General features: G+C 68.2%; 46 protein-coding genes, 1 tRNA gene, 2 rRNA genes and 1 pseudogene (2 of these 50 cut by a window edge). 22 read left to right on the top strand and 28 right to left on the bottom strand.

The annotated features are described in order from the left end of the window. Together TBR22_RS02910 and TBR22_RS02905 are read left to right on the top strand one after the other, a co-directional pair. Window positions 1-580 carry the 3' portion of an IS5 family transposase gene (locus TBR22_RS02910; RefSeq protein ID WP_239491452.1) on the top strand. The gene continues 494 nt to the left of window position 1, outside the view, so the window shows 580 of its 1,074 coding nt (coding positions 495-1,074); its start codon lies beyond the left edge, outside the window; its stop codon occupies window positions 578-580. 177 nt (window positions 581-757) lie between these two features. Beyond that, entirely contained in the window at window positions 758-1,405 is a 648-nt protein-coding gene (locus tag TBR22_RS02905) for a hypothetical protein (RefSeq protein ID WP_239491451.1), read from the top strand. A 561-nt stretch (window positions 1,406-1,966) separates the two neighbouring features. Here TBR22_RS02905 and TBR22_RS02900 read toward each other — a convergent pair. Beyond that, window positions 1,967-2,221: pseudogene (locus tag TBR22_RS02900) on the bottom strand (transposase); the annotation flags it as partial. Window positions 2,222-2,247: 26 nt separating this feature from the next. Between TBR22_RS02900 and TBR22_RS26870 the strand changes: the two are divergent. From TBR22_RS26870 to TBR22_RS02890, 3 genes are all read left to right on the top strand, one after another. Beyond that, on the top strand, window positions 2,248-2,586 hold the full coding sequence (locus TBR22_RS26870) for a hypothetical protein (RefSeq protein WP_370651380.1): 339 nt from the start codon (window positions 2,248-2,250) through the stop codon (window positions 2,584-2,586). Between the two features lie 71 nt (window positions 2,587-2,657). Continuing rightward, on the top strand, window positions 2,658-3,743 hold the full coding sequence (locus TBR22_RS02895; RefSeq protein ID WP_239491450.1) for a DUF3616 domain-containing protein: 1,086 nt from the start codon (window positions 2,658-2,660) through the stop codon (window positions 3,741-3,743). Window positions 3,744-3,801: 58 nt separating this feature from the next. Next, complete coding sequence (locus TBR22_RS02890) at window positions 3,802-4,365, top strand: N-acetylmuramoyl-L-alanine amidase (protein WP_239491449.1); 564 nt, start codon at window positions 3,802-3,804, stop codon at window positions 4,363-4,365. Between the two features lie 79 nt (window positions 4,366-4,444). On the opposite strand, the gene TBR22_RS02885 is transcribed toward TBR22_RS02890, so the two are convergent. From TBR22_RS02885 to TBR22_RS02875, 3 genes are all read right to left on the bottom strand, one after another. Next, window positions 4,445-5,773: an alkaline phosphatase gene (locus tag TBR22_RS02885; RefSeq protein WP_239491448.1), complete on the bottom strand. Its 1,329-nt coding sequence runs from the start codon at window positions 5,771-5,773 to the stop codon at window positions 4,445-4,447. Window positions 5,774-5,974: 201 nt separating this feature from the next. Beyond that, window positions 5,975-6,883, bottom strand: coding sequence for a hypothetical protein (locus TBR22_RS02880; protein WP_239491447.1), 909 nt, complete (start codon window positions 6,881-6,883; stop codon window positions 5,975-5,977). A gap of 303 nt (window positions 6,884-7,186) precedes the next feature. Next, entirely contained in the window at window positions 7,187-8,191 is a 1,005-nt protein-coding gene (locus TBR22_RS02875; RefSeq protein ID WP_239493473.1) for an MBL fold metallo-hydrolase, read from the bottom strand. Window positions 8,192-8,792: 601 nt separating this feature from the next. On the opposite strand from TBR22_RS02875, the gene TBR22_RS02870 reads away from it, so the two are divergent. Both TBR22_RS02870 and TBR22_RS02865 read left to right on the top strand, forming a co-directional pair. After that, window positions 8,793-10,205: a hypothetical protein gene (locus tag TBR22_RS02870; protein WP_239491446.1), complete on the top strand. Its 1,413-nt coding sequence runs from the start codon at window positions 8,793-8,795 to the stop codon at window positions 10,203-10,205. Window position 10,206: 1 nt separating this feature from the next. Then, window positions 10,207-12,777 (top strand): membrane dipeptidase, encoded by a 2,571-nt coding sequence (locus TBR22_RS02865; protein ID WP_239491445.1) that lies wholly within the window; start codon window positions 10,207-10,209, stop codon window positions 12,775-12,777. Window positions 12,778-12,800: 23 nt separating this feature from the next. Here TBR22_RS02865 and TBR22_RS02860 read toward each other — a convergent pair whose 3' ends face one another. The 4 genes from TBR22_RS02860 to TBR22_RS02845 all read right to left on the bottom strand — a co-directional run bounded on the left by TBR22_RS02860 (window position 12,801) and on the right by TBR22_RS02845 (window position 16,451). Continuing rightward, window positions 12,801-14,096: a hypothetical protein gene (locus TBR22_RS02860; RefSeq protein ID WP_239491444.1), complete on the bottom strand. Its 1,296-nt coding sequence runs from the start codon at window positions 14,094-14,096 to the stop codon at window positions 12,801-12,803. 29 nt (window positions 14,097-14,125) lie between these two features. Beyond that, window positions 14,126-15,040 carry an alpha/beta hydrolase gene (locus tag TBR22_RS02855; RefSeq protein ID WP_239491443.1) on the bottom strand — a complete coding sequence of 305 codons (915 nt, stop codon included), beginning with the start codon at window positions 15,038-15,040 and terminating at the stop codon, window positions 14,126-14,128. 160 nt (window positions 15,041-15,200) lie between these two features. Then, a complete protein-coding gene (locus TBR22_RS02850; protein WP_239491442.1) occupies window positions 15,201-15,338 on the bottom strand; it encodes a hypothetical protein in 138 nt (45 codons plus the stop codon). A gap of 60 nt (window positions 15,339-15,398) precedes the next feature. Continuing rightward, window positions 15,399-16,451 carry an alkaline phosphatase gene (locus tag TBR22_RS02845; protein WP_239491441.1) on the bottom strand — a complete coding sequence of 351 codons (1,053 nt, stop codon included), beginning with the start codon at window positions 16,449-16,451 and terminating at the stop codon, window positions 15,399-15,401. 336 nt (window positions 16,452-16,787) lie between these two features. Here TBR22_RS02845 and TBR22_RS02840 point away from each other — a divergent pair, with 336 nt between their 5' ends. Continuing rightward, window positions 16,788-17,294: a M15 family metallopeptidase gene (locus TBR22_RS02840; protein ID WP_239491440.1), complete on the top strand. Its 507-nt coding sequence runs from the start codon at window positions 16,788-16,790 to the stop codon at window positions 17,292-17,294. Window positions 17,295-17,374: 80 nt separating this feature from the next. Here TBR22_RS02840 and TBR22_RS02835 read toward each other — a convergent pair whose 3' ends face one another. After that, on the bottom strand, window positions 17,375-18,781 hold the full coding sequence (locus TBR22_RS02835) for a hypothetical protein (RefSeq protein ID WP_239491439.1): 1,407 nt from the start codon (window positions 18,779-18,781) through the stop codon (window positions 17,375-17,377). 1,295 nt (window positions 18,782-20,076) lie between these two features. Here TBR22_RS02835 and TBR22_RS02830 point away from each other — a divergent pair. Beyond that, complete coding sequence (locus TBR22_RS02830; RefSeq protein ID WP_239491438.1) at window positions 20,077-21,711, top strand: hypothetical protein; 1,635 nt, start codon at window positions 20,077-20,079, stop codon at window positions 21,709-21,711. Window positions 21,712-22,042: 331 nt separating this feature from the next. On the opposite strand, the gene TBR22_RS02825 is transcribed toward TBR22_RS02830, so the two are convergent. From TBR22_RS02825 to queA, 6 genes are all read right to left on the bottom strand, one after another. Beyond that, a complete protein-coding gene (locus TBR22_RS02825; RefSeq protein ID WP_239491437.1) occupies window positions 22,043-23,242 on the bottom strand; it encodes an integrase arm-type DNA-binding domain-containing protein in 1,200 nt (399 codons plus the stop codon). A 191-nt stretch (window positions 23,243-23,433) separates the two neighbouring features. Continuing rightward, window positions 23,434-23,510, bottom strand: a tRNA-Met gene (locus TBR22_RS02820). A gap of 351 nt (window positions 23,511-23,861) precedes the next feature. Beyond that, window positions 23,862-25,238, bottom strand: a complete 1,377-nt coding sequence (locus TBR22_RS02815; RefSeq protein ID WP_239491436.1) for a sulfatase — start codon at window positions 25,236-25,238, stop codon at window positions 23,862-23,864. Continuing rightward, the gene (locus TBR22_RS02810) at window positions 25,235-26,938 is read right to left on the bottom strand and encodes a DEAD/DEAH box helicase (RefSeq protein WP_239491435.1); all 1,704 of its coding nucleotides are present in this window, start codon (window positions 26,936-26,938) and stop codon (window positions 25,235-25,237) included. The genes TBR22_RS02815 and TBR22_RS02810 overlap by 4 nt, the downstream gene beginning before the upstream one ends. 7 nt (window positions 26,939-26,945) lie before the next feature. Next, window positions 26,946-27,380: a hypothetical protein gene (locus TBR22_RS02805; RefSeq protein ID WP_239491434.1), complete on the bottom strand. Its 435-nt coding sequence runs from the start codon at window positions 27,378-27,380 to the stop codon at window positions 26,946-26,948. 148 nt (window positions 27,381-27,528) lie between these two features. Further along, the gene (queA, locus tag TBR22_RS02800) at window positions 27,529-28,713 is read right to left on the bottom strand and encodes a tRNA preQ1(34) S-adenosylmethionine ribosyltransferase-isomerase QueA (RefSeq protein WP_239491433.1); all 1,185 of its coding nucleotides are present in this window, start codon (window positions 28,711-28,713) and stop codon (window positions 27,529-27,531) included. A 230-nt stretch (window positions 28,714-28,943) separates the two neighbouring features. Here queA and TBR22_RS02795 point away from each other — a divergent pair, with 230 nt between their 5' ends. The 8 genes from TBR22_RS02795 (at window position 28,944) to TBR22_RS02760 (ending at window position 42,784) form a co-directional block, all read left to right on the top strand. Next, window positions 28,944-29,432 carry a fasciclin domain-containing protein gene (locus TBR22_RS02795; RefSeq protein ID WP_239491432.1) on the top strand — a complete coding sequence of 163 codons (489 nt, stop codon included), beginning with the start codon at window positions 28,944-28,946 and terminating at the stop codon, window positions 29,430-29,432. Between the two features lie 194 nt (window positions 29,433-29,626). Next, window positions 29,627-31,099 carry a TIGR01777 family oxidoreductase gene (locus tag TBR22_RS02790; protein ID WP_239491431.1) on the top strand — a complete coding sequence of 491 codons (1,473 nt, stop codon included), beginning with the start codon at window positions 29,627-29,629 and terminating at the stop codon, window positions 31,097-31,099. Then, entirely contained in the window at window positions 31,096-31,545 is a 450-nt protein-coding gene (locus tag TBR22_RS02785; RefSeq protein WP_239491430.1) for a hypothetical protein, read from the top strand. Before TBR22_RS02790 ends, TBR22_RS02785 begins: the two co-directional genes overlap by 4 nt. Before the next feature lie 130 nt (window positions 31,546-31,675). Then, on the top strand, window positions 31,676-33,805 hold the full coding sequence (glgX, locus tag TBR22_RS02780; RefSeq protein ID WP_239491429.1) for a glycogen debranching protein GlgX: 2,130 nt from the start codon (window positions 31,676-31,678) through the stop codon (window positions 33,803-33,805). Between the two features lie 99 nt (window positions 33,806-33,904). After that, entirely contained in the window at window positions 33,905-37,111 is a 3,207-nt protein-coding gene (gene treS, locus TBR22_RS02775) for a maltose alpha-D-glucosyltransferase (RefSeq protein WP_239491428.1), read from the top strand. After that, window positions 37,108-39,012, top strand: coding sequence for a malto-oligosyltrehalose trehalohydrolase (treZ, locus tag TBR22_RS02770; RefSeq protein WP_239491427.1), 1,905 nt, complete (start codon window positions 37,108-37,110; stop codon window positions 39,010-39,012). Before treS ends, treZ begins: the two co-directional genes overlap by 4 nt. Beyond that, window positions 39,009-41,906 (top strand): malto-oligosyltrehalose synthase, encoded by a 2,898-nt coding sequence (gene treY, locus TBR22_RS02765; RefSeq protein WP_239491426.1) that lies wholly within the window; start codon window positions 39,009-39,011, stop codon window positions 41,904-41,906. Before treZ ends, treY begins: the two co-directional genes overlap by 4 nt. Before the next feature lie 185 nt (window positions 41,907-42,091). After that, window positions 42,092-42,784, top strand: coding sequence for a response regulator transcription factor (locus tag TBR22_RS02760; protein ID WP_239491425.1), 693 nt, complete (start codon window positions 42,092-42,094; stop codon window positions 42,782-42,784). Window positions 42,785-42,999: 215 nt separating this feature from the next. Here TBR22_RS02760 and TBR22_RS02755 read toward each other — a convergent pair whose 3' ends face one another. From TBR22_RS02755 to TBR22_RS02725, 7 genes are all read right to left on the bottom strand, one after another. Then, the gene (locus TBR22_RS02755) at window positions 43,000-43,986 is read right to left on the bottom strand and encodes a beta-ketoacyl-ACP synthase III (RefSeq protein WP_370651477.1); all 987 of its coding nucleotides are present in this window, start codon (window positions 43,984-43,986) and stop codon (window positions 43,000-43,002) included. A 50-nt stretch (window positions 43,987-44,036) separates the two neighbouring features. Beyond that, on the bottom strand, window positions 44,037-45,056 hold the full coding sequence (gene ruvB, locus TBR22_RS02750; protein ID WP_370651476.1) for a Holliday junction branch migration DNA helicase RuvB: 1,020 nt from the start codon (window positions 45,054-45,056) through the stop codon (window positions 44,037-44,039). A gap of 5 nt (window positions 45,057-45,061) precedes the next feature. Further along, window positions 45,062-45,655 carry a Holliday junction branch migration protein RuvA gene (gene ruvA, locus TBR22_RS02745; RefSeq protein ID WP_239491422.1) on the bottom strand — a complete coding sequence of 198 codons (594 nt, stop codon included), beginning with the start codon at window positions 45,653-45,655 and terminating at the stop codon, window positions 45,062-45,064. Then, window positions 45,652-46,215 carry a crossover junction endodeoxyribonuclease RuvC gene (ruvC, locus tag TBR22_RS02740; protein ID WP_239491421.1) on the bottom strand — a complete coding sequence of 188 codons (564 nt, stop codon included), beginning with the start codon at window positions 46,213-46,215 and terminating at the stop codon, window positions 45,652-45,654. Before ruvC ends, ruvA begins: the two co-directional genes overlap by 4 nt. Next, entirely contained in the window at window positions 46,212-46,964 is a 753-nt protein-coding gene (locus TBR22_RS02735) for a YebC/PmpR family DNA-binding transcriptional regulator (protein ID WP_239491420.1), read from the bottom strand. Before TBR22_RS02735 ends, ruvC begins: the two co-directional genes overlap by 4 nt. A gap of 171 nt (window positions 46,965-47,135) precedes the next feature. Further along, window positions 47,136-47,903, bottom strand: coding sequence for a class I SAM-dependent methyltransferase (locus TBR22_RS02730; protein ID WP_239491419.1), 768 nt, complete (start codon window positions 47,901-47,903; stop codon window positions 47,136-47,138). Window positions 47,904-48,051: 148 nt separating this feature from the next. Further along, window positions 48,052-48,882: a bifunctional 2-polyprenyl-6-hydroxyphenol methylase/3-demethylubiquinol 3-O-methyltransferase UbiG gene (locus TBR22_RS02725; RefSeq protein ID WP_239491418.1), complete on the bottom strand. Its 831-nt coding sequence runs from the start codon at window positions 48,880-48,882 to the stop codon at window positions 48,052-48,054. Window positions 48,883-49,029: 147 nt separating this feature from the next. On the opposite strand from TBR22_RS02725, the gene TBR22_RS02720 reads away from it, so the two are divergent. The 4 genes from TBR22_RS02720 to TBR22_RS02705 are packed head-to-tail and all read left to right on the top strand — an operon-like array spanning window position 49,030 to window position 52,071. Next, window positions 49,030-49,491: a prepilin-type N-terminal cleavage/methylation domain-containing protein gene (locus tag TBR22_RS02720; protein ID WP_239491417.1), complete on the top strand. Its 462-nt coding sequence runs from the start codon at window positions 49,030-49,032 to the stop codon at window positions 49,489-49,491. A gap of 8 nt (window positions 49,492-49,499) precedes the next feature. Continuing rightward, on the top strand, window positions 49,500-49,976 hold the full coding sequence (locus tag TBR22_RS02715; RefSeq protein WP_239491416.1) for a hypothetical protein: 477 nt from the start codon (window positions 49,500-49,502) through the stop codon (window positions 49,974-49,976). Beyond that, window positions 49,973-50,554: a PilW family protein gene (locus TBR22_RS02710; protein ID WP_239491415.1), complete on the top strand. Its 582-nt coding sequence runs from the start codon at window positions 49,973-49,975 to the stop codon at window positions 50,552-50,554. Before TBR22_RS02715 ends, TBR22_RS02710 begins: the two co-directional genes overlap by 4 nt. Beyond that, window positions 50,551-52,071 (top strand): hypothetical protein, encoded by a 1,521-nt coding sequence (locus TBR22_RS02705; protein ID WP_239491414.1) that lies wholly within the window; start codon window positions 50,551-50,553, stop codon window positions 52,069-52,071. The genes TBR22_RS02710 and TBR22_RS02705 overlap by 4 nt, the downstream gene beginning before the upstream one ends. Window positions 52,072-52,183: 112 nt before the next feature. On the opposite strand, the gene TBR22_RS02700 is transcribed toward TBR22_RS02705, so the two are convergent. After that, a complete protein-coding gene (locus TBR22_RS02700; protein ID WP_239491413.1) occupies window positions 52,184-53,386 on the bottom strand; it encodes a hypothetical protein in 1,203 nt (400 codons plus the stop codon). Window positions 53,387-53,462: 76 nt separating this feature from the next. Further along, entirely contained in the window at window positions 53,463-54,176 is a 714-nt protein-coding gene (locus TBR22_RS02695; protein ID WP_239491412.1) for a hypothetical protein, read from the bottom strand. 76 nt (window positions 54,177-54,252) lie between these two features. Between TBR22_RS02695 and TBR22_RS02690 the strand changes: the two genes are divergently transcribed. Next, on the top strand, window positions 54,253-54,822 hold the full coding sequence (locus TBR22_RS02690) for a lipocalin family protein (protein ID WP_239491411.1): 570 nt from the start codon (window positions 54,253-54,255) through the stop codon (window positions 54,820-54,822). A 9-nt stretch (window positions 54,823-54,831) separates the two neighbouring features. Here TBR22_RS02690 and TBR22_RS02685 read toward each other — a convergent pair whose 3' ends face one another. The 4 genes from TBR22_RS02685 to TBR22_RS02670 all read right to left on the bottom strand — a co-directional run. Further along, window positions 54,832-55,701 (bottom strand): SDR family NAD(P)-dependent oxidoreductase, encoded by an 870-nt coding sequence (locus TBR22_RS02685; RefSeq protein WP_239491410.1) that lies wholly within the window; start codon window positions 55,699-55,701, stop codon window positions 54,832-54,834. A gap of 23 nt (window positions 55,702-55,724) precedes the next feature. After that, window positions 55,725-56,303: a histidine phosphatase family protein gene (locus TBR22_RS02680; protein WP_239491409.1), complete on the bottom strand. Its 579-nt coding sequence runs from the start codon at window positions 56,301-56,303 to the stop codon at window positions 55,725-55,727. Between the two features lie 105 nt (window positions 56,304-56,408). After that, window positions 56,409-56,525: ribosomal RNA gene (gene rrf / locus TBR22_RS02675) — 5S ribosomal RNA — on the bottom strand. 296 nt (window positions 56,526-56,821) lie between these two features. Beyond that, window positions 56,822-57,671: ribosomal RNA gene (locus TBR22_RS02670) — 23S ribosomal RNA — on the bottom strand; it runs 2,144 nt beyond the window's last position.

Here is a 57,671-nt window from a genome sequence, read left to right as displayed (position 1 = left end):
GGGCGACGGCCGCAACTTCCATGGCCAGTCGCGCACCAACGACACGCACGCCTCGAAGACCGATCCGGATGCGCGGTTGTATCGGAAATCGGGGCAGACCGAGGCGCGCCTGGCGTATCTCGGGCACGTGCTGATGGAGAATCGCCACGGCTTGATCGTCGATGGGATGGCCACGACGGCGGATGGCCACGCCGAACGCGATGCCGCGCTGCTGATGCTGCAGAAGCACGCGCGTCCGTCGGGCGCGCGCACGCTCGGCGCCGACAAGGGGTTCGACACCCGCGATTTCGTCGACGTCACCCGGCAGCTGGGGTATACCCCGCACGTCAGCCAGAACGTGAAGCGCACGGGCGGCAGCGCGATCGATCGCCGCACGACGCGGCATCCCGGCTACGCGGTCAGCCAAGCCTGTCGGCCTCGCATCGAACGGGTCTTCGGCTGGCTGAAACCGCTGGCCGGTCTGCGCAAGGTCAAGCTCCGCGGCCTGGACAAGGTCGACAGCCTCTTCGTCTTCGCGTGCGCGGCGTTCAACCTGAGACGACTGCCGAGGCTCATCGCGATGGCCGCCACGCCGGCATGAGGCGCCCGTCGACCGGGCGGCCGAGGGCCGCCGTGGTCGACACGCCGGCTTATCGCCGGCTGGATCGGTCATGTCTCGCCCAATCAGCGGGAGGGAACCAGCCGTCATGGCGGGTTCTTCAGCAAGCTCCTAGCCTACCAAAAGGACACCCTCGCAACAGCCTTAGCACTCGCGGGCATGGAGCGCGACGCGATCTCGGACTGGAGTCCCTCACCGCAATCTGGCGCCAAGGTCAGTTCGTTCTTAGACGGCCTTCCCCAGGCACGCCTGCGGGAAGACGAGATGCTCTTGAATGACTTCCAGAACTTCCCCGGATTCGAGTTAGTTCGCAAGATGCCGCATGGAGCTGCTCAGTTTTCGGCGCAGGGTGTCACGCTGACAGTAGTGATGGCCAACCGCCTTCCACTAGAAGAGCAAACCGGTGCGGACTCGATCTACCGCAACGAGACGTTCGGCTCCTTCGTCGTGGGTCAGTACAAGGCGATGGAGACTGAGACCGGCGGCGTTAGATTCCGCCTGCCGAATGCGCAACTTGAGACAGAACTCAAGCGCATGGAGGACCTCGCGAGCAGACTTCAAAAGTGCGACGCCGATCAGCGCCTGTGCGGGTTCCGGCTGGCGTCGAACCCTTTTTCCTCAAACTGTGCCCACGTGTTACGTTCGACCCCGATAGCGAAGGATTGCTCCACGGCATGTATATACCGCTTGAGTATTGGCGTCGCCTGGAAACCGACCCGAGCATTGGTGGTCAGCGTGAGGGTCGCGCCGTCACATTCCAGAATGCAGGACGTTATTTCAACAACACTGCGTTCGCTGCCCTGGTAGCGGAGGGATGGATAGGTACTACCGGAGCTCAGACTCACCTCCTCGACGACCTGATTCGCGAGATCGTCGCAAGCGGCCGCACTGCCACCATCGCTGTCAGAAGAAGCTCCGACCCTAACAACATCAGCGCCGTTGGCGGCGACGGCGCCGCACCTAGGCTGGACGACTCTGGATTGCTTGCTTGAGCTCTCCGGCTCTTGGCGCATCGCCGTGACGACAGCTAGCGCAGGCTCGTGAGGGCCGCGCCCAGCGGCGGCGCATCTCGCTGGGGCCGGATGCAGGCGTAGCGCGACGCTGGCGGGCTCCGTGCGCTGGAAGGAGCGCTGGATGGACTGCCTCGCACCTCTATCAGGGAGGCACGCGAGCAAGAGGAAGATGCCAAGCGCTGGGACAGCGGATCTGAAGCCTGACGCAAAAAAGCGGCGCGCGTTGACGCCGTACCGATTAATCAGGACAGGTCCGGGCGACTACCCATCATGGCCAGGAGCGGACACGCTACACCAACAGGCCAGATACATTGTCGCGGACGTACTGTCAGCAGGACGAGCACCTCGCTTGCAGGGCGGGGGCGGACCATACATTGTTTCGGGAGACCTCTTTCAGGATCTCGATGTCGAGCAGGCGCTCGACCAACAGCTTCTTCAAGTGCGCGTTCTCGGCCTCCAGGCCGCGCAGCCGCTTGACGTCCACGGCCTCGAGGGCGCCGAACCGCTTGCGCCACGCGTAGACCGTCTGCTCGCTGATGCCGTGCTTCTTGGCCACCTCCGTGGTCGGCCGCTGATCGGCCTCCCGGAGGATCTTCCTCGTACGCTGCGCCCATCGCCGCCGGCATTGCGGCGCTCGTGCGCGCCGTCGCGCCGAACCTGACGGCCACTGAACTTCGCGAGCTCCTGCAGCAGGCGTGCGTGCCGGTCACCGACGGCACCAGCGAGCCTGACGATGGGACGGGTTCGGGACGCCTAGACGCGGGGCGAGCGGTGGCGCTGGGCGGTGGCGCGGACTGGTCGATGACACCAGGCCGGTGTGTGCCGACCGTACGGTCTCGCATCCGCTCGCACCCGTCGGTGGCTGCCCGAGCAGGTCACGGGCATGACGACCGACTGCATGCACGCGTCTCGCTGGATGCGGAAGGCACCCTACTGCCGGTCCCTTCCCTGCGTGCGAGTACGTCCGACCGGTAGCGGTGCCTTGGTGTCGCGCCTGGCTGTCCGGATCTCCGAGCTCCGGCGTTCTCCCGGATGTCGAGACAGCCATGCCAGACACTCCGCACAGCACCGTCTCCATCCGCTTCGACCCCGCCATCGCCGCCAAGGAGGTCGCCAGTATCGTGTCGAACTTGTCCGGCGCGGTGATCGCCGGACCGCATCTCTGGCTCGGGGGCGACGAGGGCACCGGTGTCGAGCGACTCACACGGGACGCTGACGGCGGGTTCTCCGGTCACGAGCGATTCGACCTCGCCGAGGTCCTCGGACTGTCGAGCGACGACGGCGAGATCGACATCGAGGGCATGGATGTCGACGGAGGCTGCCTGTGGCTGGTCGGGTCGCACAGCCTGAAGCGAAAGAAGCCCGAGGCCGACAAGAAGCCGGCCGACAACATCGCGCGTCTCGGCAAGGTGAGCGCTGATGGCAACCGCTTCACCCTCGCCAGGGTCCCCCTCTCCGCCACGGGCGAGCCGACGACCACTGGCAGTGTCGCGCCGGCGCGCCTGAGGGGTGATGCGCAGGGGAACGTGTTGCTCGACACGCTCCGCAGCGACCCCCATCTGGGCTGGGCAGTGCCCTCGGTGCAGGCCGACGGCTCGTGGCGCGGCGGGCCCAGCAAGGACAATGGTCTCGATGTCGAAGGGCTCGCCGTCACCGGCGACCGGGTGTTCATCGGCCTCCGGGGTCCGGTGCTGCGCGGCTGGGCGGTGGTCCTGGAACTGCGCGTCGGCACTGACGCCGGCTCGCTCACGCTCGAACCGATTCCGCCGACAGGCGCCCTCGTGCGTCGTCACTTCCTCGACCTCGATGGCCTTGGCGTGAGAGACCTCGTCCGAGACGGGTCCGATCTCTTGATCCTTGCCGGCCCGACGATGGACCTCGACGGCCCGACGGACATCTACCGCTGGAAGTGCGCGCTGTCGCAGGCCGCCGACTCATTGACGTTCCGCGAGCAGCTGCAGCGCGTGGCGTCTCTCCCGTTCGGAGAGGGGTCCGACCACGCCGAGGCGCTCACGTTCCTGCCAGGCGACCCACGGCGAGTGCTGGTGTCGTACGACTCTCCGCAGGCATCTCGCATCAAGGGCGACACCGGTAACGAGGTCGTGCTGGACGTCTTCGAGTTGGCGACGTAATCGGACGGCGCGCGCGCAATCAACGCGAGGCGACGTCCCCGCAGACAAGGGAAAGCACATGAAGTTCTGCATCGATCCCGGCCATGGCATGAGCAACCGCCAGATCGGCATCTTCGACAGCGGCGCGGTCCACGTCGAGAACGGCTTTCTGTTCAAGGAAGCTGACATCGCGCTCCGGTACGGCCTCGCGCTCAAGGACGCGTTCAGAGCCAGAGGCATCGAGGTCTTCATGACGCGCGACGACGAGACCGACCATGCACCGGTCGGCAGGCGCGCGGCGATGGCCAGCAGCGCCGGCTGTGACGCCCTCATCTCCCTGCACCTGAACGACTTCGACGATGACCGGGCCAATGGCCTCGAAGTGCTGTTCCGAGACCAGCGTGGCAAGGCACTCGCGCAGAAGCTGCAGACGGCGCTGCTGAAGGTCACCGGGATGGCCGATCGCAGGATCAAGCAGCGCACCGATCTTGCGGTGTTGAAGTTCTCCGGGCTCGCCGTCCTGATCGAACTCGGCTTCATCGCCAACGATGCCGATCGCGCCAAGCTGCTCGACGCTCAGGTGCGCGAGTCGGTGGTGCAGGCGATCGCGACGGTGAGCATCGAACACGTCGGCGCGGCGTAGGGGATGCCGAGTCCTCCCGCGCCCCGGGAACGGACGACCTTACGACGGGCGCCACTCGATTCATCGGCCGGGCCCGGCCTCAGAAATCTGCGAAAGTGGTGCGCGCCGGGAACTCGAGCGTGAGGAGCTGCTGGAGCACGCCCGTCTCCTTGGTGGCGCGGAAGGCCATCCACGTGACGCGCGGCACGCCGGCGGCGTCGTAGTCGATGTCGCACACGCCGAATTGACGGCGACCGGCGATGCCCGGGCCGCGCTGTCCACTTTCCGTGCCGTGCGAGTACGGACCTCCCTTCTCCGACTCCGGGCTCTCGAGCGCCGCCGCCTGGAACACCGGAAACCCGCCGCGGCTGTCCGACGCATAGCCGCTGTTCGAGCCATCGTCCATGGCCACCATGTGGGCGTCAGCACTGATCATGCACAGGTTCCGGATCTGGTGGGCGCGCACGTGATTGGCGAGCTCGGCGCGCTCGTCGGCGTAGCCGGCCCAATAGTCTTCGCCGGCCTCCGCCTGTCCAATCCACGGCACCGAGCTCGCCCAGACGATCAGGTCCATGTCCTTACCGCGAAGCAACTGATCCTTCAGCCACGCCTTCTGGTTCACGCCGAGCATGGTCTTGCCCGACGTTCCGGATCCCTTGCGCGGCGACCTCGAGAAGCGGGAGTCGGTGAGAAGGAACAGCACGCGACCGATCTGGAACGACTGATGGATCCCTTCGGTCGAAGCGGCAAGCGGATAGTGCGGCACATAGAGGTCGTACGCATCCCTGGCGAACCGGCGCGCGACCTGGTTGGCGTCAGCGCCCCCCTCCGAGTTGTTCCCGAGGAAGTCATGATCGTCCCATGTGTACGCGACCGGCACGCTCCGGAACATGTCGCCAACACCATCGCGACGGAGCGTGTCGTCGTACGCCTCGAGACGCGGCACGACCGACTCGTCATCGATGTCCCGGTAGTGGAAGTCGCCAAGATGCACGAAGAACAGGACATCAGGGAATGCGGCGATGGCGTCGTACGCCTCTCGACGGTTCTTCCCGAACAACCCGGGCCGCGCGCATCCACCGCAGGCGAAGCGAAAGGACGAGGCCGAGCCTGCCGCTGGCGCGGTGCGGAAGCGACCGGGCAGCGCATGACCGAGCACCCCGTCGAGCTCGAGTTGATAGAAGTAGCTGGTGCTCGGACGCAGCCCCTGGCAGTGGAATGTCGCGATCTTGTGACGGTAGTCACGATTCGGGTCGAGCCACAGACTCGCGGCCTCGTGGGCTGCGGGGTTGGTGGACAGGTCCTCACTCTCGGCCACGATGACGCGTGCCGTCGTGACCGAGCGCAATACGCTGGCGCGGATGGTGATCGAGGTGTCGGTAAGCGCGCCTGCCCACGGACCTGCCTGCGTCCTGAACTGTGTCGCCATGGTCACATCTCCCCCCGGCCTTCTCGGCCTCTTCCGAGCATGTCGACGCTGCGCCCGCGACCACGTGCGGCGGGCCGCGTGGGGTCGTCCGTCTAATCGCCGTTTCATGGTGCGAACGTCCGCCGCACTTCCGAGACGGACGCCCGCGCCGCGTGCCGCGAGCTTGCGGCGGTCGGCACCTGAGCCTCACCGGCAGGGCCGCTAAAAGCGGAAGCCGTACGGCGGCACCAGCGAGCGCTTCAGGCGATCGGCGCTGGCCATGAACTCGCGAATGAGGTACGGATTCGTGCGCTTGCGGAAGACCGCATTGGCGATGACCTCGAAGCCATGTCGGATGCCCGAGGATTCGTCGATGTCGATATCTGCCGCGAGGGCGCCCGTTGCGCGCGCCTGCTGGAATGTCACCTGGATGTTGGCGTGCGCATCCTGGGACTTGAAGCTGCCCTCGGCAGACTTGACGTAGCCGTTGAGCGGCGGGTGCAGGTCGTCCGGGGCGGACTTGTACAGGACACTCTTGCGCACCCGGTTCGGGAGGCCCTTCTTGACCGTCGCGAAGAAGCGGTCCTGACGGCACACCAGCAGCCGCTCGAACTCTTCGATGATGGCCCCCGTCGTGGCGGCGTGTGCGGCCTTGGTCACGATGTTGAGGAAGCAGGCTTGCCGCAGTGGCCCCATGGCGTCGTACAGGGCTTCACCGCTCAAGCCCACCAGGTCGGCATCCTCGTTGCGCTCACGGACCATGGTCGCGTCGGTCAGCAAGCGACGTGCTTCAGCGGGCAGCCGACCGAAGGCCGGGCTCGTGATGCCCTTGACGTCCCCCGGTTTCACCCAGAACTCCACATCGTCACTCGCGGTGGTGACGCGGTCCTCCCGAATCAACTGGAAGAAGCTGTAGGTGCGGTAGTGATCGGTGGAGGCGGAAACACGATACAGGGTGCCAGGGCCGCCGCGACACTCCAGGCCGTGCACGGTCAGCTCGGTCACGCTGCCAGTGCTGTTTACGTCTGCCGCAACGCCGCCGACTCCCGCATCTCCGGTGACGCGCGCAAAGTCGAGGTCGATCCGGCCCGGTATCGGCTGGCCAGTCACATCGGTCAGCTGAACGGTCATGCTCCCCTTCGGCAAGGCTGGACTCCTGATCTCACGGGACGATGAGCGCGGCACTCGACGCTGAGGCTCTCGCGCAACGCCGGGTAGAACGCCGTACCGTGTCCATCCGTACAGCGACACGCTCGTGACACGCCTCACCAGTGAGCCTGCCGGAAGCGCCCACGTGGATGTCGTCTCCGAACGATCAAGCCGGGCACGAGAGGCGCGCCACCCGCCGTGCCCGGCGGGTACCTCGGAGGACCGCGCCTGGGCACGCAAGGTTGCCACGGGCGTGGACAGGTCGCGGGCGCGGCGCGCTCACGGTCATCGCTGCGCCGCACACGACAGCAGTCGCAGGCCCGCGGCCTCGTGCTGGTCTCGACTGACCGGTGCCGGCACCTCCGCTGACACCAGCGGGTCGCTCGGTTGCCAGGTGAGTGGCAGCGCGACGTCCACACCCTCCTTGCACGCCCGCCGGAGCACGTGCGCCAGCATCCGGTCGTACTCTTTGGCGCTGCGAGGTCGCAATGGCGCCTTCAACGGTCGGGTGAAGTCGTCCCAGTGAATGAGCACGACTCTCCGAGCACGAGTCTCGCGGACCACTTCGTTCCAGTAAGCATCGATGAAGGCCTCATCTGCCGAACCGAGCCCCGCGACGCCCAGATAGACGACGTCGGCCGTAGTCCCGGCGAGTGCGCGAGGCTCGTAGCCGGCGCTGGCATGTACCAGGATCGAACCGGTCTCATGGCGCAGCCAGACCGAGAACACCTCGCCCGTCTTCCAGGACCACGGCGCTGCAGGCGCAACGACAGGCTGATCGATCGCGCCCGGGAAGAACTCTGGCCGACCGTGCTTCGAGGCGAGGAAGGAGACCTCGAACCGTCCGAACGCCAGGCACGCATCGCGGCGAACGACGCGCATCCGAGCCGGAGGCAGTCCTGCGCCCCATCCGATGTTCCAGGTCGACCCAGAGCCCACCAGGACGGCTCCTGTCTTCTCTGCGAAGGTCGCGGCATCCATCGCATGGTCGTAATGCGAATGCGTCGTGACCACCGCAGCGGCTCGAGAAGCGCCCAGGGCCTTGATGCTTTCATCGATCAGGGCCACATCAGGGGCAATCCGTGCCAACTGCCATCGGCCGGGACGCGTCACGAACGGGTCGACGAGAATCACCGTGGACTCGTCGCGGATCAAGAGGGATGTGGTTCCGAAGAACCGCACTTCGATGCGGCCTCGGGCCTCGCCGCGCGATTGGCGGGCGCCACAGCGTTCCACCAGATCGACTCCGGGCGCCTGCTCCGCCGCATGCGACACCGTGGCCGTGAGCACCAAGAGACACGCCGACACGAGGGTCTGCGCTGGCGTCGGCCAGCGTCGCCTTGCCGTGCCAGACACGTGTCGCGCTGAAGGCAACGTGCCCCCGCCGTGGGTCTGGTCAAGAACCCATCTGAACTTCATGCACGTCGCCCCCCGCGCATGTGGAGAACGCTCGTCACCAGCAATCCGTACCGTCGTGGCGCGTCACGCGACTGCGGTATCTGCCCGTGGCCCTCCTCGTTCTACGGGGGCACTGGATTGTCGCCTTCGGCCCGGCGCCCAGGGCCATGGCCCAGTCACGAGTAGCCTGGCCCCCCGGCGCCCCGCGGCCGCGCGCCATGCATCGAGCATGCGTCCCTGTCGGGTCGTCCCTGTACGGAGACGTCAGTGTGAGCGTTCCTTCCGTAACGCTCGTTCGCCGCCTTGGTGCCGGTCACCGTCGAACCGTCTTGTACCGCATGCCCGCTGCCTCCCGTCCTTGCGCTCCCGCCGTTCGTCCGCACTCGGCTGCAGCGACGTTCATCGGGCATGGCGGTGTGCTGACGCCACCCGGTCCCACACTGGCGCTGCAACCTCGCCCGCCCCAGTCCTTGACACCTCCTGGAGGATCGCGATGCATACATCGGTGCTGGCATTGAGTCTGCTCATTCTGACCCCCGGCATGCTCATCGCGCAGGGCACGCAGACCAACGTCAACAATGCAAGCCCGGGCAACGACCGTCGACAGGTGGTGCCCTTTCTCGACGCCACCTACGTGGCGATTGCACATGCGCGCGGCGAGATCCCAAGCGACGCTTCCACCGCGACAGCGCCGGCGACGACAACGTTCGAGGCCGACATCGTGCCCAATTTCGTGGTTCGGCAGACCTTCTTCGATGTCATGGGGAACGAAGAGACCAAGACGCGCGTGAGGCGGCGGACTGCCCCTGAAGGGGCGCTGAAATCGGAGTTCCGATTCGCTTACTCGATCGTCGCCGTTCCAATGGTCAAGCTGCGGATGTTCATCGACGAGCAATCTTCGCCGGTGCGGACCCCCTCCTACATGCCCAAGGGTACTGGACAGTTGTTCTGGTTCAAGCTGCAGGAGAAGAAGGTCGACCTGTTTGCCGCGCAGGCGACCGTCGGTCACCACTCCAATGGTCAGGACGGCTGTCTCTTCAAGGACCAGCAGCGCGAGAGCGAGGAGAAGGATGCCGACTGCGTGCCGGCAGTGCCTGCCGATCGGAGCCAGGTTGCGCTCAACCGGCGGGATGGCTCGTTCTCGACGAACTATCTGGTGTTCGGTTGGCGGTATCGCCACATCAGGCTCGACGCCGGTTCGGCCGAGACCGAGCTCACGGACAAGGAACGCGTCCTCCGCGCTGCGCTGGAAGCTGGCGACTGGGCAGCCGTGCTTGTCGCAGCGGACGCGCTGAGGGAGACAGCCGGAAGATTGAGCGAGCCCGCGTTGGCCAAGCACTGGATGACGGCGCTCGACAGCGCGGTGACCTCCAGTGGTTCCGACGACGTCAAGCGAGAGAAGATCATGGACGCCGCGGTCGCGCTCGTCGCCGCCGCGAATCCTGTGCTGCGCACGTCGAGCCGGGACATGACGCTCGGCGCCGATCTCGAGCTCAACCCTGGCGACGGCAAGTTCCTCGGCGGTGCCGGGATCGATCCTGAGTTGAAGTCGCGCTACGGACCGACGCGAGTCACACTGCTGGCCGGCTTCGCGAACCGGCTCCCCAAGCTCTGCGATCGAGCGGAGGTCAAGGGATTCGGCAAGTACATCGGCAACGCGGTCGTCGACATGCCGTCGTGGGCGTGGTCGCTCGAGGGGCAGTGCCTGTTCAAGCAGACCAATTGGGGACTCTTCGCGAGGTACTACTGGGGTCAGGATTACTACAACCTTGGCTTCGAGGAGAGGGTGAGCCGGCTGCAAGTCGGCATGACCTACTCGCAAGAGGGCTTCCTGCGCTTCAGGGCGCGGCCGGTGTCGCCAGAGGAGGCACGACGCGCGGCGATGCGGGCGCAGGAGCAGAAGTGACATGGGCGGGCGGCTTCGTGCTTGCCGGGACTGGCTGCTTGCACTGGTCGTCTGCGGCATCGCCTCCACTGCTCACGCGCAGGTGCTCTTCGACTTCGAGGCAGGGCTGTCCGAGTGGTCAGTGACCGGAGATGCCTTCTCCGGTGAACCTTTCGACGCACGGGATCCGCGATCCACCGACTTCGCGCACATCGAGCTCGGAGGCAGCTACTGGCAGGGACTGCCGTACCCGCTTGGTCAGAGCGGCACCCACCTCGTGCGGTCGTCCGACAGGGGCACAGGCACGCTCGTGTCCAAGGCCTTCGCGGTGTCTCCGGCAGTGCGCTACTTCAGCGTGTTGGTCGGCGGACACCGGCGCAACGACGGCGTGCGCATCGAGCTTCTGGCCGGGACCCGGGTCGTCTGGCAGACCGCCGGCTACGGCCCCGATCAGCTGCACCGGGAGGCCTACGAGTTGCCAGCAGACGTTCGCGGACAGCCGCTGCGGGTACGCATCGTCGACGATTCGCCCGACCGCCATATCCTCGTCGACCGAATCGAATTGCACGAGGTTCAGCCTCCCGCCTCGAGGCTGGTGGCGTGGGGGTTGGCTGACTATCACACCCACCCGATGAACTACATGGCATTCGGAGCCCTCAAAGGCATCCGTACCGTGTGGGGCGTCGCGGGCACGGCGTTCGCCGACTACGAGTTCAACGACAGGCTCGTCGAACGCGACCTGCCGCGGTGTACGAAGGGCCACGGCGGCGGACCCGGCGCGGAGGCGTTCATCAACGCCGCGGAAGGCTCATTCGTGCCCGGACAGTCCTTCATCGAGCAACTGCGAGACCTCTTCCACGGGCTGTTCTTCCCTGGATTCTTCCGCACGCATCCTCGGCGTGGCGGCTCTGACTTCCGTGACTGGCCTGACTTCCGCCACGGCCTCCACCATCAGATGCACGTCACCCAGATTCACCGTGCGTGGAAAGGCGGCCTTCGGCTCATGACCGCGATCGCTGTGCACAACAAGGGAGTCGAGTTCATCATGTCCAGGCTCGTGAACGGACGCGTGGCCCTGAGCTCGGACAGAGACGAGCTGGAAGCCCAGGTGTGCGGCATGAGCCAACTTGCCGAGCTGAACCGCGACTGGATGGAGATCGCCTACAGTCCGGCGCACGCACGCGACATCGTCGCCCACGGCAAGCTGGCGGTCGTGTTGGCGGTCGAAATGGATCAGCTCGGCCAGCTCGGATTCGAGAGCCCGGAAGATGAAGTGCAGTACCTGTGGGAGACCGGCATTCGGCAGGTCACTCCTGTCCATGCGATCGACAACGCTCTCGGCGGTGCCGCCGTCTTCCAGCCCGCGTACAACGCCCTAAACGACCTGTTGAACCGCGGACCAGTGGATGCGCGCAAGGAGGACCTTCCGCCGCCGGTGTTCTTCGACGTCGAGCACGCTGGATGCGGACAGCCTGACGACCCAGGCAGGGGAGAGTGCGTGTCCTACTCGCTCGATCAGGATCAGCCGCGCGCCTACATCATGCGATCCCCTGCCACCGGACTGAAGCTCGCGCCCTTCCTGGCCGATGCCGACCCCAAGGCCGCCGAGTACGGGGTCTTTCGTGGAATGGCGAACCGAAGGGGATTGACCCCTGCGGGTGAACGATACATTCGCGCGCTGATGCGGCGAGGCATGCTCGTCGGTCTCGAGCACATGTCGAACCGCACAGTGGACGACGTCTACCGGCTGGTCGGACGGATGATCGAGGAGTCTGGTCATCCGGAGTGTCGTGAGCTGACTCCTGAGTCCAGCGATGAGTGCTTCGCGCGTGCCTTCCCGCTGGTCGTGTCACACGCACATCTGCGACGGCTCTCACCGATGTCGAACCCGGTCTCCGGATATCTGCCGTCAGAGTACGAGGTCAGCGATCGTCAAGCCCTCATGATCTGGAAGACGGGCGGACTGATCGGGCAGTTCGTCGCCGAGGATCCGGCCGAAGTCGTCGACGGCGTCAACTGGCCATCGTACGCGAACGACTGCGGCGGTTCCTCGAAAAGCTTCGGGTACAGCTTGACCTACGCACAACACCTGCTCGGCCACCGAGGTGTTGGCCTGGCGACAGATTTCACAATCATCCAGGGTACCGCTCCTCGGTTCGGAGATCACGCGTGCTGGGGAGCACGGGGTGCCCTGACAGACGACGGTCGCCCTCCTGTCCCGCGGCAGTACGAGCGCAGGGCGCAAGCGAAGCCCGTCGTATACGCCCGCGACGACGGTCACTCGTCCCCGACCACGTCTCCACTCCGACCGTACCGGCTGGGGCAACGCGTCTACGACTTCAACACCGACGGTCTCGCCAATTACGGCCTGGTGCCCGACCTGCTCCAGGACCTTACGAACCTCGGGTGGCCAGAGAAATCGCGAAGCTCGCTGTTTCGTTCGGTCGAGGACTTCATCACCACGTGGGAGAAGGCCGAACGGCTCTCCACCACGAACGGCGGCGTGCTATTCGTTCCGAAGTTACCGCTGTGCGTAGTGGCCTGTCGGGGACTGTGCCCCAACTCGCCGAATGGAGGCGCGCCCAGCCGTTGACCTGCTCGCGCAGGACGGGGCGCCTACCGCTCGGCGAGGCGTTTCTCGAGGAGGGCCAGAATCATGTTGAAGATGCGCTTGTTCCACACGTCGCCGTGGTTCCTGACGATCCGCCGGCCGGTGTTGAAGATCCAGAACCGCCGCTGAGAATTGTTGGTATGTGCGCGGACGTGATACAGCGCGGTCGGCCCGTTCTGCTGGAGGTCATCTTCGGGGCCTTCGAAACAGAAGGAGTCGGCCGTCAACGTCGGGCACGTCCTCACCTTTTTCGGGTCGTGGTGCGTGTGCGCCCACGGCGTATTTGCCGCCGACAGCAGGTGCAGACGGTCGGCCTTGAACGCTGGACCGACGAGGTTGGCGACCGGCATGAGGAAGCTGGTGGCGAAGTCCGTACGGGAGGACGTCGCCAGATACATGGGCGCGGCGGCACAGCCCGGGGTACTCGGTTGGCTGCTGCAGGTCCGTGCCCAGTCGTCCAGCGCCTTGTACGTCATCCGGTGCGACGTGGCGGCATTGACGTACGCGAAGAGGTCCACCGGTGGCAAGACGGGGTCAGTCGTCGCCGGCGTTGGCGCCGCCGCGGCTGCGAGACACTCGGGGTTCGGCAGACCCGTCATTCGTTCGCGGAATCGCTCCATGAACCCGCAGTGACGCCTGTCGTGATCCACGGCTTCGGCAGCGTATTCCAGGACCCGAGCGCCGAATGAGTGACCTACCATCACCAGGACGTAGTCGTCTCGGTGCTCGGCCACCTTCTTCACGATCCGATCGAGGGCCGTGAACATGCCCTGACGGCCCACCGTCCTGGCTTTGTTGCGCCGCGGCCAGTAGCTGATCAAGTGCTTCATGGGCTCGACGGTGCTGCTGAGACCACGCCAGGCGAGATAGATGCCGACAACAGGGCGTGAGCCGCTGCCGCCTGCGCTCGCCGCGAGCCTCGCGACGCCGCAGGTGCGGAACTTCGCGACATCGCCGCGAAGCCTGACGCAGTCGGTTTCGCCGTCGACGTTCTTCAACTCGTCTGCGTTGTTCTGCCAGCCATGGATATAGACGAACACGATGGGCTTCAGTAGCCCCCCGTTTCTGGCCTTCGCGATCTGGTCCAGCGCCTCTGTCAATTGACGCTCGTCCCAGAACGTGCCGTCGTCCTTGACTTCCACGAAATTGATCGTGTACCCGTGGCCCTCCTCGAACGACCGCAGCTTCCTCGTGCTTCCCGGACACTGTGGCTCGACCTCCGGGCATCGGTACTGTTGGTCAGGGACGATGAACTGCGCGGAGACAGCGACGGGGCACGCGATCACGGCAGCGACCACCATGCAGCCAAGGGTTCGGGGTGTCAGGACACTCACAGCGCTCTCCACGTGCCGTCGTAGGCAATCTCACACCGGCGTCCGCCGAGCCTGGCCACCTGCATCACCGTCGGTCCCGTCCTGGCGCCGAGACGAACCTTCAGGTATGCGACGGCGTCGGCAAACGCCTGCTCATGGAAGTCGCCGGCGAGCGACGAATGATGATCGCCCGACAGCTGGACGGTGGCGACTCTGGCCCCGAACGTGTCGTTGAGCGCCTGAATGCGCTCGACGGGGCAGAGCTCATCGCCCGCATAGTGCATCACCATGAACGGAACCGACGACTCGCAGGCCTCTGTCAGATCGGCGGCCCCGAGCCCGAGATTCGTCACCTGCTGCCCAGACGGCTTGCGCTGCGAAAAGTCGAACGGGAGTGTCGGCTGGCACAGGACTGCGGCGGTGACCTGGTTCGGGAGGAGGGCGAGCGGCAGCATGCCAGTCAGGCACATGCCGACGACACCAATCGGCCTTCCCTCGTGTCTTGCGATCTCGTCACAGAGAGGCTCCAGCATGTCGAGAACGGCGCTCCTGGCTGACAACTCCGAGCAGGCGAACAGCGGCGTGCTGCCGAGGCACGCCTGCTTCAGCCCGCGGAGCACATTGTCCTGACCGAACTGGCCGAACAATGTCGGCACGTAGACGTGGAATTGTTCTTTGGAGAGACATCTCGCCAGAGCTAGGTCGTCATCGGTCAGACCAGGAAGCTCGTGAAGCACGACCACGGGCGGACCGCCTTGTGGCCCGATCTGCCTGACGTCCTTGACGGACGTGACCCAGTCGATCTTCGCAAAGTCGGAGCGCCCTCCTGGACACCGCTTGCTCGCCCCGTGCTCCTTGCAACCGGCAAGCAGCGCGCCAGCCACTGCACAGCACCCGCCGATGAAGTGACGACGGTCGATCATGACTGCCATGATTGACACCTCCTGTCAGGCAACCCCGGCCTGATGTTGACGTCCCCCCGGTTTGAGTAGCACTGGGATTTAGAGCCTTTGGCAGTCACTCTCCATCTTTGGATGGCAACACGCCAGTCGGTCCGCGCCCGCGGTGCGACGAGGCGGCGGCTCGTTCGGGTCAGAACTCTGCGAACGTGGCGCGAGCGGGGAAGTCGTGCCGGAGCAACACCTGAAGCACGCCGGTGCCCTTGGTGGCGCGGAACGCGGTCCACGTCACGCGAGGGACGCCGGCGGTGTCGTACGTGACGTCGCACACACCGAACTGCCGCCGGCCCGCGATGCCGGGACCGCGTTGTGCGTTGACCGTGCCATGCTTCTACGGGCCGCCCTTCTCGGACTCCGGGCTCTCGAGCGCGGCTGCCTGGAGCACCGGGAAGCCCCCGCGGTTGCCTGCCGCGTAGCCGCTGTTCGAGCCATCGTCGATTGCCACCATGTGCGCATCCGCGCTGATCATGCACACGTTCCGGATGTCGTTGTCTTTCAGGTGATTCGCGATCTCGGCACGCTCGTCGGCATAGCCGGCCCAGTAGTCCTCTCCGGCCTCTGCCTTGCCGATCCACGGCACCGAACTGGACCAGACGATCAGGTCGAGGTCCTTGCCGCGCAACAACTGGTCCTTCAACCAGACCTTCTGGTTGACACCGAGCATCGTCTTGCCCGACGTGCCGGACCCCTTGCGCGAAGATCGCGAGAATCGCGAGTCGGTGAGGAGGAAGAGTACACGGCCGATCTGGAACGACTGGTGGATGCCCTCGGTCGATGACGCCAAGGGATAGTGCGGCACGTAGATGTCATACGCGTCCCGGGCAAACCGTCGCGCGACCTGATGGCCATCGACGCCACCCTCCGAGTTGTTCCCCAGGAAGTCGTGATCGTCCCACGTGTACGCGAGTGGCACGTGCCGGAACAGATCGCCGACGCCTTCTCGGCGCAGCGTGTCGTCGTAGGCCTCGAGGCGAGGCACCATCCACTCATCGTCGATGTCCTTGTAGTGGAAGTCGCCAAGATGCACGAAGAACAGGACATCCGGGAACGCGGCGATGGCGTCGTACGCTTCCCGGCGGTCCTTCCCGAACCATCCAGGCCGTGCGCATCCACCACAAGCGAACCTGAAGGACGAGGCCGTCCCGGTGGCCGGAGCGGTGCGGAAGCGGCCCGGCAGCGCGTGTCCGACGGCGCCGTCGAGCTCGAGCTGATAGAAGTAGCGCGTGGCAGGACGCAGGCCGTCGCAGTGGAAGGTCGCGATCTTGTGGCGATAGTCGCGATCCGGATCGAGCCACAGGCTAGTGGCGTCGTAGTGATGAGGATTCGTGGCGAGGCCTTCACTCTCGGCCACAATGACCCGCGCGGTCGTGACCGATCGCAGCACGCTCGCGCGGATCGTTACCGACGTGTCGGTCAGCGCGCCTGCCCATGGACCTGCCCGTGTTCGGAACTGTGTCGCCATGACCGCGTCTCCGGGAATCCGTCCGTTGGTCGAAGAAGGGTCCGTGCTGCGGCACCGTTCTCGCGTGGGGCCCGGGCCTGCATCCGGTCGACACGAGTCCCCCGTGCCCATCGCGACAAGGTAAAGAACGCCGTCGTGTGGTCTACCGGACAGGCGCCGCGCGCCGTACAGTCAGCAGGGGTCGGGCGTTAAGGGGTGTGAGACCGGAGTGCCGCTGGCGGGCGGCGCTCGACCCACATCTCGCAGGAGGCACACTACATGGTTTGGCCGCCGGACACACACGTCGATCTCGAGCGCTTTTACGGACGACACAAGCTGCGGCCCGACGGTCGACCGACCGCTGCCTGGGAGCAGGAGCACCTGACACGCATCGTCACGCCGTATCCGCTGACGCTGGCGTGGGACCTCTCGGCGCAGGTCACAAGGCTCACGTGCCACAGGCTTGTGGCAGAGAGCCTACAGCGCGTGTTCGTCGGCATACTGGCGCACTACGGCGACGTCCAGGCGGTGCGACGGGCGCGCATGCACCTATTCGGCGGCTGCTACAACTACCGCCGCATCAGCGGGAGCGGGCGACTGAGCACGCACGCCTGGGGCGCCGGTATCGATCTCGATCCGGACAGGAACCCCCTCGGCGTCCCGCATTCCGACCAGCTTGGGATGCTGCCCCTTCGCGTGGTGGAGCTCTTCGAGGCTGAAGGCTGGAAGTGGGGTGGACGCTTCGCGTCGCGGCCCGACTGCATGCATTTCCAGGCGACCACGTAGCGGAGAAGGAGGAGGCGCTTGTCCACTCAGGCACGGCCTCCTCGTTCCTCGAGCACGTTCCCCACCCTGCCAGGGCCTTGTCACCTCGTCGAGGCGTGCGGGGATTTCGATGCTTTCAGGATCCCCTTCGATGCCGAAAGATTGACGCCGTATGTGATCTTCACCGCAACGGAACCGCCGGACCAAGCCCTCGAGATCTCGAAGCCGATGGTCGGTGCCGAATGCCCGGGCAGCAGTTCAAGTTCCGGCGAGAACTCCGCGCGCGCTGACCAGCGCCTGCGTGAATCACCGCCATCATCTGGGGCGATGCCGGACACGCCGGTGTCGAAGCGCACCGGGACGAACTCGAACAACAGGACGTTCTCGATGTTGGTCGGCGGCTCGACCTGGTTCTCGGGGCTGACGACCTTGGTCGTGTCCAACTCGTGCGCCTGCTTGACCGCGAGGCGCAGGCCGAGGTCGGCCTTGCACGCGACGCGATTCCTTGGGACGACCTGCAGCACGCGGCCGACGGCTTCCTTGTAGGACTCGTCGGCGTCCAGCACGGTGCTGAAACTGCCCCGGCCCAGGGCCCCGAGTTCTACGAACCGTCCCACACCGTCGGCATTGAGTGTGGCGTTGTAGTTGAACTCGCCTCGCAGCACCAGATTGCGACGCGCGACCTGCTGCTCGGTGGTACCCGCGTCCGGTTCTTCCGCCGAACCGCCGGTCGCGGATGCGCCGACGTCGGTGACGGTCGCGGCGACGGCCTCCGACTGGACCCCTGTCTCGACCAGGAAGTTGGCGCCGCGAGACATCACGCTCGGTCGAAGCCTCACGTCCTCGGTGCGGAGAAGCCCGCCGTCCACTCTGGTCACCGCGGTGTCTGCCAGTCGCCTCCTGGGCCGCATGGTCTGCCAGTTGACCGAGAGCAGAAAGTCCTGCGATGTGCCCCCGATGATGTCGGGGATCCGTACCAGAGCCTCCGGGTCCGGCGAGTCGCTGGTGATCGTCGTCGCGTTGGTCTTGAACTCCCAACGCAAGCCGCGTTCTCGTACCTCGATCTCGACGATGGCGTCCTTTGCGTCCTTTCCGCCGTTGAACCTGGCGGTGTACGCGAATGTCTCGACGCCGGCGAACCCTTCCTTGGGCTGGTAGGTGCACGTGATTGCGCTCGTCCCGTCGGGGTGCGACACGGCATTCGCTTCGCCGGGAACGGGTGTCCCGGGACACACGATGACGCCGCCGCCGTCCGGTTGCGTCCAGCTGAACACGCGCTCGGCCTTGGGTGTGGTCGTCGGCTCGATGCTCAGGACGATCGAGGTCACGACCTTCCAGTCTGCGGTCGGCCGATGCAGAGACAGAACCCTCCCTGTGGGCGGCCGCAGCACAGGAATGGCGTCAGTCGTCGGCACGACCTGGCCGGCGGACACCTGTGCAGGCAACATGACGACGCAGAGACAAAGGATGCGTGCCGCCACGTGGATCTTCGACGTCTGATGAACCATGGTGCGACTCTCCCGGTTGAGAACGAGTCCCGCCGTCATGAGACTGACGGCGACCCGGAGTCTCCGGAGGAAAGGGAAGAGCACTGTCGGCCACGTGGGCGGCGCCAACAGCTCGTTCTGGGTGAGGGCCGGTAGGACTGATGGCTTCAAACGACCTGGCCGTGAAGCGGATGCCGTGGCCCTCATCAGCACGCCCCATAGAACGTCGGTCGACGCTGGCTTGTACAGCCCTCGTCGACCGGACCAGCGTCACGTCCATGCTCGTCCGGTCTGCTATGAGAACAGCTGGACTTTTCCGGCCGTACACGAGCGTTCCGCCACGTGCGCGATGGTCCAGTGTTTTAAGGGTTCAACACACATCGGCACCAGATAGAGCCTCCGCTCGCCTGCCCGCGGAGGAACTGCGCCCACACACGCATCGGGCGCTCCATGGCGCGCATGAAGGAGTCGCGGCTCATCACAACAGGCGGAGTTTCTCGGCCAGGAGGCACAGGATTGGTTGCTTTACTCCTGCGCCAAGCGCAACCGTGTTTCAAACCGCGGTAATGCAAGAAGTCGAGGCATTTGGAGGATGTCAGCCACGCGTGCTCGGCGTGCTCTCTGTGGCCGACACGAACCGCTGCATCAGTCACTTGGGTGGCGTACACGCAGATTGGTCCATCTCTGCGAATCGCCGGTGTCAGTGACGTGAGCGTGCTCGGTACCCAGGACCGACCTCGGGGCACTGAGCGGTTCAGCCTTTGACGCGAGCGGTCATGCCGCGTGCTCCTCACCCAAGCTGCTCGACTGGTCGGGGTCGAACACGCCCGCCCTTGTGGAACGTCTCTGCGTGGCGGGTAGAACCCTTGGCGCTTGCGATGGCCTTGCCGCGGCTCGAGTCACGGGCTCGGATGTTGTCATATCTGGAGGCGCCGCGTGTCCCCGGCCTACCGCGTCGTCAAGATGTTGGGCGGCCTTGCTCTCGTCGGTGCTCCGACATCGATCTGTCCGATGTCCGTACCTCGAACGTTCACCTGCAACATGCGCAGGTTTGCAGATCAGCCCGATGCAGAGTATCTCTCCCCCCATGACACCGAAGGCACGGCTGCCTCGTGTTGCTGGCGAGCGTTCTTCTTCGCGTCGAGAATGAAGCTGGAGCCCGACAGGCGGATTCAATGTCTTGCTAGCGCTCGCGGAATGCGTGGGCGCGGCGATGGCGGTCATCGGCGTCGTTCACCGACCACGAGCGCATGGGCACAATTGTCGTCTCAGGTTCGACGTACTCATGTCCGCCGTCGGCGCGATAGGAGAAGTAGATGATCCTCGCCACCTTTGCTTTGGTGTCTCTCCTGCTGTGCGCGTCCGCGACCATAGCCCAGCAGATCATCCCGCTCAGCGAATCGTGCTGGTATCCCGAAGGTGGTACCGAGTGCCTGCCGGCTCCTCCCCTTTGGATTGACGACGGCACGGAGGGCGCATTCTCGCTGGATCACTTAGCTAGACTTGGTGGTCCGATTCTATGGTTCTCGCCCAGAGAGTTCTTGCTGCTAGAGCGGCGCACCAGCGATGCCCCGGGAAGCATCCTGCAGCCCGGTGCCGGGCGCACGGTGTACTACCGTATCAGAGAAGTGCGGCTGCGTGGCGGCAGCCCGCAGCCGAAGCTGCCTGACGACATGCAGATCGCCGATCCGGATGCGACTTGGCAGAGCCGCGATCCCGCGCGCCCGATCGAATCGTTGGATCGCATCTTCATTCAGTACTTCCTCTATTACCCCGAGGACCGTGGAATTGGGGGTCATGCACACGACCTGGAGGCGCTGGAGCTGCAGGTCGAGATGCGGCGTGTCTGCATCGGCACAGCCTCGAAGGAATCGGGACGTACGAAGGCCACAAAGCAAGTCTCGGAATGCTGGAGTGGCGCAACCATTCGCTCCGTGTCGGGTTCCGCCCATGGTGTCGGTTGGTACACGAACACACTGCGCGTGGATGCGACTCGCGATACCGTGCTGCCACTGACCATCCTGGTGGAGGAGAACAAGCATGCCAGCGTGCCGGACCGCGATGGAGACGGTCGGTACATGCCCCACTACGACGTGAACCGGCAGGTCAACGACGCCTGGGGCATCCGTGACGTGGCCGGCAGCGGCTGGCTGGGTGGTCCCACGTTCCGAGCTGAACTCGTGCGTGAACGCAACGACCAAGATCAGGTGTGCCCACCCAACATCTCCGATCGACTACGGACGTACTACCGGTTCCATCGACGCGAGGTCAATGGGACCGGGTGCGTCGGTGGTGGGAATCAACGGACCTACACGGTCACGCGAGCCGGCGACGAACGCCTCTGTGCAGCCGGGAAGCCGAAGACAGACGAAGACAAGCTTTACGACCTCATGAATGACAAACAATTCTGCCGACCGGCACGAGACACGAGGATCGTCAAGCCGCGCACACCTTTCGGAGTGGGCCTCCGGCGGGTGCTGACCGAGATCTCACCGGGACCAAACGGGGAATTCGGCTTCCAGAATGCGGTGCAGAGGCTCAGCTTCGCATATCGCTACGACGGCGGACACGGGGTGTCCAGCATCCTGCCGCTCGGGCGCGAGTTGCCGGTGATCGGAGGTTGGGCGGTAGTCAAGCTCAATGCAATCTTCGACACGCTCGACAGCGCGTTGCCGCCCGTAGAACGGGGGAGCGTCGAAGTCCTGTATGCACCTTCTGCCTCCAGGGCCATCGATTGGTATACGAGCGTCGGAGCGGAGGGCTACCGCTCGGCCGCGAACGCCGCGCGAGTCTGGGCACCTGTCGGCGAGATGGGCGTGAGGATCCGCTTCTCGGCTGAACGTGTCCGACTTGTGCGCTTCTTCGGAGGCCGTCTCGGGGTCCGCGCTGACCTGAAGTCCCCGATACGAAATGCTCGGCTCATATACGAGTTTGGTGCGGGTTCCTGGTGACTCGGGCGGCGCCCGCGCCGTGCCATCAGCACAGCGGAGCGGGCATGCTGCAGGCCATCAGTGCCAGCCCGCGAGCCCAACATTGCTCCTCCCTACCAACGGATGGCGCAGTGTTTCAGGGACTTTCTACGGTCGTGGACAAGGTCGTGCCCGCCGCACAGCACGTCTGGGACAACTGGCGGGCAGGACGGCCGTACTATGTCACGGCCTCTCCTCTCTCTAGCTAAGCTCTAGAGAGGACGTCGCCGCGATGTCAGGTGATGCGTCTGACCGATACCCCACTTGCGGTTCAGTGGCGCTCATCCGCTCAGTCAGCGTGACGCATCAGGGGTCACCTTGCGTTCCGACGCAATCCGTCCAGGAAGTCGGACCAGGCCTGCATCATCTTCCGGCGCTCCGCCAGGTGCTGCGCCCGGTTGTACGCCGCGCGCACCTTGTTGCGCGGCGCGTGCGCGAGTTGGCGCTCGATGACGTCCGGCGCCCAGCCCATCTCATTGAGTAGCGTCGACGCCATGGCGCGGAAGCCGTGGCCGACGTGCTGGTCGGAGTCGTAGCCGAGCCGACGCAGCGCGGCGTTGATGGTGCCGTCGCTCATCGGCCGGGTGATGGTGCGGATGGACGGGAACACGTAGCGTGAGCGCTCCGTCAGCGGCCGGAGCTCCTGCAGGATCGCGACCGCCTGGGTGCTCAGGGGCACGATGTGCGCCTCGCGCATCTTCATGCGCTCTGCCGGGATGCGCCACTCGGCGGCGTCGAGATCGACCTCGCTCCACTCCGCCCTTCGGAGTTCACCCGGGCGCACGAACACGAGCGGCGCGAGTTGCAGCGCCGACCGTACGACGAAGCTCCCGTGGTAGCCGTCAATGGCGCTCAGGAGCTCGCCCACCTGCTCCGGGTGCGTGACGGCCGCCCGGTGCGTTGACCGCACGGGCGTGAGCGCGTCGCGGAGGTCGGCCGAGGGATCCCGCTGGGCGCGTCCCGTGGCGATCACGTACCGGAACACCTGGCCGCAGCGCTGCTTGGTGCGATGCGCGGTTTCGTGCTTGCCGCGGCTCTCGATGCGCCGCAGTACAGACAGCAACTCCGGCGGCTCGATCTCGGCGATCGGACGCTTCCCAAGCCACGGGTTGACCAGTGACTTCAGCATCCAGGTCGCCTTCTCGAACGTGACGGGCGCCAGGACGTGCTTCTGGCGCTCGAGCCACTCGTCGGCGACTTCGGCGAACGTCATCGCCTGGACGGCGGCATCACGGGCCTGCTGACGCTCCCGGCTCGGGTCGATGCCCGACGCCACTTGCTCCCGCGCCGCGGCCCGGCGGGCCCGCGCGGCGACGAGGGAGACCTCCGGGTACGTGCCGAAGGAGAGGGTCTTGCGCCGGCCCTGGTGGATGTAGTCGAACCGCCACCACTTGCCGCCGCTGGGCTGCACCAGCAGGTACAGGCCGTCGCCGTCCGACAAGCGCAGGACGCTCGCGGCCGGCTTGATCTTGCGGATCTGGGTGTCGGTGAGGGGGAGAACCCTGCGCGGCATCACGCCTCCAGCCGCCACGTTGCAGTAACTCTCCAGGCCGCCCGATGCAGTAACAGGCGGTTCCTGCGACGGTTACTGTAAAAATCGGTGGCTTGCCGGGGACCAGTGTAGACCACCACGGACACGTTTGCGCAAAATCAGCCGCAAATCTCGTCTTCGTGGACTGCTATGGATGGTCTTGGAGGAAACTGTGGTGCCGGTGGGCGGACTCGAACCGCCGACCCTGCGCTTATGAGACGCATGCTCTAACCGGCTGAGCTACACCGGCACCCTGGCAGGCTGACCGCGACACCGCGGGGCGGTGGACGTCGGCCAGAACGTCCGATTCTAGCAGAGGCGGCCATTCCAGGGGTAGAGAGGCGTCGCGACAGCAGTTCCTCCCCAGTCCTTTCGCTGCGCGTCGCCCGAGGGCGACGCCTACGTCCGTTGGGGCGAGGTCCACGGAGGTCGGCGCCCACGTCCGGAGGCGAAGGTCCTTCCCAGCCCTTACGCCCCGCGTCGACCTAAACTCGCCGCGCGCCGCCAGGCGCATATCGGCGAGTCTTCAAGGTCGACGCCCACGTCCGCGGCTGGGACGTTCCTCCCTGCCCTGACGCCCCGCGTCGGCCGAGGCCGACGCCTACACCTTCTTCTTGGCGATCTCGGCGGCGAGCCGGGCGCGGAGGCGGGAGACGACCTCCGGGTGGGCGGCGGCCTGGTCGTAGCGCTCCGAGGGGTCGTTCAGAAGGTGGAACAACTCGACGCGTTCGGCAGCCGGGGCGTTTGGCGCGGCGGACGCGCGGGTGACCCGCAGCTTCCACGGCCCCTGGCGGATCGCCTCAAGGGTGCCGCCGTTGTCGTAGAACAGCGTCCGGTCGGCCGAGGGGCCGGCGCCGGGCGTGGTCGTCGGCCAGAGGTCGACGCCGTCGACGTCGGCCGGCACCTTGTCGGCAAGTCCAGCGCGGGCGGCGAGCGTGGGAAAGATGTCGATGATGCTGATCGGCAGGTCGGTGACCTGCCCGGCCTGGACGCGGCCCGGCCACGCGGCGAGGAACGGCACGCGGTGGCCGCCTTCGTACGTGCCCGCCTTGCCGCCGCGGAACGGTCCGGGCGTGCCGTGGTCCCAGGGCTTGACGATGTCGCGGCCGAACATGCGGTCGGGCATGGCGTTCCAGGGGCCGTTGTCGCTGGTGAAGATGACGATGGTGTTGTCGGCGACGCCGGCGGCGGTGAGCGCGGCGCGCACCTGGCCGACCGAGTCGTCGAGTTCGGCGATGACGTCGCCGTAAAGGCTCGACGTCTTGCCGCGCCACGCGGGTGACGCCGCGAGCGGGACGTGCGGCATCGAGTGCGCCAGGTACAGGAAGAACGGACGCCTGGCCGCGGCGCTCTCGCGGATGAAGGCCACCGCCTCGCGCGTGTAGGTGGGCGTGAGCGTCGCCGGATCGGGCTCCTCCACACGCCGCGTCTCCCCATCCCACAACGCCAGCTTCTCCGGCGTCTGCACGAACGGGTCCTTGTAGTCGTGGCTGTAGAGCATGCCCACGAACCGATCGAAGCCGTGATCGAGCGGCCGCATGCCCGGCTGGTCGCCGAGGTGCCACTTGCCGACGACCATCGTGCGGTAGCCGGCATCGTGCAGCACGCGCGGCAGCGTGACGTAGTCCTTCGCCCGCAGGCCGCCGCTGCTGCGCGGCGCGAACGGCGCCGGCACGCCGACCTTGAACGCGTACTTGCCAGTAAGCAGCGAGGCACGGGTCGGCGAGCACGACGGCGACGGCGCGTAGGCGCTCGTCGCGCGCAGGCCCTCACGCGCGAGCTGGTCGAGATTGGGCGTTCGATGCAGCGGATGCCCGTACGAAGCGAGGTCGCCCCAGCCCATGTCGTCGGCGAGGATGACGACGATGTTGGGGCGCGGCGGGGATGTCGGAGGTGCTTGCGCGAGGGCGATGTGCGCGGCCATCGACGACAGGAACGCCAGCACACCCAGGACGATGCCCGAGAAGGATCGCGTCACGGCCTGGCTCTCCTCGGCCGCCATACCTCGCGGAAGCCGGTGTACCCGAGCGACAACCTCGGCCCGGTCTCGTACTCGTCGATGCAGTCCATCACCACGCACGCGTCGGTCCCTCCGAATGCCGGGCCACGCAAGCCGCGACCGACCATCTGCTCGTACAGCACCTGGCTCACCGTTGTGCGACTCATGACCACGTGCGTCACCTGCGGGTCGTCGAAGCCCGTGGTCAGCACCTCGCAGTTGCAGAGCACGCGGACGCGGCCGCGACGGAAGTCCTCGATGACGCGCCGGCGCGTCACAACCCTGGTTTCACCAGTGACCACCGAGGCGCTCACGCCGGACTCCTGGAGCAGGTAGGCCATGCAGCGCGCGTCGTGCACCGACGGCGCGAAGTAGACCATGCGCATGTCGGGCCGGAACTGCGATTCCACGAGCAGCGCCTTGAGAATCTCGCGTCGACGCGCGTGCGTGTCCACCAGTTGATTGATCTCCTCGTCGAGACGCTCATCGCTCGGCGCCGCGTCGAAGAGCGTCAACTGCAGGCGCACCCGCTGCCGGGTGACGATCTCCTTCACGACCGGCCGAGCGAGCACGCCTCGGGTCTGCAGCGCGGCAAGCGGCTCGTCGCCCAGGGTCCGTCGCGCCTCGATCAGGCGTCGGAAGAGGGCTCGCAGCTCTCGCGTGCCCTCGTGTTGATCCACGTACTCCCGCCGGAACGGCGTGGCGGTGAGGCCGATGATCGCCGCGTGGGTGGCCGTGCCGAACGCGTCGATGATCTGCCGATATGTGGGGGCCGCCGCACGATGCGCCTCGTCGATCACCACGAGGCCGGCCCGGGTCATCAGCGTCGCCCGCCACTCCTGCTGCAGGGGATCGGCGGAATCGAGCACGTTCACCAGCCGCTGCGGCGTGGAGACCAGGACGCAGAAGTCGCGCGTCGCGTGCCCCAGCGACTCGCGCAGCAGCTCTTCGCCCCGCGTGTAGTTGCCCCAGAAGCGCACCAGCGCCAACGGCGGGCCGTCGCCGATACCCGCCCACACCTGCCGGAAGCAGGCCAACGCCTGCTCGCACAGCTCCTCGGTGTGGGCGAGCCACACGATGACGTACGGGCGGGGGCGCGAGTCGAGGCCAGGCCTGACGAGCAGCCGATGAATCGACTCGACGGCCGTCCTCGTCTTGCCAGCCCCCGTCGGGAGCGACACGATCGCGCGACCGCGCGGCTGCGCGATCTCGGCGAGCAGGGCGGTCGACACCTCCTCCTGGAAGTTGGCGAGCGGCGGCAGGCGTACCGGTGCCTCGATGTGCTCGATGTCGCGTTGTCGCTCGTTGGCCGGGATGCCTGCCAGCATCACGGGCAACCCGCAGGCCCGCGCGAAATCGAGCGCGCCGGCCTTGCCCGGGTGCCAGCGCGACGGCGCGCGCACACCGCAGCGCCGCGCCACCAGGTCGCGCGTATCAGCGTCGGCCAGCAGGTCCTCGTGATGGATCAGCAGCAGGGCCCTCGCCAGATCGGCCTTGCTGCCACTGGTGTCGTGTCCCTTCCGCTGCCGGAGCGTCGCGCGTGCCGAGTCGAGGAGTGAACCCAGGAGCTGCGTGAGGTCTCGGTGTGACAGCACTTCACACAGGCGCCCGATGGCCTCGGACCGCCAGTCGCCCGCTCCCGCGCCGGGCCCGCCCTCGATCAGCGCCGGCGCTTCCATGGCGGCCCTACTTCAGCTCGACCTCGATCACGCGCATCGCGCCAGGGCCGGGGCTCGCCACCTGGTGGGTCGCGTTCGCGGCGCGGAAGCCGACGCTGCCCGCGGTGAACGACGCTGTTTCCTTCTTCCCGTCGGGCTCGGTGAACACCAGCTTGCCCTCGGTGAGGATCACGCCGACGTGCGCGAGCTCGTGCGTGTGCATGCCGGTGTCGAGCACGCCGCCCGGGAACGTCACGTCCTTGACGCGCACGCGCTCGTTCTCGAACACGACCTTCGTGGAGTACTTGATGGCCCCGGCCTTCGGCGCCGCGGCCTGCGCGGCCGCCGCCTGCGCCTCGGGCGCGCGCAGCGCCTGCAGGCCCGCCGCGCCGACCGTGAACACCACTGCCGTGAACACCGAGCCGGCGAGGGCGCCGGCGAGGAACGTCATCTTGTTCCGCATGCCCGACAGCATAGCGGTGGCAATTTGAAATTTGAAATTCGAAATTCTCGCGGGGCGCGGCTGCGCCGCAGCCCATCGGATGCCTCGAGCGGCAAGGCCGACAGGCCGGCCGCCGATCAATTTCAAATTTCGAATTTCAAATTGCCTCCTACACGATCAGCATCGCGTCGCCATAGCTGTAGAACCTGAACCCCTCGGCGACGGCGCGCGCGTAGGCGTCCATCACGCGCCGGTGCCCGGCGAACGCACACACCAGGAACAGCAGCGACGAACGCGGCACGTGGAAGTTGGTCATCAGCGCGTCGACGACGCGGAAGCGGTGCCCCGGGCGGATGTAGAGCGACGTGGTGGCGGCGCCGGCGCGCACCCGGCCGTCCTCGCCGACCGCGCTCTCGAGCGCGCGGGTGCTGGTGGTGCCGACGACGACGACGCGACGGCCGTCGGCCTTCGCGCGGTTGATCGCGTCGGCCGCGGCCTCGGAGATGTCGTAGCGCTCCGGGTCGACGACGTGATCCTCGACGAGCTCGACGCGCACCGGCTTGAACGTGCCGTAGCCGACGTGCAGCGTCACGCGCACGATCTCCACGCCCATCGCCTGCAGGCGCTCGAGCATGCCCGGCGTGAAGTGCAGCCCGGCCGTGGGTGCGGCCACCGACCCGCGCTGCGTGCCGTACACCGTCTGGTACCGCTCGCGATCGTCGCTGGCGTCGGGGCGCTTGATGTAGGGCGGCAACGGCATGTGCCCGAGGGCCTCGATCGCCGTGTCGACGTCGGCAAACCCTTCCGCGCGCAGGCGCACCGTCCGCTTGCCGTGACTGCCGCGGCCGACAATCTCCCCATGGATAACACCGCCGGCGCCGCCGTTATTCCCGCCGCCCTGGTGCCGACTCCCGCCCGCGTCGATCACGAACTGGCTGCCGACCTTGAGCCGCTGCCCCGGGTGGACGAGCGCCTCCCACAGGTCCCCCTCTGAATGCTCTCTGAGCCCTGAGCCCTGAGCCGTGAGCCGTTCCTCGAGCCCTGAGCCTTGAGCCCTGAGCCGTTCCTCATCGAGCCCCGAGCCTCGAGCCCTGAGCCTTTCCACGAGCAAACATTCCAGGCGCCCGCCGCCGGGCAGTCTGTGTCCGAGCAGGCGCGCGGGAAACACGCGCGTGTCGTTGACGACCAGCACGTCGCCGGCCCGGAAGTGCGCGGGCAGGTCGTCCACGGTGCCGAGCGTGGTGGCGCCGGTGGCCCTGTCGAGCACCATCAACCGGGACGTGCCGCGCACCGCCGGGGGGTGCTGGGCGATCTGTTCGTCGGGCAGGGGGAAATCGAACTCGTCGACGCGCATCGAATTATTCGTGGGGCCTTCCGGACGCGGGGCGCGTCCATACACAGGTCGCCATGATGGCGCGGGGTCGGCCCGAGCGCAACGCGCCGGGATCCTCACCGCCACTCTCCGGCGTCGTAGTTCCGTTCGCCGCCATGCGGCATTTGCGGCGCCCGTCCCGGGCGCGTTGGTCACGTAGGAACGGCGTGGTGAGCTACCGCGCCCTACAGTCCTTTTCGGAGGGACTTGCCATGATTCGTCGTCTTGCGATTGCCGCGGCCCTTGCGGTCGCTGTTTCGGCCACCCCGGCCTCGGCCCAGACCAAGGACATCGTCGACACCGCAGTGGGTGCCGGGATGTTCAACACGCTCGTGACCGCCGTGAAGGCCGCGGGCCTTGTCGAGACCCTGAAGGGCGCCGGTCCGTTCACCGTGTTCGCGCCGACCGACGAGGCGTTCAAGAAGCTGCCCGCCGGCACGGTCGAGGGCCTGCTGAAGGACACCGCGAAGCTGAAGGAGATCCTCACGTATCACGTGGTGGCCGGCAAGGTGATGGCCGCCGACGTGGTGAAGCTGAAGGAAGCCAAGACGGTCCAGGGCCAGAGCGTGAAGATCGCCGTCAACGGCGGCACGGTCACGGTCGACGGCGCGAAGGTCGTGAAGGCCGACGTGGCCGCCAGCAACGGCGTGATCCACGTGATCGACACGGTCATCCTGCCGAAGGCCAAGGGCACGATGTAAATGTGCCGAGCGTCGACCTGAAGGTCGACGCCCACGGCCTGGTTTCGGGCCAGGGTCGACGCCCACGGCCTGGTTTCGGGCCAAGGCCGACGCCTACACATCGGGCACCCGTCGGCCAGGGCCGACGGTTACGTCTTGAAGTCCTGTCGCCGCTTCGCATCCCCCCATGCGGAGCGGCGTTTTTCGTCTCCCCCGTGATCACACGCCGCTTCTCCGTCGCCCTGCCCGTCGATGCTGCCCGCGCCTTCGCGTGGCACGCCCAGCCCGGTGCGCTGCCTCGCCTGCTGCCGCCGTGGGATCGCGTCCGCGTGCGCTCGCGCACGGGGTCGCTCGCCGACGGCCAGGTGGTGCTCGAGCTCTCGCAGGGCCCGCTCACGCTGACCTGGGACGCCCGCCACGATCCGTCGCGCTATGAAGCGGATCGCCAGTTCGTGGACACCCAGGCCTCGGGGCCGTTCGCGTACTGGAGTCATGTGCACCGGATCGAGACGGGAGTCGGGAGTCGGGAGTCGGGAATCGGGAGTCGGGAGTCGGGAATCGGGAGACGGGAGTTGGGGGTCGGGAGTGGGGAGTCGGGAGTCGCAGATCCCACGGCCTCGTGCACCCTCACCGACGAAGTCACCTGGCGCCTGCCGCTCGATCCGCTGTCGTGGCCAGCGCGGCCGATGGTCGAGCGGGTGTTGCGGCGGATGTTCGCGTATCGTCACTGGGTGACGCGCGCCGACCTGTCGCGCCACGGGCAAGGACCTGCCATGCGCATCGCCATCACCGGGGCCACCGGCCTCGTCGGCTCGGCCCTCGTGCCGTTCCTCCAGGGCGGCGGCCACGACGTCGTCCGTCTCGTGCGCGGCACGCCGCGCCAGGGTGAGCACCAGTGGTCACCCGAGCGCGGGCTTGTCGATCCCGACCGGCTCGGGGCCGTCGATGCCGTGATCCACCTCGCCGGCGAGAACGTCGCGGGCGGCCGCTGGACGCCGGCCTTCAAGGCGAAGATCCGCGACAGCCGCGTCGGTCCCACGCAGGCCCTCGCGCGATCGCTGGCGGCGCTGCCCGTCAAGCCGCGCGTGTTCATCAGCGCGTCGGCCATCGGCTACTACGGCAACCGCGGGACCGAGGACCTCACCGAGCAGAGCGCGCCCGGCCAGGGCTTCCTCGCCGACGTGTGCCAGGAATGGGAGGCGGCGGCCGATCCGGCCCGAGCGGCCGGCATCCGCGTCGTCCATCCGCGGTTCGGCATCATCCTCGACGCGCGCGGCGGCGCCCTCGGCAAGATGCGCCTGCCGTTCAGCCTGGGCGTCGGCGGCCGCCTGGCCTCCGGCGAGCAGTACTACAGCTGGGTGGGCATGGAGGACGTGCTCGGGTCCATCCTCTTCGCCCTGACGCACGACACCATCGTCGGCCCGATGAACGTGACCTCGCCGCACCCGGTCACCAACGCCGAGTTCACCCGCACGTTGGGCCGCGTGCTCCATCGCCCGACGATCTTCCCCGTGCCCGGCTTCGTGCTGACCACCCTGTTCGGCGAGATGGCAGAGGCCGAGCTGCTGAGCAGCAAGCGCGTGCTGCCGGCCGCCCTGACCACGGCGGGCTACGTGTTCTCGCACCCCCGGCTCGAGGACGCCCTGAGGTTCACGCTGGGTCGCGTCGAGGCCACGCCGGTCGCATGAGCACGACCGCGGTGCTGGTCGCCAACGCGGCGGCCACGTGGTTCATGACCGGGCTGATCTGGATGGTCCAGGTCGTCCACTACCCGCTCTTCTCGCACGCCGATCGCGCCGCCTACCCCGCCTTCGCCGACGCCCACTCGCGCCTGATCACCCCTGTCGTCGGTCCGGCGATGCTCGTGGAACTGGCCACGGCCCTGTGGCTCGTGCAAGCGAGACCTGCCGCATTTCCGGCACGCTGGGCGTGGGTCGGCGCGGGGCTGGTCGGGGTCATCTGGCTCTCTACAGCATTCGTGCAGGTGCCGCTGCACGGACAGTTGGGTTCCGGGTACGACGCCAGGGTCCACTCCGCGCTGGTCGCCACGAACTGGGTTCGGACGGTCGCGTGGAGCCTGAGGGCGATATTGATGGGATGGGTGCTGGTCCGGGCCCTGCAGTCCGGCGGCTGAGCCGCCGATGGCATACTTGGACCCCCGCTGCCCGACGGCTGAGTCTGGCCAGCGTGGAAATCCTCCCTGACGTTCCCTGAACGTCGGACAGGTCCGACGTCTACGTCGGGTTCAGACAACGCGCGACGTGATGAAAGTCTGGCCAGGCTCTCCTTACCCCCTCGGCGCCACCTGGGATGGCATCGGGGTCAACTTCGCCCTCTTCTCGGAGCATGCGACCGGCGTCGACCTCTGCCTGTTCGATTCGCCCTACGCCGGCCGTGAGTCGCACCGCATCCCGCTGAGGCAACGCACCGAGCAGGTCTGGCACGGCTACCTGCCCGAGGTCCGCCCGGGCCAGCTGTACGGCTACCGCGTCCACGGTCCGTACGACCTCCGCGAAGGGCACCGCTTCAATCCCGCCAAGCTCGTCTTCGACCCGTACGCCAAGGCGGTCGGCCGCAACGTCCGCTGGCACGACAGCATGTTCGGGTTCACGGTGGGCTCGCCCGACAGCCGCGACGACCGCGACAACGCCGCCTACGCGCCGCTGGCCTCGGTGGTCGACCCGGCGTTCACCTGGGCCGACGACCACCGCCTCAAGCGCCCCTGGCACGAGACGGTGATCTACGAGCTGCACGTGCGCGGCTTCACCAAGCGCCACCCGGGCATCCCCGAGGACCTGCGCGGCAGCTACCTGGGCCTGGCGTCGGAAGCGGCGATCGAGCACCTGCTCAAGCTCGGCGTCACCGCGGTGGAACTGCTGCCGGTCCACCACCACATCGACGACTGGCACCTGGTCAAGGCGGGGCTCTCGAACTACTGGGGCTACAACACGCTCGGGTACTTCGCGCCCGACCTGCGGTACTCGGTGAGCCGGTCGGCGTACGGCTCGGTGCGCGAGTTCAAGTCGATGGTGCGGGCGCTGCACGCGGCGGGCCTCGAGGTGATCCTCGACGTGGTCTACAACCACACCGCCGAGGGCAGCCACCTCGGGCCGACGCTGTCGCTGCGCGGCATCGACAACGTGTCCTACTACCGGCTCTCGCCGGGCGACCGCCGCTACTACGAGGACTTCACGGGCACGGGCAACACGCTGAACATGCAGAGCCCGCGCGTGCTGCAGCTGATCATGGACAGCCTGCGGTACTGGGTGCTCGAGATGCACGTCGACGGCTTCCGCTTCGACCTCGCGAGCGCGCTGGCGCGCGAGCTGCACGCGGTGGACAAGCTGGGCTCGTTCTTCGACATCATCCACCAGGACCCGGTGCTGTCGCAGGTGAAGCTCATCGCCGAGCCGTGGGACCTCGGCGAGGGCGGCTACCAGGTCGGCAACTTCCCGGTCGGCTGGACCGAGTGGAACGGGCGCTACCGTGACTCGGTGCGGCGGTTCTGGCGGGGCGACGGCGGGCAGGTGTCCGAGTTCGCGACCCGCCTGGCGGGCAGCAGCGACCTGTACGAGGCGACCGGCCGCCTGCCGAGCGCCAGCATCAACTTCGTGACGTGCCACGACGGCTTCACGCTGGCCGACCTGGTCAGCTACGAGCGCAAGCACAACGACGCCAACGGCGAGCAGAACCGCGACGGCGAGTCCAACAACCTCGGCATGAACTTCGGCGTCGAGGGTCCGACGACCGATCCGGTGATCCGGCAGGCGCGCGTCCAGCAGCGGCGCAACCTCATGGCGACGCTGCTGCTGTCGCAGGGCGTGCCGATGATCTGCGGCGGCGACGAGATGGGCCGCACGCAGAAGGGCAACAACAACGCCTACTGCCAGGACAACGACATCAGCTGGTTCCACTGGGAGCTGAGCGAGGAGGACAAGGACTTCCTCGAGTTCTCGCGGATGCTGATCACGCTGCGCCAGAAGCATCCCGTGCTGCGCCGCCAGCGCTACTTCCAGGGACGGCCGCTGCGCGGCGCGGGCGTGAAGGACCTGGCGTGGTTCGACCCGTCGGGCGTCGAGATGACCGACGCAATGTGGTCGGCGCCGCACGTGCACGCGCTCGGGGTGCTGCTGAGCGGCATCGCCATGGACGAGATCAACGCGCGCGGCGAACCGATCGTCGACGACACGCTGCTGGTGCTGCTCAACGCCGACCCGCAGCCCCGGCCGTTCAAGCTGCCGCACCTGGGCAGCGGCCTGGCGTGGACGCGCGTGTTCGACACCGGCATCGAGCACCAGCCGGTCGCGCCCGCCGAACGCGGCGCCTATCCGGTGGCCGGACGCTCGGTCGTCCTGCTGCGCGCGGATGAGCGGACGCGCTCCGTCATCAGGTAAGATCGTCCTGTCGCATTTGCCCGTCAGTTGCACGGGCCTCCCGCACGCCCCCGCGGCCATCCCGGCCGTGGCTGGCGTGCGTTTCGCGTTTCAGGAGCCATGGACGAGTTCACGCGTGGGCCCCACCCCGACTGGTACAAGGACGCGGTCATCTACCAGGTGCACGTCCGCACCTTCCACGACGGCAACGACGATGGCATCGGCGACTTCACGGGCCTGATCCGCAAGCTCGACTACCTGCAGGCGCTCGGCGTCAACACCATCTGGGTGCTGCCCTTCTACCCCTCGCCGCTGCGCGACGATGGATACGACATCGGTCACTACCAGGGCGTGCACCCCGCCTACGGCACGTTGCGCGACGTGAAGCGCTTCCTGCGGGAGGCGCATTCGCGCAACCTCCGGGTGATCACCGAACTGGTGATGAACCACACCTCGGACCAGCACCCGTGGTTCCAGGCGGCGCGCCACGCGCCCCCCGGCTCGCCGGCCCGCGACTTCTACGTGTGGAGCGACACCAACCGGAAGTACGAAGGCACGCGCATCATCTTCACCGACACCGAGACGTCAAACTGGACGTGGGATCCGGTCGCCAACGCGTACTACTGGCACCGCTTCTTCCACCACCAGCCGGACCTGAACTTCGACAACCCGCGGGTGATGCGGGCGATGCTGCGCATCATGAAGTTCTGGCTCGACCTCGGCGTCGACGCGTTCCGGCTCGACGCGATCCCGTACCTGATCGAGCGCGAGGGCACCTCGTGCGAGAGCCTGCCGGAGACCCACGCGCTGATCAAGCAGGTGCGCCGCTTCCTCGACGACCAGTACCCGGGCCGCGTGCTGCTGGCCGAGGCCAACCAGTGGCCGGCCGACGTCAGCGCCTACTTCGGCGACGGCGACGAGTGCCACATGGCGTTCCACTTCCCGCTCATGCCGCGGCTGTACATGGCCATCGAGCGCGAGGACCGCGAGCCCATCGTCGAGATCCTGCGCCAGACGCCCGACATCCCGCCGAGCTGCCAGTGGGCGCTGTTCCTGCGCAACCACGACGAGCTGACGCTGGAGATGGTGACGCCCGAGGAGCGCGAGTACATGTACGGCGCCTTCGCCGAGGATCCGCGCATGCGGATCAACGTCGGGATCCGCCGGCGGCTGGCGCCGCTGGTCGACGGCGACCGTCGGCGCATCGAGTTGCTCCACGTGCTGCTGTTCTCGCTGCCCGGCACGCCGGTGGTGTACTACGGCGACGAGATCGGCATGGGCGACAACATCTACCTGTCGGACCGGCACGGCGTGCGCACGCCGATGCAGTGGACCGGCGATCGCAACGGCGGCTTCTCGCGCGCCGACCCGCAGCGGCTGTGCGCGCCGCCGGTCATGGACCCGGTGTTCGGCTTCCAGGCGGTGAACGTCGAGGCGCAGGAGCGCTCCCCGGCGTCGCTGCTCAACTGGATGCGCACGATGATCGCGACGCGCCAGGCCCATCCGACGTTCGGCCGCGGCGACGTGGACTTCGTGGAGACCGGCAACCGCCGCGTGCTCGCCTTCACGCGCACCTACCGGGACGACCGCGTGCTCGTCGTCGCCAACCTGTCGGGGCAGGTGCAGACCGCGCGCGTGCAGACGCGGCTCGAGGGCGTGCCCGTGGAGATGCTCGGCGCGACGCGCATGCCGCCGCTCGACAAGGGCGGGCTCACCGTGACCCTGGCCCCCTACGGCTGGTACTGGCTCCACGTGCTCGACGCCGCCGATCCGCGCGCCTCGGGAGAGGCCCTGGTCGACACGCGTCGTCACGCGCTGCCCGACCTGCTGGTGAGCGAGCGCTGGGACACGCTGCTCGACGGCCCCGGGCGGGCGGTGCTGGAGCGACGGTACCTGCGCCCGTACCTCGAGCGGCAGCCCTGGTACCGCGCGCCGGGGCCAGACGTGCGCGGCGTGCGCATCGCCAGCCACGCGCTGGCCCGCGGCGGCAACGAGCCGGTGGTGCTCGCGGCCGTGGACGTCGAGGGCGACGTCGACACGTACCGCTACGGTCTCGTGCTCACCTTCACCTCCGGGCCACGCGGCGAGGAACTGCTCGACAAGCACCCCGATCGTGTCGTCGCCCGGATCGCCGGCGCCCGAACGGGCGTGCTGCACGAGGTGATCGAGGCCGACGCGGCGCGCGTGCTGATGCGCCTGTTGACCGACGGGACGCGGGTGCCCGGTCGCGACGGCGTGTTCGACGCGGCGTCGCAGGGGCCGGCCGTGCTGGCCGACCACGAGCCGTACTCGGCCGTGCCGACCACGCTCGGGCAGACCGTGGTGACGTGCGGCGCTGCGGCCGAGATCAAGATCAGGCGACGGCTGCTCGCCGGGCGCTCGCAGGAGCAGCTCCTGCTCGGCGCGCTGTCGCAGAACATCGACGTGGAACTGCCGGTGCCGTACGCGAGCCTCGACCTGCTGACACCCGACGGCCGGCGTTGGCCCTTCCTGCTGCTCCGCTCGCGCGTCCCGGCGACCGAGGACGGCTGGGTGCGGGCGCAACGCCTCGTGTCGCGCTGGCTCGCCGAGCCGCGCACCGCGGGTGAGGTGGCCGATCCCTTCGCCTGGCTGCGCGAGGGTCGCGACGCGCCTCGCCTTGACAGCGAACCGCTGCACGAGGTGGAGCGCATGGCGCGCATCCTCGGGCGGCGGGTGGCGTCGACCCACGTGGCGATCGCCATGGCCCCGGCCGGCGCCTCCGGCGGCGGCCCGCGCGAGGACGAGGGCGCGACGCGCGATCGCGAGATGGCCGATGCGGCGCTCGCGGCGCTCGTCGACCTGCCCCCCGACGCACGGAGCCGGTGGGCGACGCTGCTGGCCGGCCCGGCGGCCAGGCGCGTGCTCGCCACGGGGCCACTGCTCGGCGCCCTGGCGCGCTGGCGATGGACCGACGGCGAGCCAGTGCCCGTCGATCCGGACGACGCGACGGCGCGGCGCGAGACGCAGACCGGCGATCATGGCGAGCGCGACATCGGCGGACTGGCCGCCGATCTGGCGTACGTGGCGGTGACGGCAATCGTCCATGCACCCGGGCGCGACCTGCACGATCCGCACGCGCGGACCTGGTGGGCGGTGGCGACGTGGGCGCTGGTGCGCGGCTGGCAGGAGGAACTCGCGGCCGCCGGACACGAGGCGCCGCCGGTGGCGACGCTCGTCGAGGGCCTGCGCGCCAGCCTGATCTGGCGCTGGCTCGTCGATGCGGTGGGCGCCGGCGAAGCCCGTCGCCACATGGCGCGCACGGTGCTTGCCGATCTGGCGGCGCGTCCGGTCGGGGAACCTTCATGAGCGTGGCGTGGACACCGACGTTCGGCACGCGGCTCGACGCTCGCGGCGCGACGTTCCGCGTCTGCGCGCCGGGGGCGCGCGAGGTGAGGCTCCTGCGCGAGGGCCATGCGGCAGTGCCGCTGGCGCGGGTCGTCGAGGACACGTTCGAGGTGTCGGTGCCGGGGGTACGGGCCGGTGATCGGTACCGGCTCCAGCGAGACGACGATCCGGCCTGGCCCGATCCCTGTACGCGCTGGCAGCCCGATGGCGTGCACGGCCCGTCGATGGTGATCGATCCGGACGCCTTCGCCTGGACCGACGAGGGCTGGCGCGGCGTTCCCCGCCATGCGCTGGTCGTGTACGAGCTGCACGTGGGCACGTTCACCGAGGAGGGCACGTTCGCCGCGGCGATGGCGCGGCTGCCCGACCTCGTCGAGCTCGGGGTGACCGCGATCGAACTGATGCCGGTCGCGGCGTTCCCGGGCACCCGCAACTGGGGCTACGACGGCGCGGCGCTCTTCGCCCCGTCGGAGCGCTACGGGCATCCAGACGATCTCCGGGCGCTTGTGGACCGCGCCCACGCGCTCGGCCTCGCCGTGCTGCTCGACGTGGTCTACAACCACCTCGGGCCCGACGGCGCGTACCTGGCGGCGTGGATGCCCACCGTGTTCACCGACCGCCACACGTCGCCGTGGGGCCGCGGCATCAACCTCGATGGTCCCGGCTCGGCGCAGGTGCGTCGGCTGCTGTGCGACAACGCGCTGCACTGGCTGCTCGAGTACCACCTCGACGGCCTGCGGCTCGACGCCACCCACGCGCTCACCGACGCGAGCGCGGAGCACCTGCTCACGCAACTGGCGCGCGAGGTCGAGGCGCACGTCACCGGTCGCGAGGTGCACCTGATCGCCGAGGACGAGCGCAACCTCGACACGCTGCTGCTGCCGATCGCCGAGGGTGGCCACGGTATGACCGGCGTGTGGGCCGACGACTTCCACCACACCGTCCGTCGGCACCTCGCTGGCGACCACGAAGCGTGGTTCTCGGACTTCCGCGGCAGCACCGACGAGATCGCCGCTGCCGTCGCCGACGGCTGGGTGTTCAGCGGTCAGCATGCCGTGCACTACGACGGGCCGCGCGGCACGTCGCCGGCCCGGGTGCCGATCGAGGCCTCGGTGATCTGCCTGCAGAACCACGACCAGGTCGGCAACCGTGCCCACGGCGACCGCCTGCACCACCAGATCGACATGGCGGCATGGCTGGCGGCGCACGTGCTGCTGTTGACCGCCCCGGAGACACCGTTGCTCTTCATGGGACAGGAGTGGGCCGCCTCGACGCCGTTCCTCTTCTTCACCGATCACGGCGACGGGCTCGGCGAGCGGGTCGTGGAGGGGCGTCGGCACGAGTTCCGGCGCTTCTCGGCCTTCAGCGCCCCCGAGGCGCGTGAGCGCATCCCGAGCCCACAGGCGCCGGGCACGTGGCAGGCGAGTCGGCTCGACTGGCGCGAACGCGAGCGGTCGCCGCATGCCGAGGCCCTGGCGCAGACGCGCGCGCTGCTCGCCATCCGTCGGGCGCACCTCGGCATGGTCCGCGATCGCACGCGCGTGCGCTGCGTGGCGCTCAACGCGCAGGCGCTGTGGCTGACGCAACCGTCGGCGCTCGGCGGCACGCTGGCGACGTACGTGGACTTCTCGGGGCGCGGCACGCGGGAGATCGCGGTCGAATCCGTGCAGGCTGTCACAGACGACCAACGGCGCGGTGAGACACCGCGCCCTACCTTGGGTGGGCTCGGTGAGACACCGCGCCCTGCCTTGCTTGCCGGCTCGATGGATGCGACGGTCCGTGTCGACGCCGGGCGGTTGATCATCGACGGTCCCAACGCGCCGCTTGGGGTCGTCCTGCACCTGGCAGGAGGCGTGGCATGAGCCTGCGGACACCGGCCTGGACGCCCGCGAGCACCTACCGCCTGCAGCTCGGCCCGGATCTCACGTTCCGGCAGGTGGAGGCGGTGGTGCCCTACCTGGCCGCGCTCGGCGTCGACGGTTTGTACCTCTCGCCGATGCTGAAGGCCCGGCCCGGCAGCACGCACGGCTACGACATCTGCGATCACGCCGCCGTGAACCCGGACCTCGGCACCGAGGAGGACCTCGCGTCGCTGGCCGCGACGGCGACGGCGCACGGCATGGGGCTCGTGTCCGACATCGTGCCGAACCACATGGGCGTCGACCCGCGCGCCAATCCGTGGTGGCGCGAGGTGCTCGAGAACGGCCCGTGCTCCCCGTACGCCGAGTACTTCGACATCGACTGGGAACCGGTGACGCCGCACCTCCGACAGAAGGTGCTGCTGCCGATCCTCGGCGAGCAGTACGGCGTGGTGCTCGAGCGCGGCGAACTGCGCCTGGAATACGACGATGGTCGGCTGTGGCTGCGGTACTTCGAGCACCGGCTGCCGGTCAACCCGCGGCAGACGCCACTGGTGCTGCGACACGCCGGCACGGCGCTGCAGGCGCAACTCGGCGACGCGCACCCGGCCGTCATCGAGTTCCTGAGCATCCTCGAGGGCCTGCACAACCTGCCCCCCTACACCGACACGCACCCGGAGCGCATCGCCATCCGGCAGCGCGAGAAGGAAGTGCACCGCGCGCGGCTCGTGCGACTGGTCGCGGAGGCGCCCGTCGTCGCCGAGGCGATCGAGGACGCCGTGCAACTGGTGAACGGCAGGCCGGGCGACACCGCGTCGTTCGACGAACTGCACGGGCTGCTCGAGGCACAGCCCTACCGGCTGGCGTCGTGGCGGACGGCCGTCGACGAGATCAACTACCGCCGGTTCTTCGACGTGAACGAGCTCGCGGGCGTGTGCGTGGAGCACGAGGCGGTCTTCGAGGCGACGCATGCGCTGGTCGGGCGATGGCTGCGCGAAGGCGTGGTGCGCGGGCTCCGCCTCGATCACCCCGACGGCCTGTTCGACCCCGCGGCCTACTTCACCCGGCTGCAGGCGCTGGCCCGGCGCGAGACCGGCGTCGATGCGCCCCTGTACGTGGTCGCCGAGAAGATCCTCTCCGGCGACGAGCGCCTGCGGGCCGACTGGGAGGTGCACGGCACGACGGGCTACGAGAGCCTCAACGAGATCAACGGCCTGTTCGTCGATCCTGCCGGCCTGCGCCGGCTGCGGCGCCTGCATGCCCGCCTGACCGGCGCGCGCGAGCCGCTCGACGAGATCGTGTACGAGGCCAAGCGGCTGATCATGAACACGGCGATGTCGAGCGAGCTCGGCGTGCTCGCCGACGCGCTCTCCCGCATCGCCCGCGGCGACCGGCACACGCGCGACTTCACGCTGAACAGCCTGCGCGAGCTGATCACCGAGTACGTGGCGTGCATCCCGGTGTACCGCACCTACGCGAGTCACCGCGGCTGGACGCGCGAGGACGAGGCCATCGTCGATCGCACGATCGCCGAGGCCGAGCGGCGCAATCCGGCGATGGAGCGGTCGCTCTTCCGGTTCCTGCGCGACGTGCTGCTGCCGGGCGAGCCGGTCCTCGACGATCCGTCGGCCAGCGCGATGCGCGAGCGGCGGCTCGCCTTCGCCATGAAGCTGCAGCAGTACACGGGTCCGGTGCAGGCCAAGGGCGTCGAGGACACGACCTTCTACCGGCACAACGTGCTGGTGTCGCTCAACGAGGTGGGCGCCGACCCGGGCCGGCCGGTGCCATCGGTCGACGACGTGCACGCGGCGGCGCGGGAGCGCCAGCGCGACTGGCCGCTGGCGATGGTGACCCTCTCGACCCACGACACCAAGCTCGGCGAGGACGTGCGGGCCCGCATCCACGCGCTGTCGGAGTGGCCCGAGGCGTGGCAGGAGGCAGTAGGCCGGGCGCTGCGGGCCGCCGCGCCGGCACGCACGCTGCGACGCAACACGTGGGGGCCCGACCGCCTCGACGAGTATCGCTTCCTGCAGGTGCTGGTGGGCTGCTGGCCGCCCGGCGTGCCAGTGGCCTCGCCCGCGCCGGCCGACCTGGTGGAACGGTTGAAGGCGTACATGCTCAAGGCCATCAGGGAGGCCAAGCGGCACACCAGCTGGATTGCGCAGAACGAGGCGTACGAGTCGGCGACGATGGCGTACGTGGCCGAGGTGCTCACGGGGAGCGTGTCGGGCCGGGTGCTCGGGGCGCTGCGCCCGATCGCCGAGCGGATCGCGCGACGCGGCGTGTCCAACAGCCTCGCCCAGGTGGTCCTCAAGTCGACGCTGCCCGGGATTCCGGACACCTACCAGGGCGCCGAGGACTGGAAGTTCGACCTCGTCGATCCCGACAACCGGCGGCCGGTGCCGTTCGACGCGCTGGCGACGCGGCTGGCGGCGATCGACGCGGAGCGGACGACGGGAGCGTCCGGTGCCGACGCGGTGCGCGGCTGGCTCGAGGCCTGGCCCGACGGGCGCATCAAGCAGCACGTCGTCGCCACGCTGCTGCGGGCGCGGCGCGGGCAGCCCGAGCTCTGGCACCACGGTGACTACCGGCCGCTGACCGTGGACCTCTCCGTCGATGCCTCGGCGATGGCGTTCGCTCGGACGCACCCGACCCACGGCTGGGTGATCGTCATCGTCGGCTTACGCACCGGCAGACTGCCGGGCGAGTGGCCGGTGGGCGCCGCGTGGGCGACGTCGCGGGCGATCCTGCCGCTTGACGGGCCGGAAGCGGCGTGGCGGGACCTGCTGACGGGCGCGACGGTTGCCCCCGCCGCCACGGCCGATACACGCTGGCTCTTCCTTGCGCGCGTCCTCGAGTCGCTGCCGGTGGCCGTGCTCGTTCCGGCGACCGGGTGAACTGGCCCAAGGTCGCCTGCGCGCGTGCCTCACTTGTGCCATGATGATTGCTTCGGTGAGGCATCGGAAGCCAGGTGCCTTTGTCAAGGTCGTTTCTGCCGGCGCCGGGTCGACGCTACAGAATGCCGTGCCGTCTGCCGATCTCACCTAGGGATGGGGCTCGAAGGCTGCCCGAAGGAGTGGCTGTGACCAGCGAAGTACGCTCACCCATCCGCCTGCTCGTGGCGGACGATCACGACATCCTGCGCCAGGGGCTGGTGGCCGTGCTCGAGCGCGATCCGCGCTTCTCGGTGGTCGCCACCGCCAGCAACGGCGAGGAGGCCGTTGCCGCCTTCCGGCGCACCCAGCCCGACCTGGCCATCATGGACCTGCGCATGCCGGTGATGGAGGGCCCCGAGGCGATCCGGGCCATCCGCGCCGAGTTCCCCGAGGCGCGGGTCGTGGTGCTGACCGTGTACGAGGGCGACGTGGACATCGCCCGGGCCCTGTCGGCCGGCGCCGCCGCGTACGTGCTCAAGGGCATGCCGAGCGACGAACTGTTCGAGGCGATCATCGCGGTGCACGAGGGACGGCAGTACATCCCGCCGCGCATCACGCAGGTGCTCGACCAGGCCGGCCGCACCGACCTGACCCGCCGCGAGATGGACGTCCTGCGCCTCATCGTCAGCGGCCACAGCAACCGCGAGATCGCCCACGAGCTGAACACGACCGAAGGCACGATCAAGTCGTACGTGAACGGCCTGCTCGGCAAGCTCGGCGTCCGCGACCGCACCCAGGCGGCGACCGCCGCCATCCGGCGCGGCCTCGTGAAGCTCGAGGAGGCCGAGAAGGCCAAGGCCGAGCGCGCCGCACTCGGGCACGACGTGACGAACATGTAGGAGAAGCCGGGGACCGGAATCCGGGAGTCGGGAGTCGGGAGTCGGGAGTCGGGAGTCGGGAGTCGGGAAAGGAAGAAGGGCGGAAGGATCGGGAGATCCAGCCGCCCTTCTTGTTTCGTGGGCGTCGACCTTCAGGTCGACGGTCAGTGATGACTCGCTGAGCGTCGACCTGAAGGTCGACGCCCACGAGAACGTCAGACGTCAAACGTCAGACGTCAGTACGCCCAGCGGAGCAGCACCGAGCCCACCGTGAAGCCGGCGCCGACCGACGCGAGCATCACGAGGTCGCCCTTCTTCAGGCGGCCGTCGCGTTGCGCGTCGTCGAGCGCGAGCGGGATGGTCGCGGCGGTGGTGTTGCCGTACTCGCCGATGTTGAGCACGAACTTCTCGGGCGGCACGCCGAGGCGCTGGGCGGCCGACTCGATGATCCGCTTGTTGGCCTGGTGCGACACGAACAGGTCGAGGTCGGCCGAGGTGAGGCCGTTCCGCTCGAGGAGGCGCTTGCACACTTCCTCGTTCTTGCGCACCGCGAACCGGAACACGGTCTGCCCGTCCTGGTGGACGTAGTGCATCCGCTTGTCCACCGTCTCGTGGCTGGCCGGCATCTTCGAGCCGCCGGCCGGCATGCACAGCGCCGGGCCACCACTGCCGTCCACCTCGTGGGTGAAGTCGATCAGGCCGAGTCCGTCGCCGGGCGACGGCGAGACGATCACCGCGCCCGCGCCATCGCCGAACAACACGCAGGTGGTGCGGTCGGTGTAGTCGATGATGCTCGACATCACGTCGGCGCCGACGACGAGCGCGTGCTTCGCCATGCCTGCACTCACGAAGCCGGCCGCCGTCGTCAGCGCGTAGGTGAAGCCGGAGCAGGCGGCGCCGAGGTCGAAGCCCCAGGCCTTGCTCGCGCCGATCTTGTGCTGCAGCAGGCAGGCCGTGCTCGGGAAGATCGTGTCGGGCGTGGTGGTGCCGACGATGATCACGTCGATGTCGGCCGGCGTGAGCCCGGCGCGCGCGATGGCCGCACGGGCCGCCTCCGCCGCGAGGTCCGACGTGGCGACGCCCGGATCGACGATGTGGCGCTTGCGGATGCCGGTGCGCTGCAGGATCCACTCGTCGTTGGTGTCGACCATCTTCTCGAGGTCGGCGTTGGTGAGCGTGCGCGGCGGCAGGTACGTGGCCAGGCCGCTGATGCAGGGCTGGATCGTGGGCGAGCCCCCGCTGAGGGTCCCGTGCGGGCGGGCCGCGGACTGCGTTACCACAGGCGATTGTCCTTTCCGGGCGCGTCGAGCCCGAAGAACGCATACGCGCGGCGGGTCACCACCCGACCCCGCGGCGTGCGCTCGAGAAAGCCCACCTGCATGAGGAAGGGCTCGTAGATGTCCTCGACGGCGTCGCGCTCCTCCCCGAGCGCGGCCGCCAGCGTGTTCACGCCGACGGGCCCGCCATCGAACTTGTCGATGATCACGCGCAACAGGCGGCGATCGACCTCGTCGAAGCCGTAGGCGTCGACCTCGAGGAGCGTGAGCGCGGCCTGCGCCACCTCGATGGTCACCACGCCGTCGGCACGCACCTGCGCGTAGTCGCGGACGCGCCGCAGCAGTCGGTTGGCGATGCGCGGCGTGCCGCGCGACCGCCTCGCCACCTCGGCGGCCGCCTCGGGCGCCATCGACACGCCGAGGATGCGCGCCGACCGCGTCACGATCTCGACCATGTCGCCCTCGCCGTAGTAGTCGAGGCGATGCACGAGCCCGAAGCGGCTGCGCAGCGGCGCCGTCAGCAGGCCGGTGCGGGTGGTCGCTGCCACCAGCGTGAACGGCTGCACCGGCACCTTCACCGATCGCGCGCCCGGCCCCTGCCCGATGACGATGTCGAGCTCGTAGTCCTCCATCGCCGGGTAGAGGATCTCCTCGATGGCCGGCGACAGGCGGTGGATCTCGTCGATGAACAGCACCTCGTGGCGCTGCAGCGTCGTGAGGATGGCGGCGAGATCACCGGGACGCTCGATGACCGGCCCCGACGAGGCCTTCATCGACACGCCCATCTCGTTGGCGATGACGTGCGCCAGCGTCGTCTTGCCGAGGCCAGGCGGCCCCGACACCAGCACGTGGTCGAGGGCCTCGCCGCGCTGCCGCGCCGCCGCGATCGCCACCTGCAGGTTCTCGCGCACGCGGTCCTGCCCGATGTAGTCGTCGAGCGTGCGCGGGCGCAGCCCGGCCTCGTACTGCGCCTCGTCGTCGCCGACGCGACCGCTCACGACACGGGGATCGTGCATCTCGCTCATGCCCGGGCGAGCCGCCCGAGCGCCTGCCGGAGCGCCTCGTCGAAGGTCGACGACGGCTGGGCCTTCAACACGTCACCGACCGCCTTCTCGACGGTCGGGCGCGGGTAGCCGAGGTTGACGAGGGCCGAGATCAGGTCGGCGCGCACCGCACCGCCGGGACCGGTGGCGTCGGCCGCCACGGGAAGCGCCGCCGGCAGCCGGTCACGCAGTTCCAGGACGATGCGCTCGGCGGTCTTGCGGCCGATGCCCGGGATCGTCGTCAATCGTGCCGGCTCGTTGCCCTGCACCGCGGCGACCAGGTCGCCGGGCGCGATGCCCGAGAGGACGGCGAGCGCGACCTTCGGCCCGATGCCGTTGACCGAGATCAGCCGCTCGAAGATCTGCTGCTCGAGCGCGGTGAGGAACCCGAAGAGCGCGATCTGCTCCTCGCGCACGTGGGTGTGGACGCGCAGCGAGAGCTCGCCGCCGACCTCGCCGACGCTGCCGTAGGTCGAGAGCGGCACCTGCACGTCGTAGCCGACGCCACCGACGTCGACGATCAGCCGCGCCGGCTGCTTCTCGATCAGCCGGCCTCGCAGGGCGGCGATCATCGGCGCTCCAGGTCCTCTGGACGCACCTGGCGCCAGCTGGTCACGCGGCGGCCGCGCGCGAAGGGCGTGGCGTCGGCCTGTGGCACCAGCGACGACGCGGTGTGCGCATGGCAGATGGCGACGGCGAGGGCATCGGACACGTCGAGGGGCCTGGGCGGCGCGTCGAGGCCGAGCAGCATCGTGACCATTTGCTGGACCTGGGGCTTCTCCGCGCGGCCGAAACCGACGACGGCGCGCTTGACCTCGGCCGGCGCGTACTCGACCACGGCAATCCCGAGTTGCGTTGCCGCGAGCAGCATCACGCCCCTGGCATGAGCCAGGGCGAACGCGCTGCGGGTGTTCAGCCCGTGGAAGAGGCTCTCGATGGCGACGCAGTCGGGGCGGGCGTCGGCGAGCCGGGCGGTGAGTTCGAGGTGGAGGACCTGCAGTTTCTCCGGGAAGGGACTCCGGGGAGGTGGCACGATGGCGCCGCTGCAGACCAGGGCGCAGCGGGCGCCGCTGGTCTCGATGCAGCCGTAGCCGGTGCGCACCGACCCGGGGTCGATCCCGAAGATCCTCATGCCATCGAGGCCTCGATCTCCTTCTCCTCGATGTCGAAGTTCGACCACACCTGCTTGACGTCGTCGTGGTCGTCGAGCGCGTCCATCAGCTTGAGCATCTGCTGGGCGGTCTTGCCCTCGAGCTTGATGGTGTTCTTGGGCAGCATGGCGAGGGCCTGGGCCTCCGCAGGCTCGATCGAGAGCTTCTTCACGGCCTCGAGCACCGCCTCGTAACCGGCGATGTCGCACGTGATCTCCCAGGTATCGCCCTCGTCGGCCATGTCGTCGGCGCCGGCGTCGAGCACGGCGGCCATCAGCGCCTCCTCGTCGACCTTGGCCTTCTCGACCGCGATGAAGCCCTTGCGCTCGAACATCCAGGCGACCGAGTTGGTCTCGCCGAGGCTGCCGTTGTTCTTGGTGAGGAGGTGGCGCAGTTCCCCGACCGTGCGGTTGCGGTTGTCGGTGAGCGTCTCGATGATCACCGCGGCGCCGCCGGGGCCGTAGCCCTCGTAGGTGATCTCCTCGTAGTTGACGCCCTCTTCCTCGCCCGTGCCGCGCCGGATTGCCCGCGTGATGTTGTCGTTGGGCATGTTCACGGACTTGGCTTCCGCGATCACGGTGCGCAGGCGCGGGTTCATCGCGGGGTCGCCACCGCCGCTACGTGCCGCGACGGACAACTCCTTGATGATGCGCGTGAAGATCTTGCCGCGCTTGGCGTCGAGCGCGCCCTTCTTGTGCTTGATCGTGTGCCATTTCGAGTGGCCGGACATCGCGTGGGACTCCTCGGCAGAACGTCGTAGAACCGCAGGATTTTAGCACGCGGCCCCCAGGTTGGGCGCGATGTCTGCCCTCCCGGGAAGGGCGCGGTCTCCGACCGCGCCGTTGGTCAGCCAACGGCGGGGAGGCTGGCCCTGAGCGGAGTCGAAGGGGACACCCCCGCCCTACCTCTTGCGGGCGAGCAGCAGCCAGACGTCGGCGCGGCTGTCCCAGGTACCCCCCCGGTAGTCGCCGAGCACGGCCTCGACCTCGAACCCTGCCCGTTCGAGGCGGGCGGCCACTTTCGGCAGCGGCAGGGTCCGGAAGCGGATGGTGAACGGCGTCACCTGTTTCCGGGGCCCCCGCCCCTCGATGTACTCCTGTTCGAAGGTGGTGAGTCCCTTCTCGCGATCCTGCCTGACCGTCTCGCGGAGCGTGATCGGCAGGCCGCGGGGACCCTCCGGGCTGAAGAACACGACCTTGCGGGTGTACTGACGCCAGCGGGGGACGTCGGGGACGAGGTCGATGCCGAACAGGCCACCGGGGGCGAGCACCCGGTGCGCCTCTCGGATGGTGCGCGAGAGGACGACATCGCTCAGCAGCGACTGGAGGAAACCGTACGGGGCCATGACGAGGCGAAACGCCCCATCGGCAAGCGGCAAGCGGCTGGCGTCGGCCCTGACGACGCGAGGTCGGGTGGTACGGGAGCGCCGGGCCCGCGGCGCGACGCGACGGAGCATCTCCGCGGTGTAGTCGACCCCCACGATCGGGATGCCTTGCCGGTGGAGCGGCACGGTCAGCCGCCCGGTACCGCTGCCGAGTTCGACGACCGGCCCGCCGGCCTGCGCTGCCAGTTGGCGCCAGAAGCCGAGGTCGCGACGCCCCATCGTGCGAGCGTTCTCCCAGTCGTAGAACGGCGCGTACGCGCCCCATCCTTCGTGGCCAGCGGGCATGCGCTACAGGATGAAGGCTCAGGGCTCGGGGCTCAAGGCTCAGGCTGGCTGACGGCCTTCGTCATGCGGCCGTCCCGGCATCGCGGCATCCTCCTTCGCGCTGCGCGCTTCGGAGGACTGGTCGCGGCATCGCAGCATCACGAGCGTCCTATCCCGGTCTCTGCGCCAGCGTCGCGACGAGCAGGGCGTGCTGGATCTCCACGAACGCGGCGCCCTGGGCGTCGGCGGCGTCGCGATAGGCCTCGAGGGCTTCTCGCAGGCGCTCGCCGTCGGCCTCCCGACCTGGCGCGCTGGCGCTGGCCGTCAGCAGGCGGTCGCGGTTCTCCCACACGCCGGGCGGAGGCGCGCCGAGGCGCGATTCGGCGACGGGCAGGGGCTCGACGACCAACGGCTCGAGGCCGGCCTCCCGGAGCCACGACACGACGTGCATGCCGAGGCGGGTCGGCGCCGAGGGCGCCAACTCGCGGTGCCATCGTCCCAGCGTCTCCCGAGCCGCGGTGAAGGCGCGGTCGCCGGCGGGCGTGCCGCAGTACCACGTGCGCGACTCGTGATCGGGCTCGACGATCAGGATGCGGCCACCGGGTCGGACCAGGGCCGCCAGGGCATGGGTGGCCGCCTCGGGGTCGGCCAGGTGCTGGAGCACGCCGATGCAGAGCACGGCGTCGGCGCAGCCCTCCCGCAGCGGCAGGGAGCGGGCATCGCCAGCCAGCGCCTGGATGCGCGCGCCGACCTCGCCGGCCAGTTCCCGGGCGTGGCGGGCGCGCGACGGGTGGATGTCGACCGAGACCACGTGCAGGTCGGGTGTCGTCAGGGCCAGGGCGACGTCGATCTCGCCGTTGCCGCACCCGACGTGCACCAGCCGCCCGCCGGGGTCGCACCGGAGATGGCTGCCGACCCAGTGCGTCCAGCGGGTGCTCCACCAGCGGTCCCGCAGGTGCTTCAGCGTGTACGAGGTGAGCGCGTCGATGTCTCGTGACATGGCGAGGGTGGTGGCGATTACAGATCTGGGTGGCCGGGTCGAATTCGGGGGCGAGGGCGAGGCGGGCCCGCCGCGGGATGGCGCGCGGCGAGGCGCTGATTCCGGGCAACTGTCCAAGGTACGAGTCTTGCCATCACAGTGATCGCCATGTTCGCACCGCGTGCCTCCCGGCGGGGATTCTCCATTGTGGAATTGCTGATGGTCCTGGCCGTCAGCGCGACGATTATGGCCGTCGGAACGCCCCTCCTGCGGGGGGCGCTCACGTCGCAGCGCCTGCGCGTCGGAGCGACGGAGATCGGCAATGCCATGTCGGAGGCCCGACGCCAGGCGTTCCGCACCAGCGCGCAGGCGCGGGTCGAGGTCGATCCGGCCGACGGACGCATCTCCGTCTTCGCCCGGGAAGTGACCACTGACCAGGAAGTCGAGCTGAAGCGGTATTTCCTGCCGGCCGGCATCCAGTTCGTCGCGCCGACGGCGGTCACCTCCTACGCCTTCGACGCCCTCGGTCGCCCGACGCAGCAGCCGATGCAACTCAGCATCCAGATCGAAGACACCACCGTCATCCGCAACATCAGCGTGCTGGCCACCGGCCGCACGACCGGGACCTGAGGTCTGCCATGGTTCTCGCCTTCCTCCGCACCCGGATGGCGCGCCTGCGCCAGTCGGACAGCCTTCACGACGATCGGGGCTTCGGCCTCGTGGAGTCGCTCATCTCGGTGGGCGTCGCCGGTACCGGCCTGCTCGCCGTCGCCGGCCTGCTCGCCACCGCCGCCACCCTGCAGCAGCGCTCTCGTGACGGCGGACGGGCCGGCATGGCCGCGATGCAGCAACTCGAGGTCCTGCGCATCCTGCCGCGCAACGACGCGCGGCTGACGGTCGGCGGCAACCTGTTTGCCAACGTCGCCGACCACACCGCCATCGTCAACGTGACGCCCACCGGGCAGATGCGGGTGCGGTGGCTGGTGCAGGCCGGGCCGGCAGGCTCACTGGACATCACGGTACGGGCGCAGCCGGTCCGCGGGGCCGGCCTGCAGGGCGAAACAGCGGACGCGGCCACGCGCGCTTCGCAGGTCAGGACACTGCTATGGCGATGACGCCCTCTTCCGAACGCGGCCTGACGATGGTGGAGCTGCTCGTGAGCAGCGCCGTCATGGTCGTCGTGCTGCTGATGACCACGTCGGTGATGGTGTCGTCGAGCCGCATGTTCGGCCAGCAGCGCGCCGCCCTCGACGCGCGCGACACCGCCGGCGCGGCGATGGACCTGATCACCAGGCTGCTGCGCCAGTCGTCGTGCATCAGCGACACCGACGTCTACTGCCAGGCGATCTTCCCTGACCCGGACAACAACGGCACCTTCGACTCGGTGCGGGTGCGGTCGGACTGGAACCCGCGCGACGGCGCCTACGACGACCCGTACGAGGACGTGCTGTTCGTCGTCGCCAACGGCTCGCTCTGGAAGCGGGAGCCGACCGACGCGGCGCTCGTGTCGTTCGGCCCGCGCGTGCAGTCGATCGCCTTTGCCTACACCAACCAGAACGGCGGGCCGCTGGCCAACGTGCTCACCCGTCCCGACCTGATCGGCGGCGTCAACGTGACGATCACCAGCATCAACGACATCGGCATGCCCGTGACCACCAGCTCGGGCACCATCAGCGTGAGGAGGATCAAGTGAGCACGCGCATCGGCGTGGCGTGCCGCGACGAGCGCGGCGCGTCCATGATCTTCACCCTGCTGTCGCTGACGATGGTGACGGTCCTCGGGCTGGGCCTCACCAGCGTCGCGCTGTCGACCGTGTCGCAGGCGACCGCCGAGAGCCAGACCACGGAGGCGCTGGCGATCGCCGACGCCGGCATCGAGCACGGCAAGCAGCTGGTGCTGTGGCAGGACTGGGAGAGCCTGAACGTCTTCCTGCAGCGCGGCGACGGCGCGGGCTGCTCGTACGACGAACTCGCCGGCACCCCGGCCGGCACGTTGCCGGCGGGCTACCCCACCCAGGCCGCAGACTTCATCCCCGCGGCGGGACGCGTCTTCGGGCCGGGACGCTACTTCGTTGAGCTGTGCGACAACCACTCCCGCGAGCAGGTGGCGCCGGCGCCCAACACCAACAACGACCCGAACGTCGACGTCGACAAGGTGCTGTACATGCGCAGCGTCGGCTTCGGCGGCAACGGCGCGCGCGCCGCCGTGGAGCTCACGCTGGGCGCGGCCGCGATGCCGGCGGTGGTCGTCGACGGCAACCTCGAGGTGAAGGGCAACCCCACGGTCACCGGGCCGGCCGGGTCGATCCACGCCAACGGCACGCTGCTGCTGTCGGGCAACCCCTGCACGCACGTGTACTACGCCAGCACGGCGGGCACCACCGAGAGCGGCAACGTCCAGGGCGGCACGGCCTGTACCGCGGCCGACGTCGACTCGCGGCCGTACTCACCGCGCATGAACATCCCCCGCCTCGACCCCTACCGCGTGGCGCAGCAGGCGAAGGCAGCAGGTTTCACCGTGTACACGCTCATCCCGAAGGGGTACAACGACGGGTTCGTGAGCTGCGTGAGCAACAACGGCTGCGCGTACACGGGCCTGCCGGCCGGCCCGGGCTACGCCAACTCGCTCGTCGCCCTCGGCGCCATCCCGGCGGGGTGGGACTACAACAACAACGGGCAGCTCTGGCGAACCCAGGGCGTCACCCAGGCCGGGACGTACTACGTGATCGGCAATGCACAGGAGACCGCGAACACGAGCGGCGCAGCCGGCGCCGAGGTGAACCTCACCGTGATCGCCCAGGGCTCGATCGAGGCCAACGGCAACCCGAACGTCCGGCCACACTCCACCGTGCCGTTCATCGGTCCCATCCTGATGATTGCAGGCCACGATCTGGACCTGGGCGCGACGTTCGACAGCTCGTACAACGGGCTGTTCTATGCCCGCCACCAACTGGACATCAAGGGCAGTCCGACGCTGAACGGGCAGGTGATCGCCCTCAACGAGGCCGACACCGATTACGCGAGCAAGAATCCGGTGACCAGGCAGTCCGGCGTCATGGTGATTGCCGGCAACCCGACGATCAACTACACGGGCAACGGCCTCAACTCGGTGAGGGCCCTGACGTGGCGCGAGTGCCGCGGCCAGTGGCAGGGCACCGTGATGGCCGGCGGCGCCATCACCAATCCCGGCAACAGCTGCGGGGCGCCTTAGTGACGTTTGACGTTTGACGTTTGACGTTTGACGCCTGGGGCCTTGGGCCTGGGGCCTTGGGCCTTGGGCCTTGGGCCTTGAACGTTAAACGTTAAACGTCAAACGTCAAACGTCAGTGCGTCGCCCGGTCAGGGGCAGGCGCGGACGCGTAGAAATCCTCGAGGAATCGCCGGGCGTAGTCGTCGAGGCGGGCCTGCACGGTGGCCGGCGAGTCGCTCCGCACGATGAGGCCGGCGTGGTGCGGCAGGTCGATGCGCTGCACGATCTCCGGGTCGTCGTAGCCAGACGTGTCCGGGTGCTCCTGCCTGGCCAGTGACAGCACCAACCCCGCGTAGTCCTCGCGGTGCGCAGGCACCTCGTAGCGGCCGTGCTCCCCCGCCACTTCCAGCTTCGCCCACTCGTGCCACAGGTTCAGGCCCGTGGCCGCCGCAATCACGTCGACGATGAACGCGCCGCCGACCCGCGCCGCCGTCTCGAGGAAGTAGAACCGGCCGTCGTGCCCGTGGATGAACTCGGTGTGGGTCACGCCGCGCACCATGCCGAGCGTGTCGAGCAGGCGCCGGTTGAGGGCGTCGAGCACCTGCGCGTGCTCCGACGCGCGGTCCACGGTGCTGGTGGTGAAGATGCCGCCCTGGTGCGCCACCGTCCACGGCGGAGAGCCGTACCGATGCGCCGCCGTGAACACCACCTGCCGGTCCCAGACGATCGAGTCGACGTGGTAGATGTCGCCGGCGACGAAGTGCTCGAGCAGCGAGAACGAGCGCATGTCGCCGAGGTCGTGCACGTGCTGCCAGACCTGGTCGCGGGTCTCGGCCTTCTTGATGCCGATCGCCGCCGCCTGCGATCGCGGCTTGACCAGCCAGGGACCGGGCACCCCGTCGAGGTAGGCGTTCACGTCGGCGTCGTTGACCACGCTCGTGAACGGCGGGACGAGGATGCCCTGGTTGTGGGCCCGCTGGCGCATCGCCAGCTTGTCGCGGAAGTACCGGGCCGTGGACTCACCCATGCCGGGCACACGCAAGTGCTCGCGCAGCAGCGCCGCCGTCTCCACGTCGAAGTCGTCGAGGGCCACGATGCGGTCGAGACGTCGCGTGCGCGCCACGTGACTCACGCCCTTGAGCAGGGCATCGCGCGAGATGTCGGCCGGGATGGCGAACACCTCGTCGATGGCCTCGCGGGGCCAGCTCGGAAGGTCCTTGAGCGCCTCGGTCGTGAGGAGCAGGACCGTGCACCCCTGCCGCTTGCACTCGCGCAGGAACTCGGCGCCCTTCTCGTACGTGGCGACGCAGAGGACGGTCAGGGGAGTGTCGGGCATGGGGGGTGTCTCGGGGAGTCGCGGATCGGGGATCGGGGGATCGGAAACGGTCAGAGGGGCAGATGCGCGGTGGCGATCAGTCGAGGGCCGCGAGTTCGCCCGGCACAATAGGGCGGGTACGCGGCAGCTTGCCGTTGTAGGCCAGCCATCCCATGAAGCCGAGCACCCCGACGAATGCGACGAGCTTGATGGTATCCGGCACCGGCCCCTTCGGCATCGTCAGGTACAGCAGCCAGAGGACCGGCTGCGCGACCGCCACGGCCCAGACCGTGCCGTAGAAGTAGCGCCGCTCGTGCCCCTCGCCCGACGTCGACCGCTTGACGCGCGGCAGGTGGCCCGACAGCCCGATCGCCCAGATCGTGCCCGCCATCGGGAAGTAGGCGTAGCGGTAGATCTCCTTGAGCATCCACGTGCCCGTCGCGATCGCGACGATCAGCCCGACGATGTTGAGGACCGCGAAGGTGATGGCCTCGCCCCAGGCGAACGAGTAGCAGATGCGACGGTAGACGGGATTGGGCCGATCCTCCGTGAACCTGATGATGTAGGGCGCCGGCTCGCACCCCGGCAGCCTGCCACGCAGGAACGGGATGCCCGTGCCGACGATGACCGCGCCAAGCCACAGGGCCATGCGGGCGTCGAACCCGCGCTCGAAGAGGTCGAAGGTGAGCGGCCCCGGCGCGATGAAGAAGACGAAGATCCAGATCGGCCAGTGCAGCCAACGGTAGTAGAGCTTGTTGCGGGTGCGGATCGTTCGCTGGGAATCGTATTCGACGGGGATGCGGCTCGACACAACAGGGCAGTATACGAAATGGACCGGCGTGAGGCGTTCCGGGCGACCTGACGCAGCCCGCTTGCGTCAGACATGCATGCGTGCTCGTCGACTCGGCATCCTCCTCGCCTGCGGGGCCGTCGCCGCCCTGGCGGTCACGGCCCGCACGGTCCGTGTCGCGGCTCAGGTCCGGCCCGTCAGTCCGGTCGAGAACTTCGACATCGACAAGTACATGGGGCGCTGGTTCGAGTTGGCGCGTTATCCCAACCGGTTCCAGAAGCGGTGCACGGGCGATGTGGTGGTGTATTACGCCAGGCGCGCCGACGGCCGGGTCGACGTGAAGAACACCTGCGCCACGGCGAAGGGCCCGATCGAGGCCAAGGGAGTGGCGCGTCGAGCCGACCCGAAGGGGCCGGCGTCGGTGCTCGAGGTGCGGTTCGCCCCGGCTTTCCTGTCGTTCCTGCCCGTGTGGGGCGACTACTGGGTGCTCGACCTCGCCCCGGACTACAGCACTGCCGTCGTCGGATCGCCTGACCGCGACTACCTGTGGGTGCTGTCGAGGACTCCCGACGTCGATCAGCCCACCTACGCGCGACTTGTCGAGGCGGTCCGCGACCAGGGGTTCGATCCGGCCCGACTCGTGCGGACGCGGCAGGGCGCCAGGTAGGCGCCTGCGTCAGGACCGAACGCCCGGTCGGGGGTAGGTGCGCGCCAGGAAGCCGTCCCACAGGCGGTCGCTCAGCACCGCGCGCAGGGACATCAGGAGGGTCGCCGACCGCGTGACGCGGTAACGCGCACGCGGCGTCCGCGCGGTGAGCGCCTCCTGCACCACCGCAGCCACGTCGTCTGCGCTCCCGGCGAGCCGCGCCATCGGACCCTTCAGGTACGACTCCCGCGTGATGCGCTCCACCTCGGCGGTGAAGGTGGCGTACGGCCCGCTCGCGCCGGCACCGAGACCTTCGAGACTGCTCGAGGCGGCCGTCGAGAACCCGGTGCGGATGAGGCCGGGCTGGACGAGCACCACCTGGATGCCGAACCCCGCCACCTCGAACCGGAGCGCGTCGGAGAGGGCCTCGAGCGCGTGCTTGGTGGCGTGGTACACGCCGCCGCCGGGAAACGTCAGCCTGCCGCCCATCGATCCGATGTTCACGATGCGGCCCGTCCGACGGGCGCGCATGCCGGGCAGCACCAGTTGGGTGAGGCGCAGCAATCCGAAGACGTTGGTCTCGAACTGATGGCGCACGCGGTCGACCGGGACGAGTTCGATCGGTCCCGACTGACTGTATCCGGCGTTGTTGACCAGCGCGTCGATCTGTCCGGCTTCCCTGGTCACCGTCTCGACTGCCGCCTGCATCGAGCCCTCGTCCTGCACGTCCAGGGCGAGGGGGCGGCAACCGAGTGCCGCGAGCTCCGTCAGGGCCTCGAGGCGTCGTCCGGTGGCGTAGACCACCCAGCCGGCGCGTTGGAGGCGTGCGGCCGTTGCGTGCCCGATGCCGGAGGTGCACCCGGTGACCAGCGCGACGCGCTGGGGAAGCGATGGTGCCACGGGACGTTCTCCTCCTCGTGCGCTCAGGGGACGGTCGCGCGCGCGAGGACCTCGATGGTGCCTGCGGCCGTGGCGCGCACGAAGACGACCTCGCCCTCCGCCGGCACGATACCGGTGAGCGCGGTGATGTTGACCTGATGGGTGACCAACAGCGTCGGGCGCCGGGAATCGACCTTGGCGAGGATCGCGGCACGCAACGCCTGGGTGGATGCCGCTTCGTCGCCGCGGCCGGCGAAGAACGAGTTGAGGTAGGGGGCCACCTGCACGCCGCCGACGCCGAGCAGTCGCGCCGTCTCGACGCACCGGCACCACTGGCTGCTCCGGACGTCGGCATCCTTCACGCCGACCGCGCGGAACGCCTCGCCGAGGCGCCGCGCCTGCTGACGGCCCTGCTCCGAGAGGTTGCGCTGGCTGGCGCAGTCGGCGAGGGTGAATCCAGCGGGATCACCTGTCCCGGGGGCGCGCGCGTGCCGGAGCAGGGTGACGATGCCGGGATCGCGGGCCCGGGCAAGTTCCGGTACGGGCACCGGGCGCGGCTGCGCGCCGGCGACCGTGGCGACGAGAGCGCAGGCGACGAGGAGCGTCAGGGGATGCCGGGGCACCATGCACCGACAGCGTCGCACACCTCGGCCAGGTTGTGGGGTCGGCTCGAGGGGCAGGAAAAGAAAAAGCCCGAAGCATCGAGACGACGCTTCGGGCTGATATATCCCCGGCAGTGACCTACTCTCCCACAGACCTGCGCCTGCAGTACCATCGGCGGTGGAGGGCTTAACTTCCGTGTTCGGAATGGGAACGGGTGTGACCCCTCCCCTATGGCCACCGGGAAACTTGTTGGCGGCCGGCAGTGGGCTATTCCACTGCCGAGCTCCTCGGCGACATCGGCCGCCTGAGGTGCGCACGTCTGGGGCCCCAGCATACCTAGGGGCATGGCGTGCAGCCGCGCATGTTTTGAAAGAGCGTGCCTTGGCGCCTTTCGGCGCTGTGGCGTGGCAAGCCATTGCGGGCCTGCCGTCCTCTTCAGGACTCGTCCCGCCGAAGCCGCGACGCGGCGAAGGCGGAAGACAACTGAATACCCTGCAAACGGTAGTTTTTACTCGACGACACCCAGTGGTGGGGAATTATGGTCAAGCCTCACGGCTGATTAGTACCAGTAAGCTGAGGATGTCACCACCCTTACACACCTGGCCTATCACCTGGTGGTCTACCAGGAGCCTTCAGGGACTTGCGTCCAGGGAGATCTCATCTCGTGGAGGGTTTCACGCTTAGATGCTTTCAGCGTTTCTCCCTTCCGAACGTAGCTACCCAGCGCTGCCACTGGCGTGACAACTGGTACACTAGAGGTTCGTCCAACCCGGTCCTCTCGTACTAAGGTCAGCCCCACTCAAATCTCCTGCGCCCACGACAGATAGAGACCGAACTGTCTCGCGACGTTCTAAACCCAGCTCACGTACCGCTTTAACCGGCGAACAGCCGGACCCTTGGAACCTGCTACAGCTCCAGGATGCGATGAGCCGACATCGAGGTGCCAAACCTGGGCGTCGATGTGAACTCTTGGCCCAGATCAGCCTGTTATCCCCGGCGTACCTTTTATCCGTTGAGCGATGGCCCTTCCATGCGGAACCACCGGATCACTAAGGCCTGGTTTCCCACCTGCTCGACGTGTATGTCTCGCAGTCAAGCTCGCTTATGCCTTTGCACTCTACGGCTGATTTCCAAACAGCCTGAGCGAACCTTCGCGCGCCTCCGTTACAGTTTGGGAGGCGACCGCCCCAGTCAAACTACCCGCCTAGCAGTGTCCCTGACCCGGGTAACGGGTCGAGGTTAGAACGTCGAAGTATCAAGGGTGGTATCTCACCGGTGACTCCCCGAACCCCAAGAGGCTCGGTTCAACGTCTCCCACCTATCCTGCGCATGACACGTCAACATTCACTACTAAGTTGTAGTAAAGGTGCACGGGGTCTTTTCGTCTA

The organism is Luteitalea sp. TBR-22 (assembly GCF_016865485.1).
Taxonomy (GTDB): Bacteria; Acidobacteriota; Vicinamibacteria; order Vicinamibacterales; family Vicinamibacteraceae; genus Luteitalea.
The sequence above is the reverse complement of the archived record's forward strand: the minus strand, read 5'-3'. Positions and strand labels throughout refer to the sequence as shown.

Coding starts and splice junctions, on each gene's coding strand:
- TBR22_RS02830 (WP_239491438.1), top strand. CDS start 20,077: ATGATCCTCGCCACCTTTGCTTTGGTGTCTCTCCTGCTGTGCGCGTCC.
- treZ (WP_239491427.1), top strand. CDS start 37,108: ATGAGCGTGGCGTGGACACCGACGTTCGGCACGCGGCTCGACGCTCGC.
- TBR22_RS02840 (WP_239491440.1), top strand. CDS start 16,788: ATGGTTTGGCCGCCGGACACACACGTCGATCTCGAGCGCTTTTACGGA.
- TBR22_RS02805 (WP_239491434.1), bottom strand. CDS start 27,380: ATGCGGAACAAGATGACGTTCCTCGCCGGCGCCCTCGCCGGCTCGGTG.
- TBR22_RS02735 (WP_239491420.1), bottom strand. CDS start 46,964: ATGTCCGGCCACTCGAAATGGCACACGATCAAGCACAAGAAGGGCGCG.
- TBR22_RS02870 (WP_239491446.1), top strand. CDS start 8,793: ATGCATACATCGGTGCTGGCATTGAGTCTGCTCATTCTGACCCCCGGC.
- glgX (WP_239491429.1), top strand. CDS start 31,676: ATGAAAGTCTGGCCAGGCTCTCCTTACCCCCTCGGCGCCACCTGGGAT.
- ruvC (WP_239491421.1), bottom strand. CDS start 46,215: ATGAGGATCTTCGGGATCGACCCCGGGTCGGTGCGCACCGGCTACGGC.
- TBR22_RS02700 (WP_239491413.1), bottom strand. CDS start 53,386: ATGCCCGACACTCCCCTGACCGTCCTCTGCGTCGCCACGTACGAGAAG.
- TBR22_RS02905 (WP_239491451.1), top strand. CDS start 758: ATGGAGCGCGACGCGATCTCGGACTGGAGTCCCTCACCGCAATCTGGC.
- TBR22_RS02860 (WP_239491444.1), bottom strand. CDS start 14,096: ATGGTGGTCGCTGCCGTGATCGCGTGCCCCGTCGCTGTCTCCGCGCAG.
- TBR22_RS02710 (WP_239491415.1), top strand. CDS start 49,973: ATGACGCCCTCTTCCGAACGCGGCCTGACGATGGTGGAGCTGCTCGTG.
- TBR22_RS02810 (WP_239491435.1), bottom strand. CDS start 26,938: ATGGAAGCGCCGGCGCTGATCGAGGGCGGGCCCGGCGCGGGAGCGGGC.
- TBR22_RS02855 (WP_239491443.1), bottom strand. CDS start 15,040: ATGGCAGTCATGATCGACCGTCGTCACTTCATCGGCGGGTGCTGTGCA.
- queA (WP_239491433.1), bottom strand. CDS start 28,713: ATGCGCGTCGACGAGTTCGATTTCCCCCTGCCCGACGAACAGATCGCC.
- treS (WP_239491428.1), top strand. CDS start 33,905: ATGGACGAGTTCACGCGTGGGCCCCACCCCGACTGGTACAAGGACGCG.
- ruvB (WP_370651476.1), bottom strand. CDS start 45,056: ATGCACGATCCCCGTGTCGTGAGCGGTCGCGTCGGCGACGACGAGGCG.
- TBR22_RS02865 (WP_239491445.1), top strand. CDS start 10,207: ATGGGCGGGCGGCTTCGTGCTTGCCGGGACTGGCTGCTTGCACTGGTC.
- treY (WP_239491426.1), top strand. CDS start 39,009: ATGAGCCTGCGGACACCGGCCTGGACGCCCGCGAGCACCTACCGCCTG.
- TBR22_RS02895 (WP_239491450.1), top strand. CDS start 2,658: ATGCCAGACACTCCGCACAGCACCGTCTCCATCCGCTTCGACCCCGCC.
- TBR22_RS02885 (WP_239491448.1), bottom strand. CDS start 5,773: ATGGCGACACAGTTCAGGACGCAGGCAGGTCCGTGGGCAGGCGCGCTT.
- TBR22_RS02795 (WP_239491432.1), top strand. CDS start 28,944: ATGATTCGTCGTCTTGCGATTGCCGCGGCCCTTGCGGTCGCTGTTTCG.
- TBR22_RS02880 (WP_239491447.1), bottom strand. CDS start 6,883: ATGACCGTTCAGCTGACCGATGTGACTGGCCAGCCGATACCGGGCCGG.
- TBR22_RS02720 (WP_239491417.1), top strand. CDS start 49,030: ATGTTCGCACCGCGTGCCTCCCGGCGGGGATTCTCCATTGTGGAATTG.
- TBR22_RS02690 (WP_239491411.1), top strand. CDS start 54,253: ATGCGTGCTCGTCGACTCGGCATCCTCCTCGCCTGCGGGGCCGTCGCC.
- TBR22_RS02890 (WP_239491449.1), top strand. CDS start 3,802: ATGAAGTTCTGCATCGATCCCGGCCATGGCATGAGCAACCGCCAGATC.
- TBR22_RS02725 (WP_239491418.1), bottom strand. CDS start 48,882: ATGTCACGAGACATCGACGCGCTCACCTCGTACACGCTGAAGCACCTG.
- TBR22_RS02825 (WP_239491437.1), bottom strand. CDS start 23,242: ATGCCGCGCAGGGTTCTCCCCCTCACCGACACCCAGATCCGCAAGATC.
- TBR22_RS02715 (WP_239491416.1), top strand. CDS start 49,500: ATGGTTCTCGCCTTCCTCCGCACCCGGATGGCGCGCCTGCGCCAGTCG.
- ruvA (WP_239491422.1), bottom strand. CDS start 45,655: ATGATCGCCGCCCTGCGAGGCCGGCTGATCGAGAAGCAGCCGGCGCGG.
- TBR22_RS02730 (WP_239491419.1), bottom strand. CDS start 47,903: ATGCCCGCTGGCCACGAAGGATGGGGCGCGTACGCGCCGTTCTACGAC.
- TBR22_RS02785 (WP_239491430.1), top strand. CDS start 31,096: ATGAGCACGACCGCGGTGCTGGTCGCCAACGCGGCGGCCACGTGGTTC.
- TBR22_RS02835 (WP_239491439.1), bottom strand. CDS start 18,781: ATGGTTCATCAGACGTCGAAGATCCACGTGGCGGCACGCATCCTTTGT.